The following is a 57,671-nucleotide window of genomic DNA, read 5'->3' as shown; positions in this document are numbered from 1 at the left end:
TTAGCAGTAATTACCGATGCTAAAGAAAAGCGAAATTTAGAATTAAAGATTGAACGAGAAGAAACAAAATTGAAATCGTTAGAAAATAGGAATGCCAACTATAGTTCGGTAAATGTTTTGGAAGATCAAATAGATCATCAGCAATTAGAAGCTCAAGTAGCGATACTAACAGAAGCTGTTACAAAAATTGAAACATACAAAGCAACACTCGCTGCTTAAAAAAAAGGAAAGCCTACTATAAATTAGTGGGCTTTTTTTATGGAATTTTAGTACACCAATAATTTTTAAATAAAAAGGAGTGTACTGTGTTGTACACTCATAAAAAAAAATAAAAAATAAGTGTACAGTATGTGTTTAAAAAAAGAATAAGAATTTAGAGGTAGAATTATGTTAGTTGTAATTAGAGCGTGCTTTTATATTACGAATATTTCATTGGCAAATTATTGTGGCGTTTCGTATGATATGTTAAAATCATTATCGTCAAAACGAAGAGCATATAATACAATATTGTTTAATAAGTTGAGACTTTTACATAAAGCACTTACTTTACAAAAACCGTTAACAGCATTACCATATGTAAGAGTTTTTTTGAAAAGTGAAGAACAGATAGCATTACCTAAATTGGAACAAACATTAAAAAAAGTTGAAAAAAAAGTACGTAAAAAACAAGCTGTTTTACAGTTGTTACAAAAAAAGAGAGCGAACTGGTTACGGGGTTTACATGCCTGTTCGGTACTATTGCAAAAAAATGATTTAGCAGATAGTGATGTAAAATGGATTCATTTACGTAAGAAACATTTAGATATACAATTAAAAGAGAATTCACGTTTTAGAGAATTACAACTACAAACGGAGATAAATGCTTTAGAGGCACAGCTGTTTAGTTTAAGTGGTTTTATTAAAGAGTTGAATGAGTAATAATGTTTCGGGTTCGTCATTGCGATGGAGGTTCGACTGAAGCAATCTGTTAGTTTGGTTAGTCATTGCGACGAGGTATAAGGAAGCAATCTGTTAAAATGAAGCCAACAATTATTTATAGAAGCTTTAGGAGTACGATTTTCTTAAATTTCAATCAATCAATCAATCAATCTATTTGTTTGTATTCATAACTAAAACTGTATTTTGAGTTGTTTTTGTTTAAAACCGTACAAAAAAGTAAGTCAGTGACTTACTATTTTGTGTTTTTAATGTTTTAGTTTTGATAATCAATAAATTACGATATGATGTAGAGTGGTTATAAAACGATATACTATGAAAAACAATCACAAACAATTTACCAACCTTTTAAAATTAGGAATACTCCTGTTTGGTTTTTCCTTGTTATTATACAATTGTGAACAAGATGAATTAGTAGAAAAATCAGAGAGCAATTACTTAGTACAAAAGGTAGCCTTTAAAGAATTTAAAAACAACAACGAATTAGTTAAAAAAGTACGTTTTTTAGAAGAAAACATAAAGAATAACACTAAAAATAAAGCTAAAAACAGCACAGGAAACGAGGTAATTAATTTGAATTTAAAAGAGGTTATTTATATTGAAAACAAAGAAAAAAAGCATCATTCCTATACTTTTTACATTGAAAATGATGAAGATAAGTATACGATAAAAAACATGATACTATCACAAAATAAAAAAGGAAGCTATGAAGCTTTTTTAGCTACTTATCAAATAACAGAAAAAGATAGGGTTTTAATAAGTCAAGGAAAAACTTTTAATCCTAAAGGAAAGCTAAGTATTACTCCTTTTAACATTGCTAATATAAATTTAGCAAGCAGAAGGAGTTGTGAATGGAAAAAGGTATCAGTACGAAGAGAAGTAGCTTGTAGTATTGATGGTTGTTGGGAGTCAGAATATACCACATGGATTTCTGTATCTGAATGGGTAGAAGTATGCTCGGAAGTATCAGAAGGTTCAGGAGGTAGTGAAGGAGCTGGTCCTGGCGGAGGCGGTGGAACTTCAGGTGGAGGTAGTACGATACCAGTAGATACTTCAATATCTATACCACCAATACGCCCTGATAAAGATGATAAATGCCCAGACGGATTTGTAAAAAACCTAGCTACTGGCAATTGCGACCCTATATGTAAAGGAGTTAAAATATACAATCCTATAACTAAAAATTGTGACTGCCCAGAAGGTACAACAGAAAATACGCTTGGTAAGTGCGTACCAGACCCTTGTAAAATTTTAAAAACACAATTAGGAAACCTTAATTATAAAAATAAAATAAATGAATTAAAGAAAAAAACAGGATTAAAAAAAGAAACCGGCTATAAACAGAACAAAGACGGTAATTATACAGCCCTTCCTCAAACTACAAATGGGCACTCTGCAAGTTTTAATACAGACAGAAACACCAGAGGTTATATGCACACCCATTTAAATGATTTTGAAACTGGGAGAATTGTTAATGGTTTAACTGAAGAAATTAAACCTATACGGATATTTTCACCGAAAGATGTTCTACAATTCTTGCAACTGGTAAAATATAGTAGATTTAATGGTGTGCCTACCCATTTAGTATATGGTACTTTAATTTCTAGTACGGGTAATTATACTCTTACCTTTACAGGTGATGTTAATTTTGATGCTAGTGGCCTAAAAGAAGCTAGAGATTATGATGCAGGCTATGAAAAATATTTTACTAAGAAATATAAAAATAATGTACAAAAAGCTTTTTTACATTTTCTTAAAGAAAAAATAAAAATAGACGGTATTAATTTATACCGAATAAAAAATAATGGCGATCTTGAAAAGAAAACCTTAAAAACTAACGGAAAAGTAGAAACGAACGACTGTGAATAAATTAAAATTTAAAAAGATGAAAAAAATATTATTTTTAATACTAATTATTTCTGTAGTAGTAAGCTGTAAAGCTCAAATAATAGCTGTAGAAGATTTTGAAGAATACCCTAATGAATTACCTGATGGTGCATATATTAAAGATGTAAATGGGGTGTTAAACAAGTATGTAGGTACTTGGAAAGGAACATACAATACTAAAAGTTATGAGTTTATAGTAGTGAAAGTAACAAAAGAAGACCTTAACTTAAAATTTAAAGAGGATTTATTATTAATTCGTTATAAAATAACAGATGCCAATGGTGTTGTTTTAGAAAATACTTTAAATTTACCTGATGATGATATAGGTGTTATTAAAGGACGCTATTTAGCAAAGAAAACAGGTAGTTATGTGTTAAGTTATATAGGGAAAGAAGCTGATTGTGGTCAAAAAGGGACTGTTTTTATAGGGGTTTTAAATAATTCAAATAATAAAAAAGCAAAATTGTTTTTATACCCAAGTACAGAACTATTAGATGGTAATAAATGTTCAACATGGGCTACACAAATTTTACCTACTGAGGTAATAACTTTAACTAAACAATAAAACATCAATTAACTTTTTGGTGTTAATTTTCAATTTTAATAGAAGAAGCGTAATTTTAGAATTGCGCTTTTTTGCTTTTTTGTCTAATAAAAATAGATGGTATTAATTTATACCGAATAAAAAATAATGGCAATATTGAAAGGAAAACCTTAAAGGCTAACGGAAAGGTAGAAACGAACGATTGTAATTAAAATTTAAAAAGATGAAAATATATATAATAATAGTATTAATACTAATAACAACTATAAGCTGTAAAGCGCAACAGGTAATACCTGTAGAAAACCAAATAGATTATAAAGATAAAGAAATAGAGTTTCCAGAAGGAGTTTATATTAAGGATGTAAATAATGTTTTAGATAAGTATATAGGTGTCTGGAAAGGAACTTACAATTTTAAAAACTATGAATTTAAGGTGAGTAAAGTAACAAAACAATCAAATATTAGTACATTGAAACTTGACAAGTTATTAATCCGTTATAAAATAACAGCTGCCAATGGTCTTGTTTTAGAAAATACATTAAACTTCCCTGATTATGATATACGTATTATCGAAGGACGTTATTTAGCAAAATCGGGCGGTTATGTGTTAAGTTATGTAGAAAATACAGATTGTGGGCATGGAGGAGATTTATATATGAGTGTTTACAATAGTACTAACACCAAGGCTGTTATTTCTTTAACTTCAGATGGAGAATATAACTTTGACAAATGCCCTAATGGGCAAACACCTCCTTTGTTACCTACAAAGGATATGCAAATTACCAAACAATAAAACATCAATTAACTTTTTGATGTTAATTTTCAATTTTAATAGAAGAAGCGCAGTTTTGACGTTTCGGGTTGGTCATTGCGATGGAGGTACGACTGAAGCAATCTGTTTATTGAGAGTTTACTATTTGTTTAGAGTTAGTGATGAAGAGATTACTTCATTCCACTGCGTTTCATTCGTAATGACGGTTTGGTTTGGTCATTGCGAAGGAGGTAACGAGAGAAGCAATCTGTTTATTGAGAGTTTGTGATTTGTTTTGAGTTAGTGATTGAGAGACTACTTCATTGCACTTTGTTTCATTCGTAATGACGGTTTGATTGGTCATTGCGACGAGGTAGGAGGAAGCAATCTGTTTAATGAGAGTTTGTGATTTGTTTTGAGTTAGCGATGATGAGATTACTTCATTGCACTGCGTTTCATTCGTAATGACTGTTTGGTTGGTCATTGCGATGGAGGTACGACTGAAGCAATCTGTTTAATGAGTGTTTGTGATTTGTTTAGAGTTAACAATAAAAAGATTACTTCATTCCACTTTGTTTCATTCGTAATGACGGTTTGGGTTCGTCATTGCGATGGAGGTTACAACTGAAGCAATCTGTTTAATGAGAGTTTTTGATTTGTTTAGAGTTAGTGATGAAGAGATTACTTCATTTCACTGTGATTCATTCGTAATGACGGTTTGGTTCGTCATTGCGATGGAGGTACGACTGAAGCAATCTGTTTAATGAGTTTTATTAATTTGTTTAGAGTTAGCGTTAGTGAGATTACTTCATTTCACTTTGTTTCATTCGTAATGACGATTTGGGTTGGTCATTGCGAAGGAGGTAACGAGAGAAGCAATCTGTTTATTGAGAGTTTTTGATTTGTTTAGAGTTAACAATAGAGAGATTACTTCATTCCACTGTGTTTCATTCGTAATGACGGTTTGATAAAAAATCTTTCACCTAGAAGTATTAATCTATAAAAAAGGCTTATTATTACGGCATTCCTATTATTTTACAATTGGAATTTTAAAAAACATCAAATTACTTTCAATAATGAAGAAACCAACGATCAATATAGGTGTCTTAGCGCATGTAGATGCAGGTAAAACCACACTTACCGAGCATTTTTTATACAATTCAGGTGCTATTAGAACGTTGGGGAGTGTGGATAAAGGGTCAACAAGTACTGATAGTTTAGCACTGGAGAAAGAGCGTGGAATTTCTATAAAAGCAGCTACCACTTCTTTTGAATGGAAAGACACGAAGATTAATTTAATTGATACGCCTGGTCACGTTGATTTTTCAAGTGAGGTTGAGCGTGCATTGTGTGTTGTTGATGCGGTAGTGTTAGTGGTTTCTGCTGTAGAAAGGGTGCAAGCACATACCCTAAATATTTGGGATTCGTTACAAGAGTTAGCGATACCAACCCTTATTTTTATTAATAAAATTGATCGTCAAGGTGCAGATGCAGAAGGAACAATTACCCAGATAGAACGTGATTTAAAAACTAAAACAGTAGTGTTGTACGCCTCTGAAAATGATGGATTAACGGATGCTACCATAACGCCAGTTTTTAACAGTGAAGTTGATAGTGAAATTAAAGAAAAGTCAATTGAGCATATTTTAGAGGGGGATGAGCAGTTATTAGAACGTTTTTTAAATTCTGAATCAATTAAAGATGATGAGTATGTAAAGAGTATTCACAAGTTAACAATAGATACTAAAATAACTCCTGTATATACTGGTATTGCTAAGAATAATATAGGGGTAACCGAACTTTTAGATGGAATAGTAGCCTATTGCCCAACTTCTAAAATAACCACGTCTAAAGAGCTTTCAGCATTTGTGTTTAAGTTAGAACATCATAAGGTTTTTGGTACGATGGCACATGTAAAAGTTTTTTCAGGAGAATTATCTTCTAAATCTACCATATACAATGATACGCAACAGTTAGAAACTAAAATTAATCAGACAAAACAGTTACACAACACAAAGTACATTGATAATGTTATTTTAAAATCGGGAGATATTGGTGTAATAACAGGTGTATTAGGAACAAAAGCGGGTGATGTTTTAGGAAGCTCAGAAGGAATTCCAAAATTACCTCAGTTGCATATTCCAGTATTGAGTGTTCAGGTAATTCCTGATAACAATGCTGATTATAACGTACTAGCAGATGCTTTACAGCAATTAGATAGAGAAGATCCTTCTTTAAGTTTTAAGTGGTTTAAAGCAGAGAAGGAGCTACAATTGTTGTTAATGGGACAAATGCAAGTTGAAATTTTGGAGCATGTTTTAAAAGAACGTTTTTCAATCAATGCCAGTTTTACGGATCCACAAGTGGTCTATAAAGAAACCATTAGTACAAAAGCAGAGGGCTATATTCGTTATTGGATGCCAAAACCTTGTTGGGCTATTATGACGTTTTTAATTGAGCCTGCTCCGTTAAATTCTGGAGTTAGTTATCATTCAATTGTTTCACAGAATGATGTACATATTAAATATCAAAATGAAATAGAACGAACGATTCCGAAAGCCTTGGCACAAGGAATTTTAGGGTGGGAGGTAACCGATGTAAAAATTACGTTGATAAAAGGAGAAGATCATAATGTACATTCCAGACCCGGTGATTTTAACCTAGCAACTCCTATGGGAATCATGCAAGGGCTTAAAAGTGGGGGAACACATTTGTTAGAGCCAATATTAAGCTTTGAAATAAAAGCCAATGAAGCCTTGTTAGGAAAAATAACTTCTGAGTTAAGTACTAGAAGAGCCATCTTTGATACTCCAGAGTTTATGGATGAGGTGTTTCATTTAAAAGGACGAATTCCTGTAGCTACATCCTTAGATTTTAGCAGGAAATTAAATTCAATAACGAGTGGTAAATCACGCCTTAGAGTACAATTTCATGGATATGATACCTGTCCTAAAGGGGAAGGTGTTGTTCGTGACTATAAAGGAGTAAATCCTTTAGATGAAGCCCAATGGATATTACACCGCCGAGGTGCTTATAAAGCAGATGAGAGAGTAATTTAGCGTGTTATAATTCATTAGAATCCACATGGTGGAAGCTTCTATTATAGTATTATAATTTTTTTAAACTTTAATAGAACGTTTATTTCTTTAAACGCATCACTTATTTCTTCTAAAGACTCTAAAATAGATTCTCTATTTTTTGATGTATGTGTATCCAATACTTTTATTCCGAACTTAAAAATAAAACTTTATGGAAACCATTAAATCAAAATTAGGAAAAGGAGGATTGGTTCTTGCTGCTATGGGAATTATGTCTATCGTGCTTTCAATTTTTAATTACAATATAAGGTTATTAGCATGGGTAGATGTTTGGGGAAATACTATGGGATGGGTTGTTAGATTTCTATTAATACTAGTTGGAGGATTGTTATATTTCTTTTTTGGAAATTATGAAGATGAATAGAGTGAAAAAGTAGCGGGGAAATGAATCAAATTGACTATGAAAATGAAGAAATAAAAAGAATGTTTGATGTAAAACGCAGTCAGAAAAAAGTAATATCTAGTATTAGGTATCAAGTTCAACTTCTAGTATTAATTGTTATACTAACTATAATAATTTTATGTAGTGTTATGATAATATGGTCTTAAAATTGAATTTAAGTAATTAAAATAGGTACTAAAAAATATGAAACATGAATATAAAAACCATTAAAAAAAGTGTTTTTTTTGTTTTTTCAATTGGAGTTTCAATACTACTTATCTGGCTGGGTTTTTCTACCTTAAAAGAAAATTATTCAAGAGATCTAAAAAGTATTCATCAGCAAAAAGGGATTATAGAGCATGCAAAGGTTGTTTTAAAAAGAACGAAGGCTACGGGTAAATATTCAATTTATTTTAATTTAAAAATTCTAAAAATAAAGTTGAATACTACGAATGAAGCTTTTTATAGTTATAATAACAATCAAAATTATGCCGAGTTAACAAGGAAGTTAAAAGAGGGTACAAAGGTTTTGGTGTATTATAAAAAATTAAACCAAGGTGAGATTGCAAATAATGTATTGAAGTTGATATCTGAGGATGAAGTATTATTAACTCATGAAAGCTATAAAGCAAAAGAATATTTTGCAGGAATTTTTATGATGTTACTTGGCTTTTTATTACTACTATTGAGTGTTTTTTTACTAAAAAACTAAGAATTATAAATTGTAGTATTCAAAGTTAATAGCTTTTGTTACTTCGTTTAAAAAAGATACATTGAACCTATGAGGTATAAAATAATCATTATTGCATTTATTTATAGTTTTGTTTCTCATTCTCAAACAAATATTCCTTTTAAAAAAGGAAGTGTTCATAAAATTAAGGGGGTAATTAGAGATAACACTACGAATGATATTTTAACAGGAGTAGTTGTTGAGTTTATGAATGAACATAAAAAATGGATTGATACCAGAGTATCGGATTTTGATGGTCAGTTTTTCTTTAAAATTTGTTCAAACAAATTGATTAACAACACTCTTTTTATTAAAACTACTCAAGCTTTTTATAAACAAGAAATTTTTAAATATGAAATAACTTCAGACACGGTGCTGAAAATTAATATGACCATAGATAAAAAGAAGGTGTTTTCGAAAAAAGAGTTTGAAAAGTATAAAAACAACAAGCTTTATTTTGAATGTACTATCAATGATGATTTTAATGAAATTGAATATTGGGCGAATAAAAAAGTGTACCAACATTATTGTACTGGTGAGCAAAAAAAATATAAGAACATAATAGATGATAAAGAAGATTTTTCAGAATGGAATCTTATAAAGAAATCAATCATAACTTATCCCCCCGAACTATTAAAGTCTTTTAAGGTTAGTCGTCACACATTTATTGATAATATTCAGGTAACTCTTGATCCTGCTGAGTATATTTTAAACTATAAAGAATATACAAAAGTAGTTCGAGAAATGTTATTAAAAGCTGGCTGGAATGGTACAGGGAAAGTTAGATTATTATGGATTCCTGCTTTTGTGCTAAAAAGAAAACTTCAAAATAAGCATACAAAAGGTGTTTTTATTTGGTATGTACAACAAAAATCAGAGGATATGTTTTGGATGCTATCTCCAATTAAAATTGAAACAATTAGTGTTGATTAATTTTAACTTTTGTATAGCATTTCTTAAATTAGCTTTATGCAAGATTTTATTGAATTCATAAAACAATATGTTTTTCTTTCTGAAGAGGCAGAAAAGGCTATTACTAATGTTATTGTTAAAAAAAAATATAGCAAGAATGAGTTATTAGTAGAAGAAGGCAAAACATGTAAACATTTATATTTTTTATCTGAAGGAACTGTAAGAACGTACTTATTTCAAAAGGGTAAAGATATTACGCATTGGATTTATCCGGAGCAATCAATATTTACTTCGTGGCATAGTTATATTTTAAAAAAACCTTCATTGGAGTATATTGAAGCTACTAGTAATATACTAGTTTTTGCAATTTAATACAATGATTGGCAAGAATTAGATCAAAATTATCCAACTTTAGAGCGATTTGGACGTTTAATGATGGAGGAGCAGATAGCTATAATTGATGATTTTTATAAAGGGTATTATTTTTTAACAGCTAAAGAAAAGTATGAATTGTTAATTAATGTGTTTCCAAAAATTACTCAAATAGCAAATTTAGGTCATATTGCTTCTATGCTGGGAATTAGCCAAGAAACTCTTAGTAGAGTTAGGGGGAAATAAAAAAATATTTCTTAATTATAAGAAAGATTTTATCTTGAAAAGAAGGTTTTATGCGTTAAAAAACTCTTACAACATTAAAACCTAATGAAATATCCCCAGTGCTCCAATCACCTTGTGCCTTAGTTAAAAAAGCACCATCATTACTACCTCTAGCATTTGAAAATAATAATTGAACACGCATTTCCTAATAAAATAGAAAATAAGCAAATTAAGGTAACTTTAATGTTTAAAGGAGAAAAATTAATTTGTACTATTGAAGATAACGGAATTGGGATTGATGAAATTAATCAGAAATTAGAAAATAACAAAAATTCTTTGGCAACTACAATTACTTCTGAACGTTTAGCAATGCTATCTAAAGAATTTAACAATGAAGGAGCAATAGAAGTACAAAACAGAAAAATATTTGGAAAAGAAGGAACATTAGTTACTTTAATGATTCCATATAAAATTGAATAAGTTTAATTGGAATAGATAAAGTAGCTAAATTATTTATTTAAGATTCGTTTCAGTTAATAGAATTAAATGATTCAATGTTTTGTGAGTTTGATAAACCTGTTATTATCCATTTAAACAATGGTAATAAGAGACCAGTTTATTCACGTAAAAAAGACAGTTTTTCAATCTGATTCTTTAGCTTAAATAAAGTTCATTAATTTAAATAAAAACGCTTTTTTATTTAAAACCATCACTTATTACTTCAAAATCATCAAAAATTTATTCCTTGTTTTAGAACTCGTAATTGCTCTATATTTTTATTCCTAAATTATAAGGTTAGCTTTAATAGTTTTAAGTACTATTTAGTTTAAATCTTTTAAAATAATAACCAAACAAGTATAAATAATATGAAAAAAAGAATACAATTAATAAGCATTTTTTTAATAATAACGAATTCAATTTTTGCTCAAATTTATGAAGGTTGTAATTTCTATCCATTCTATGCTACAGATTACATAGTCTCTGGTAATTTTTCTCAAAACGATTCAAATGATAAACTTATTAATGATGTTGTTATGCTACGATATAATAATGTTATAGATAAGTTTAAACTTTACACATTTACTAGTAATGGTAATGGAGATAGGACTTTAAATGTAAATTCCAATTTTAATAATTATGATTTAGAAAATGTAAAAGGAAGGATGGTTAAAGGTGATTTTGATAATGATGGACATATAGATGATTTTATATTAATAAATAAAACAGGTGCTTCTAGCATGCGTTTCGATCTTTTTAAAAGTGATGGGGCGCAACAACCTTCGTTTACACAAAGTAGTCCTTATTCTCTTAATGGATATGATCCTGATAAAATAACGGGAAGAGTAGTTTCTGGTGATTTTGACAATGATGGATTTTGGGACGATATCGCTGCTTTTTATGATTATGGAAACGGAGAAACTAGAATACATACATTCCTTTCTAATGGAAATACCTTTTCTTACCAGTACTCTACTGGTTGGTGGAATAGTTCAGGTTATACTGCAAGTAGAATAACCGATCGTGTAGTTTCTGGTGATTTTGATAAAGATGGTAAAGTAGATGATATTGCTGCTTTTTATGATTATGGTGGAGGAAATACTCGAATTCACGTATGGTTATCAAATGGCTCAGGCTTCTCATATCAGAGTTCTGTTGGATGGTGGGTATCTAATCCATCTACAGATTTTACAGCTTCTAAAATATCAAAACGTGTGCTATCATTAAACATAGATCGAAAGGGTGAAAACTACGACGATATTGTTACTTTTTATAAAACATCAAGTGGTAAAACTAAAATGAGAGTTTTCATCTCAGATGGAACTTCTTTTAACTATCAACCATTTTTGTGGGAAAGTACGTTAAATCCAGACCAAATATCCGGTAAAATAGTTGAATACGATTCAAGAACTTCTGGTATAATTCAAGGAAAACCATCAGATATTATAGGATTCAGTAACCAGTTTTATGCAACACGATACCATTTTTGGAAAGCAAAAAAGGGTGTATTCAATACAAATATTGAATTTTCTTCACCTTATTATTGTGAGTCTAAAAGTACTAATGTGGGTGGAGATATAAAAGAAATTAGCGCATATCCAAATCCTACGGAATCAATTACAACTATAGAAATACCAAAATTATTAATTGATGACACTTCAAGAATAGAGGTTCATAATTTATATAACAGATTAGTTTTTTCTGATGATGTAAAATCTTCCTCAATAAAAATAGATTTATCTAAACAAAAACCAGGAGTTTATATGGTAAAAGTAATAGGAAGAGAAAGTAGTAATGTGCTAAAAATAGTAAAAAATTAAAATGTAATCAGATTTATTGATAGGTTAGATTATACAGTTTCTAGCTTTAAAATGAAATACACTACCTTTTTTATAAAGGTGGTGTATTTTTTTGAGTGTGATAGTTTTGTGAAGTTACTTCCCGATACAGAAATTACCAAAAATGTGCCCTAAAATATCCTTATCCACATCATATTCACCAGTAATATTTCCTAGGTGACGTAAACACTCACGAATATCAATAGAAAATAAATCGGTAGAAATTTCTAAGTCAATACCTTGTTGAACAGAAGTAATAGCTATTAACGCATTATTCAAAGCTTCAAAATGACGGGAGTTCGTAACAATAGTTTCATTATTACTTAAAGCTCCAGTATTTACTAAAGAAGTTAACTCACTTCTTAGTTCATCAATTCCTGTTTTTTGTTTTGCAGATAATAAAATTAAGTGCTCAATTTCTGATTGTAAAATAGAAGAGTCATGACACGATAATGTGTCAATTTTATTTGCAATTACTAGTAAACGTTTATTAGGAAAACGCTCTTTGATAGTTTCAATTTCCTCTAAAAATAAATCACTAGAATGAGAAAATTTATTTGAATCGATTAAGAAAATAATTAATTGAGCGTTTTCTGCTTTTTCATACGCCTTTTTTATACCAATATTTTCAACAATATCTTCAGTTTCACGAATTCCTGCTGTATCAATAAAACGAAAAGCAACTCCGTCAATAATTACTTCATCTTCAATGGCATCACGAGTAGTACCTGCAATGTCAGAAACAATGGCTTTTTCTTCGTTTAATAAAACATTTAAAAGTGTTGATTTTCCAACATTAGGTTCTCCTATTATTGCAACTGGAATTCCATTTTTCATGGCATTTCCAAAAGCAAAAGAATCAATTAATCGCTTTAGTACAAACGTGATTTTTGAAACGAGCTCTTTAAATTTAGTTCTGTCGGCAAATTCAACGTCTTCCCCAGAAAAATCGAGTTCTAATTCAATTAAGGCAGCAAAATCTAATAATTGACCACGTAACTCTTTCAATTCATTGGTAATTCCACCACGCATTTGTTGAATAGCCATTTGATGGGAAGCTGCAGAATTTGAAGCAATAACATCAGCAACTGCTTCTGCTTGACTTAAATCCATTTTCCCGTTTAAAAAAGCACGCATGGTAAATTCACCATTATCAGCCATTCTACACCTATTTTGTAAAAATAGTTGTATGATTTCTTGCTGAATAAAACTTGATCCATGACACGAAATCTCTACTACATTTTCACCAGTATATGAATGTGGATTTTTAAAAATAGAAACTAATACTTGATCAATAACAATATCATTATTTACAATATGTCCCAAATGTAGTGTATGAGATTTTTGGGTGCGTAGCGATTTAACCTTTTTAACCGATTTGAAAAAAGTATCGGTAATTTCAATAGATTTTTCCCCAGAAAGTCTAATTATAGCAATGGCTCCAACACCTGCTGGAGTAGCTAAAGCAATAATGGTATCGTTTTCAATCATGGTGCAAATATACATAGTAAAATAGAGATATAAATTTACTTTTTGTAACAAAACTGCATGTTAAGCGTCTTATTAATACAATCAACCTCTATATACATATGAAAAGAAATAATCAGTTATTAGTGTTAACCCATTTAAGTCAATTATTAGATTTTGTAACAGGAATCGGAGGATTCATTGTTCCTCTTATTATATGGGCTGTAAAAAAGGATGAAATTTTACATATGGATGAACATGGTAAAGCTATTTTAAACTTTAGAATAACTATGTTTCTATATTTATTAATATGTATTCCTTTAGTGTTATTTTTTGGTTTGGGCTTACTTGGCTTTTTAGTAATAGGAGCTGCGTATATTATTTTCCCGATACTAAATGCTATTAAAGCAAGTAATAATGAAGAACCGAGCTATCCTTTTAGTATTAAGTTTTTATAAAAAAATAAAAAATAAATCAACGAAAAAACACCCTAATTTAGGGTGTTTTTCACTTTTATATAAAAATGTAGTTATTGTATATTTGGAGTATTATACCAGTTCTTATATGAAATTACTGAAATACTAATTGAGATATTTTGATTTCAGGCAAGACATAAAATTTATGGATAGCCATAGCTATCGATCAATTTTATAACGAAGCATCAAGTCAAAAGAGACAATTTTATACGGTTATTTCATATAAGAAATGGTATTAACTTAAAAAACAATAAACTATGAAGAGATATTCATTAACTCTAGGCTTACTTTTATTGGTAGGAATTACATTTTCTCAAAATACAGATTTTACTAAAATAAGTAGATCTCTTCCATTAGTTCATTGGAAAAGCCAATCACCAGTTAAACACCAAGGAGTAAAATATACTTGTACAGCATTTGCTATTGCAGCGGCTTTAGAAACATTTCCTAATGTACCAAAAGATTTAAGTGAGAAGTATTTATATGCATTTCAAAAAGGATATCAGTATGATGGTAAAACTGCAGTTAAAAGAGGGCATTTTTTAAAGTTTTACCCTGAATCTTTAAAAAAGGATGGAGTTATTGAAGAGAAATATTTACCTTATAATTTAGATTATGAAAGAGCTAGAGAAATGAATGAAACTCAGTTTTCTAAATATTTATATGAAGGTGAAGTTGGCTTATTTACATTGATTACAAAATATAAGAAAAAGGCTAGGGTTTTTGTCACTGACTATGAATATTTAGATGCTAAGAAAGCGAAGGATATAGAATATATAAAACAACAATTGCGTAATGGAATAAAAGCGATTCCTGTTTCATATCCTCTGATATATCAAGATGCTTGGAAAAGTTTTTCTTCTAGGAAATTTAATACTATAACGCCAGATGTGGGATATAAAGTATTAGGGGCAAGTGGAAATTATCTTAAATATTCAGTAGCTAAAGGTTTATATCAAAATATTAATCAACGTATAGTAAAGGGTGAGCTATTGATGGAAATAACTGATACTAAAAATAAATATGGAGGCCATGCTGTTGCCATTGTTGGTTATGATAAAGAAGGTTTCATTATAAAAAACTCATATGGAACTCAATGGAGAGTAGGAGGGTATGAACGTATAAGTTATGATTACCATGAAATTTTTGCTTTAGAAGCACTAATAATTAAAAAAGTACGAGTAAAAAATAAATATTTTAGATGGTAGAATTTGTTTTTATTGATACATGAAAATATTGGTGTAATACCAAATTCCTTTATTGTTTTGGGCAGCAGTTATATTAAAATGAGTATAATTGCCTTCAATATTTTTACGATGACCAGTGCTATTTAACCAGCCTTTAATTACAGATTTTGCTGAAGAATATCCAGAAGCAACGTTTTCAGAAGTGCTAGTAGCTTTTGCATTTGTTTGAAGATAATTAGCACGTTGATTAAAGTTATCGTGTGATATTTTACCTTTTTTAATCATATATTTAGTATGACTGTTTGTTTGTGTTTTTATAACAGCTAGTGTTTCAAGTTTTTTTAAATTTAAGCTAGCTCTATGATCGTTAATTAATAATAAAATTTCAGTTTCTAAAGAAGTATTTGCTTGATCATTTATATCTGAAATTTTATCTGATGAACAAGTAAAAAATAAAACAGCTAGTAATAGAATATTAAACTTAAAAAAAGGTTTCTTCATTATATCGAATTATATGGCTTGCTTAATAAAATCTTCATATTCGTAAAAAAACAGTTCAAATTCAGTCATAGTATCAACAAAAAACTCATAACAGTCTCTCCAAGTGTTTTTATTATGAATACTAAACTTTTTTTCAAAAGGAATATATATGCGTCTAATTATTTTACGATTATCTAACTCAAAATTATCATTGTAAATAACTTCGGGTAAGTACTCGGTTTCAAGTATTTTTTTTAATGAAATTAGTTGATCGTATAATAACTCATTTGCTATTTCTTCAGGATGCTCAAAATCTAGGCAAACAGAAGCTTTTTTTCTATCCGCTTGAAATTTAAACGCAAATCCTTTTATTTTAGTGTTGTATAACAACCATTTTCTTGGAAAAGATTTTCCAAAGCTAGTCCAAAATTCTTTTCTTAATTGAGCAGATTCTTCTTTACTAAACATTATGTGAGTTATTAATTTTCAATAATTGTTGAATTATCGTGTATCTCTATTATCCGTGAACTTTGGCAGTAGTACCTCTATTTTTCATCATTTCAGCTTCAAATGCTAATAAATCATTCCACTTTTTATCAACAATATTCTTATCCATATACTTTCTTGCATATCCTAAGAATAAGGTATAATGATTAGCTTCAGAAACCATCAAATCTAAATAAAATTTAGAAAGTTGTTCATCTTTTAAATTGTCAGCAAACACTTTAAAACGTTCACAACTTCTAGCTTCAATTAAAGCAGCAACTAATAATCTATGTACTAATGCTTCTGAACGGTTCCCTGTATGCGGAAAAAACTTTTGAAGCTTTAAAGCATAATCATTTTTGGTTCCTTGACCTAACACCATATTACGTTCAATCATAATATTATGAACCATTCTAAAATGTTCCATTTCTTCAATAGCAATATCACTCATGTCTTTAACAAGTGCTGTTTCTTCAGAATAATTTATAATAATTGAAACGGCATTAGAAGCGGCTTTTTGTTCAGCAAAAGCATGGTCAGTTAATAGTTGTTGTAATCCATTTTTAGCAACGTCAACCCATGAAGTTTCTGTATCGAATTTTAATCCAAGCATAATTTAAATTTGAAAGTGTAAAAGTAAAAAATATAAGCTCTTTTTAACCAAAACAAGAAGTAAAATAACTAACTTTGAAGTACTTCAAATATTTTTTAAGAAAAAGAACTATTTTAATATGAAAAGAGTCTGTCAAATCATCATTTTACTAGTATTTGTATTGGGTGTACAATCATGTAAAAAAAACGAGTCTAAAGCAAGTAATGTTCATGATTATAGTGAATATGTTTCAGTTTTTCCTGAGAATTTAATATCGACGACTTCTAGTTTAGATTTTTTATTAAAGAATAAAGCAAATGTAGCTGATGTAAAAAATGATGTTTTTACGATAACACCTAAAGTAAAAGGGACGGTTGTTTTAAAAGACAACTTATTAACTTTTGTTCCTTCTGAAAAGTTAAAAAGTAATCAAGAATACAATGTAACCTTACATTTATCAAAACTATACGATGGTATTGATAGTAACCTGAAAGATTTTACTGTTAAAATTAAAACAAAAAAACTGTTATTTAATGTAGCATTAAAGTCACCAACTGTATTAAATAAAGATGAATATTATATTGAAGGAGTTTTAACAGCGAGTGATGTAATTGAAAGCTCAAAACTTTCAGAGTTAGTGAGTGCAAGTTATAATGGAAAAGCCACAGATATAAAGTTTGATACTTCAGAAGAGTTTGTTTCTAAAGCGACTTTTAAAATTGATAAATTAAAAAGATTTGAAGATGATAAAAGTATAAATGTCTTATGGAATGGTAAAGCAATTAACTCAGTATCTAAAGGAGAAAGAGAATTATCAATTACAGGAAAGAACAACTTTAAAGTATTAAATATTGAAGTTGTTGATACTGAAAAACAACATATAGAGATTAGTTTTTCTGATGCAATAAAGAAGAATCAAGATTTAAAAGGGCTTATTCAGTTTGTAAATACTCAAAAAAGATATTTTACGTATGCTATTAATAACAATATAGTAACAATCTATCCAAAAGCAGCATTTAAAAATAAAGTTGATATTGAAATATTTAAAGGACTTAAAAGTATTGACGGATATGCTTTAAAAGAAAGTTATAGTAAAACATTACACTTTAAACAATTAAATCCGCTTGTAAGTTTTATAAAAAGTGGAACAATTATACCAAATTCAAAAAATTTAAAAATAAACTTTAAAGCTGTTAACCTTAAAGCTGTTGATGCAACTATTTATAAAATATATAAAGATAATGTATTACAGTTTTTACAATATAACAACCTAAGTAATAAAGGTAATTTACGTTATGTAGGAAGGCCAGTAGCAAGTTATACTGTAAACTTAACAAATCAAGGTGTTGATTTGACTAAAGAAAATGCCTTTGCTATAGATTTAGCAGAAATTATTACTGTTGAAAATGGAGCAATGTATAGGGTAGAGCTTTCATTTAAAAAAGAATATTCAAATTACACTTGTGATGAAACACTTTCAACAACTACAATAGTTTATGGTAAAAAAGAAGTAAATACTAAGGCGTTCGATAATCCTAACTATTATAATGATAATTATCGTAGCTATCGTTGGAGTGATAGAAAAAATCCTTGTACTGAATCCTATTTTTATAATAAAAATATTAGCACAAATATTTTAGCTACTAATTTGGGTGTAATAGTTAAAAAAGGAAACAATAATACAACTTTTATTGCTGTGACTGATTTATTAACAACTAAGCCAGTTGAAGGAGCTAAGGTAACGTTATATAATTTACAGCAGCAACCAGTTATTGAAACAACAACAGATAAAGAAGGAATAGTAAAAATTGAAGGTATAACCAATGCTTTTTTTGCTGTTGTAACTAAAAATAATAATACTACCTATATTAAACTGAATGACGGAAATTCATTGTCAATGAGTAAGTTTGATGTTTCAGGAGTGAAACTTCAAAAGGGAATTAAGGGATATATTTATGGAGAAAGAGGAGTTTGGAGACCAGGAGATCAATTATTTTTAACTTTTGTTTTAAATGATAATGCGAATCCAATTCCAGAAAAACATCCAATAAAATTTGAGTTGATTAATCCGCAAGGGAAAATTACTGAACGTAAAATATTATTTAAAATTCCCAAAAATGTGTATGCGTATTCTCCTAAAACTAATAGAGATGCAATAACAGGAAATTGGAAGTTAAGAGTAAGTGTAGGTGGGGCGGTTTTTAATAAAAATTTAAAAATAGAAACAATTAAGCCTAACCGTTTAAAAATTAAGTTAAATACAAAAGCAGATTTTATTAAGGCGAATACATCTATTGATGGAGATGTGGAAGTAAAGTGGTTGCATGGTGCCATTGCTAGAAATTTAAAGTTAGACATTAATGGGAAATTTACTCAAACGGTAACAGCTTTTCCTAAGTATTCAAATTATAAGTTTGATGATATTACTAGAAGATTTGGTACGGAAGAATTCAAAGTTTTAAAAGGAGTTTTAAACAATGAAGGAAAAACAACTTTTTCAGTAAAACCGAGATTGGCTAATAAAGCTCCAGGGATGTTAAAAGCCAGTTTTATAACTAAAGTGTATGAAAATGGAGGTGATTTTAGTACCGATGTATTTTCTAAAAAAGTATCACCATATACTTCGTATGTTGGATTATTAAATGCAGAAGAGCAACAGTCTAGAAATTATTTGTTTACAGATGAAAAGTATACGTTTAATGTAGCTTCAGTTAATGATTTAGGAGTAGGTATTAGAAATAATCTAGAAGTAAAGGTGTACAAATTGTCGTGGAGATGGTGGTGGAGCACATCTGATAACGGACTTTCGAATTACGATGGAACTCGTTATCATCAACCATACAAAACGTTACAGGTAAAAACGAATGCAGCTGGTAAAGGTTCTTTTGATTTAAAAGTTGATGAAGGTGATTGGGGGCGTTATTTAATAAAAGTAAGAGATAAAAAAAGTAAACATGTAACATCAAATATTGCATATTTCGATTGGCCTTCTTGGTATGGAAAGAAAAAAGGAAGTCAAGACAAAACAAATGCTACGATGTTGGTATTTACAACAGATAAAGAATCGTATCAAGTAAATGAAACAGCCACAGTAAAGTTTCCCTCATCTGAAGGGGGAAGAGCTTTAATTACCATTGAAAATGGTGTTGAAGTATTAGATAATTTTTGGGTAGAAACAAAAGCTAAGCAAACTGAATTTAGTTTTCCAGTGTTAGCTAATTATACACCTAATGTTTTTGTAAATATATCATTGTTACAAAAACATAGTCAAACAGTAAATGATTTACCAATAAGAATGTATGGATCAATACCAATGTTGGTAAATGATCCAGCTACAAAATTAGAACCAGAGATTAGTATAGCTGATGAATTACGACCAGAATCAGTAGCTACAATTAAAGTAAAAGAGAAAAAAGGGAAAGCAATGACATATACAATTGCTTTAGTAGATGATGGTTTGTTAGATTTAACACGTTTTAAAACGCCTAATCCATGGAGTACTTTTTATGCACGTCAATCATTAGGTGTAAAAACATGGGATATTTTTGATGATGTGGTAGGTGCTTATGGAGGTAAGGTAAATCAAATATTAAGTATAGGAGGAGATGAAGCTGAAGCTGGTAGTAAAAACAAAAAAGCAAATAGGTTTAAACCTATGGTTGTTTATCTGGGGCCTTTTCATTTAGAAAAAGGAGATACTAAGGAACATGTGGTAAAAATACCCAAATATGTTGGTTCTGTTCGTGCAATGGTTGTTGCAACTGATATAAAAAAGGAAGCATACGGTAGTGATGAAAAAACTTCTTTTGTTCGTAAACCCGTAATGATTTTAGCTTCATTACCTCGTAAAATAACACCAAAAGAAACAGTTACTTTACCAGTTACTGTATTTGCAATGAAACCTTCAGTAAAAAAAGTAAAGGTAACAGTGAAGCCTAATGAATCTTATACTATTATTGGAGACAAAACACAAACTGTTACGTTTAATCAGCCTGATGAAAAAATGGCATATTTTACGTTAAAAGTTAATGATTTTAAAGGTATAGGTAAGGTAAATATTGAAGCTAGTTCTGGAAATGAAAAAGCATCTTACGAAGTAGAAATAGATGTGTTAAATCCAAACCCTGTAACAACAGAAGTTAAAGATTTGATTTTAAAATCAAACGAGCAAAGTGAAATAAATTTTTCAACTTTTGGAACTCAAGGAACAAATGCTGTTGGTATAGAATTGTCTACATTACCACCAATGAATTTTACAAAACGTATGGGGTATTTAATTCAATATCCACATGGATGTGTTGAGCAAACTACTTCCAGTGCTTTTCCTCAATTATTTCTTTCTGAAATATTTGAACTACCAGTAGAGAAAAAACAATCAATAGAAAGAAACATAAAAGCAACAATTCAGCGTTTATCAAACTTTCAATTATCAAATGGAGGTTTATCTTATTGGCAAGGAAGTGGTAATGCAAATAGTTGGGGAACATCTTATGCAGGGCACTTTATGATTGAAGCTGCTAAAAAAGGATATGTATTACCTATTGGATTTAGGTCAAAATGGATTGAATACCAAAAACAAGAATCAAGAAATTGGAGAAACAATTCAAGATATTATAATAATGCTTTAACACAAGCATACCGATTATACACTTTGAGTTTAGCAAATAGCCCTGATTTAGCATCAATGAATCGTTTAAGAGAAACCAATTCTATTTCTAATGAAGCTAAAATGAGATTAGCGGCAGCTTATGCTTTAATAGGTAAAAAATCGATAGCAAAATCTATTTTAGATACTTTAACATCTCAAAATTACTCTAAGAGGTATTACCATAATTATGGTTCAGAAACTAGAAATAAGGCAATGGCTTTAGAAACCTATACATTATTAAATGAAGAAACAAAAGCAATTAAATTAGCTAAAGAAATTGCTGAAACTTTATCTAGTGAAAGTTGGATGAGTACACAAACTACGTCATATAGTTTATTAGCTATAAGCCAGTATGCACTTCAAAATGGAGATAGTTCAGGTATTAATGCTAGTTACTCATTTAATAACAATGTAGAAAAAATAAACACATCCAAAGCATTGTTTATTAAAGATTTAGTTGGCTTGCAAAAAGATAATAAATTAAAAGTATCGAATAAAAATAAAGGAGTTTTATATGTAAGAGTTTTTAATAAAGGAATTTTACCAGTTGGTGAAGAGAAAGTTGTTCAAAAAAATTTAGAAGCAACAGTAGTTTATAAATCAAAAGAAGGAGTTAAAGTTGAGCCAAATAGTTTGTCTCAAGGAACTAATTTTGTTGCAGAAGTAACTGTAAGAAATTCAACTAATGAGAAAGTTGAAAATGTAGCTTTAACACAATTTATACCATCAGGTTGGGAAATTATAAATACTCGTTTCACAGATTTTGGAAACAATACTAATTCATCAAAAGTTGATTATACAGATATTAGAGATGCAAGTATTAGTAATTATTTTACCTTAAATAAATTTGAAACTAAAACGTTTAGAGTATTATTGAATGCTTCTTATTTAGGAGAGTATTATTTACCAGGTATTCAAGTAGAAGCAATGTATGACAATGACTATATAGCTCGTAATAAAGGACAATGGGTTAAAGTTATAAAGTAAATAAATAAGAATATTTTCTTTTTAATTTGTGAATTATAATTAAATAAAAAACATGGTTTATGATTAGATAAACCATGTTTTTTTAATTTTAAAGTAAAGAAAATCAATATGGTTTGAAAAGGAAAATAAAATAGGTGTTGTGAAATAATACCTTGAGTTATATATTTGCCGCCTTAAATTTAAAATAACTAAGCTATGTTAAAAAAAGTAATATACATTTTTGTATTAATCTCATTAGTTTCCTGTATTCCAACTAAACATTTCATAAACAACATACATAAAACGGAAAAGGTGTTGAAATCTGAATCAATGCTAATTGTTGCAAATAAAGAAGTAACTGTAAATAGTTTTAAAAAAACATTTAAGAAAAATTACGAGAGTAATGAAGTGTTTTTAAAATCGTTTGCTAACGATTTTAAATCATCGTTAAATAGTAGTAATTTATATACCAATTTAGTTATAGATTTAAGTGATAAATGGAAGGCACTTTCTGAAGGATATAGCAAAAAAAATAATGATATAATTAATAATCTTTTAACTAAAACAGATAAAAAATATTTATTGTATTTAAAAGGTGTTACAATTGATAATTATGTTAGTTCTAGTTATTCTCCGGGGTTTGGTCCAGGGTCAATGGGAACCCATAATTCAACTGAGTTTTGTACAGTAAGTGTTACTGTAGTTATTTACGATGTAAAGGCTATGAAACAAGTTTTAGAATTTGAATCAACAGGTGAAAGTTCGGTGTTCTTTTTTGATTTTACCAAGACACTTATTAAAGCTAGAGACAGATCTATTGAAAATGCAATAAAATATTTAAAAACAGGTAAAACGTCATAACGTAAGTATATTAGTTTTATTAAAGAAATAATAAAAGAGGTTAAGTCAATTTATGATTTTAACCTCTTTTTGTTTTTAATAACTAAAAATAACGCTCTCTTATACCTGAATTTTAAACGTCTAGAGTTTTTTAAAAGAAAAGAGTACGTATAATTCTTAAACTAGCAGTATGATTATAAAATAGTTGTATGTAAGGCTATTTAATAGAGAAAACTAACTAAAATTTAAAACGTACTTATTATGAACTTAATTTCAATTATTTCTCCTGTAATAGATCAAATGGAGAGTTCTCACTTAAAAACTCAGTTGTCTACTTATTTTCCTTTACAAGAAGAAAAGTTTTCAGTTATAGAAGAATCTTTTAAAGAATTTACATCCCAAAAACAAAATAAAGAAGTACTAAATACTTTTTTTAAAAGTTGGAGTCAGACAAATAATAGTGCAATGACAGTTGCAGGTTTAAGTAATCGTATGACCATGATTATTCATAAAAATCAAGAAGTAAAAAGTGAACATGATTTATTTAAATCAGTGTCAAGTTTAAATAGAATTGTTGATGAAGATTTAGCAGTGGTAGGTAGAATATTACACTCTAAATTATTTTATAATATGGCAACAAGTATTTCAGGCGATGATTCTTGGTTGTCTAATACATTTTTAAATAAAGAAGCGATAGCATTTAAGGCTTGGAAAGATAAAAATTCGTTACGTAATAAAGATATTATGGTAGGATTATTAACAACTTTAGTGCATGAAATTTATACACATGGAGAAGTTGAATTTATCATTCCTCTATTTGAAAATTGGTTGCAAGATGAAGGACGTTTAACTGAGTCAGAAATAGACAGTGCTCTTGCATGGATTCGTGTTCATTGTGGTCCAACTGAGAAAAATCATTTTTTTCATGCTGTAGATGCGGTTAATTCTTATGCGAAGGCTTTTGAAATAGATGTAAATAATTATGATTTAAAACAAATAATAGAAGACTATTTACATTTAAAATCTGAGGTAATGGGAGTTTTAAATAAAGAACTTTCTCAAGAATACACTTTTTAAAATAATTTAGATGATTGAAGATAAGGTTAATAAAAAGGAAGAAAAAACTTGGGATATTTCTAAGGTAGGAGTTGATGCATTAAAATTTAATCAGTTACTAAAAAAACATTTAGGAACGCTATCTCATGATACAAAATTATTTAAAAATGTTCCAGTTGTAATGAGCTCTAATTCAAAAGTAGAGTTTTCAAGATTAACAAACTTATTGAATGATGTTTTTGAAAAGATAGTTCTAAATTATTTTAATGATGAAAGAATACAGCAATTGTATCAGTTAGATAAAGAATTAGAAGATATATTAGTAGAAGCATATTCAATACCATACAAAGTAGGAATGTATCGTCCAGATTTAGTTTTTGATATGTCAGGAGTACCAAAAATTTGTGAAATAGGGTGTAGATATCCTATTAATGGTTGGATGATTAGTTACTATATAAATGAGATATTAAATGAACTAAAACCAAAAGAAGGTACTGAATGGGATTCTATCGATGAACAGTTAGGGTTTATTACAAATTTGTCAAATGATTTTGATATAACAGAAACACTATATTATGTGCATAATAAAGAAAAAGGAACTGAAGCATATTTAATGTTTAATGAGTTACTTAAACTAGGTTTTACTATTAAAGATGTTTCACCTAATGATTTTGAAATTGTTGAAGGTAAATTGATCTTTGAAACTAAAGAAGCTACTCAGTTTATTCTTGAAATGGATAGGGAAGAACTAAAGCAATTAAAGCCTTCAGTTTTAAAAGCGTTAATACGATCTAAAAAATGTATAAATGATGTACGTTCAATTATTTTAATTCATGATAAAAAAGTATTAGCAGCTTTATATGATGAGCAAATAATGAGAAGGTATGTAAATAGTGAAGACTATAATTTTTTAAAAAAATACCTTATCCCGTCTTATACTCTAGATTTAGAAATAATCAGAGACCAACTAATTAACTCTAATGCTAACTGGGTACTTAAAAAAAGTAGTGGAGGTAGAGGACTTGACATGTTTGTTAAAAATGAATGTAGTTCAGATACTTGGAGAAAAATAATTAATGAAAAATGGAGTGAATACATGGTCCAAGAATATATACCACAAAAAAAGTTTTCTATAGAAAATGATAAAAGTATTGAAGAAATAAATATTGTTGGTATGTTATTAGCTTACAATGAAAATTCATTTGGATTAGGCGTTTATAGAGGATCAAAACAAAGTATTATTAATGTCCACAGTGGAGCTTATGTATTACCAAGTGCTATAAGAATGAAATAAATGAGGTTCTCAATTATAATTCCATTATATAATAAAGCTGCATATATTAAAGAAACATTACATTCTTTAGCAGTACAAAGCAAGTTACCTTATGAATTAATTATCGTTGATGATAAAAGTACGGATGATAGCTTACAAATAGTGAAAGACTATTTAAAACTAGCTCCAATTTGTTTTAAAAGGATTCGTGTAGAATTGATTGAACTAAAAAAAAATTATGGAATAGGATATGCTAGAAATATAGGATTTTCAAAAGCGACTGGAGATATTGTAAGTTTTTTAGATGCAGATGATATTTACAAAGAAAATTTGATAGAAACAGCAATAAATGTAATGTCATTACATACCATTAATTTTTTAGTTTTAGGAATTGAGTTATTTCCAAGTAATAGAGTATATCCAAAAATTGATAAATTAAAAAAAGAACTTACATTAATAAAACCTAATGTTTACCGTATAAATAATCCTTTAAAATTAATTACATCACAAAATTTTTACTTATTAGGCTCTAACGTAGTTTTAAAAAAAACGTATGGTGAATCAATTAAATACATTGAAGAACCTATTATTTATGAGGGAATAGACTATTGGTATCGAGTGTTAAAAAAAATGATAATTAAAGAGAGGAATACTGTTGGTTTATTGATGGGAGAGTTTTTAAAAGTTAGAGAAGTACCAGGAAGTGCTTCAAGAAAAAAGTATAATCATTGGAAAGAAATTGATTATCCTCCAGTGCTTACCCGATTTAAGAATAGTAAGGAGTATTATGATAAAAGATTAAAAGGGGTTGTATCAAAACGATGGATTAATCATGCAATGTCTAGTTTGAATTCATTATCTCAAAAAATAAAATTTATAATTAGGTATAGAAAAATATTTTTAAATCAAATACATTACTTTTTTCTTCACAAATTTTAAAACTAAAGAGAATAATGATGAACGAAAAGTTGAAGGAACATTTTATTATAGTAAAATCATCTTCTTTGTTTAAAGAATATTACGATGATATTCAATCAATGTCTGAGGTATTTCCTATGGAAAAACATACTTTAAGAAAAATTTTAAGTAGTAAATTCAAACTAGAGGATGAATCAAAAGGAGTATATTTAGTCCGCTCGGGAGGTTCATCGGCTAAGCCTCTTATTTTTCCAGTGGATATAGATGAAAATTTATACCAACGTAAACTGTTAGCTCAAGAGCTAGTTAAATTTGGAATGTTTTCATCTAAAACAATAGCATTAAACTTATTTAGTTACAAAGATATGTATCGCACAGCTGCTATTGTAGATGATGTTTTAGAAAAGTGTAATGCTACAACTATTTCTTTAGGAGCGTCTTCCTCTTTTGAATTAGTATATAATAGTGCATTACAGTTCAAAGGGAACATAGTAATGGGAACACCATCAAAACTGGTGCTTTTTGCAAAGTATGTACTTGATAATAATTTGCAATTAGTTATAAAAAATATAATGTATGCTGGTGAGTTTTTATTAGCATCTCAAGTGGTTCTTCTAGAAAAAGCATTTGGAGCTCAGCAAATTTATTCGTTATATGGTTCAGCGGAAACTGGTATATGGGGTTGGTCAAATTATTCAAAAAAACCAATGTCATTTCATATATTGGATGATATAATTGTAGAAGTAGAAAATCCAGATAATAATGAAAACGGAACGGTAGTGGTAACTAATTTATTAAGGAAAAGGTTTCCAGTTTTTAGATATAAGATGGGAGATGTAGGAACTATAAAAGAAGAAGGAAATAAACGAATTTTAACATTAATATCTAGAGAGTCTAAATCATTTTCAGTTGATGCTGAAGCATATTTTATAAATGATTTTGATTGGCTTTTTAATGAAGTTGACCGTTTTCAAATTCAACTATTTTTTAATTCAGAGGCACAAGTTGATGTGAAGTTTTTATTAATAAAAACAAATACAAAAGATTCCGAACTTAATGAAATTTATCATCTAGTTGAAGAAAAATTACAACAAATTTTCCAAGTCAACCCAGAAAAAATAAATATCACTGTGGCTTTTGTAAGTGAATCTGATTTATATATAAATAATACAACTTCTAAAACGCCAATTGTTATTGATTTTAGAGAGTAATTTTTTTTAGAATTAAATGAAGAGAAGTAATTAACTTTGAATAGTAACCAAACCAATCAATTATGAGAGCTAAATATGTACTAATACTACTAATTATATTTGTAGTAACTAGTTGTAATAAAAAGAAAAAAGATAAAATAGTAAAAGAAGATTTTAAAGAGGTTTCTAAAAAGCAAGATTCTATAGTTTTTAGTTTTACTTTTTTAGGCTGTAATAGAGTAGATAGGCATCAAGTAGGAGATACTACAGCAACAAATGCTTCTACGGCTAATTTATCAGCAATGAAACGAATTTGGACTGAAATTTCTGATTTAAAAAGGAAACCAGATTTATTTTTCTTTTTAGGAGATATGGTATTGGCAGAATCTACTACAACTAAATTAGAAAATCAACTAATTGCATGGAAAAAATTATACTATAACACTAGTTTTAGTCCTATTAGTAAATCTAATATAGAAATGGTAGCCATTCCTGGGAATCATGAAATGTTATATTGGCATGATTATAATGTACCGCACCATGATGAATGGCCTTTGAAAGGAGCTACTCAAATTTGGATGAAGCATATGGCAGAATATATGCCTAAAGATAGAGACTATGTTAAAGGAAATGATAGTATTAATAATCAAATGACTTTTGCTTTTACTCGTAAAAATATTGGATTTGTATTGATGAACACTGATACTTATAATAGTCCAACAAAAGAAAGCCCTTATGGTTTAGAAGGGCAAATACCAACTCAATGGATAATTAATAAAGTTGAAGAATATAAAAAAAATCCTAAAATAGATCATGTTTTTGTATTAGGTCATAAACCTTATTATGTAAGTGGAAAACCAGAAACAGGGCATAAAGGGTTTCCTGAAGGGCCAGTTTTATGGCCTAAATTGGTAGAAAATAAAGTGGTAGCAATGTTGTCAGCACATTTACATGATTATCAACGTATGCAACCTGGTAATAAAGGTACATACCAAGTAATTGCAGGGAATAGTGGAAGTCCTGGTTCAGCCACCTTTTTTGGGTACTCTAAAATTGATATTATGAGTAATGGGGATGTAAAGTTAAGTTCAATTGGTTATGATAAAGGGAATCCTTACTATAAAGCAATGCCAAATAGTCCTTCGACAGTAAGAGATGAAACAGTGTTGACATGGTCAAAGAATGTAAATCCATATCCAAATAATTAAAAAATAAACTATTTTATATTGATTAAACTCATTAAGAACTTTCTTAATGAGTTTTTTATTAGATATTAAATGATAATTACTGTTATAAGACTAACTATCTTTGCGAAAAATAAAAAATTCATAGATAGTATACATTATGGCAAATACAATTAAAACGCAAGAGGATATTTTAGCAAAATTAAATATCTATGAATTAAATGAAATGCAGAATGAGGCTATTTCAGTTATAGATACTACAGCAAATACTGTAATACTTTCACCAACAGGAACTGGAAAAACATTAGGCTTTTTATTACCTACATTAAAGGTAATAGATCCAAATAATAAAGAAGTTCAAGTATTAATTTTAGTTCCCTCAAGAGAGCTTGCTATTCAAATAGAGCAAGTTATTCGTGAAATGGGAACAGGATTAAAAGTAAATGCTGTTTATGGAGGAAGGTCTATGGCAAAAGATAAAATAGAATTAAAACATACCCCAAGTATTTTAATAGGTACGCCAGGTAGAATATCTGATCATTTTGCAAATGAACGTTTTTCTAAAGATAGTATTAAAACATTAATACTTGATGAATTTGATAAGTCATTAGAAGTTGGTTTTGAGTATGAAATGAGAGGTATTATTAATCAATTACCAAACATTAATAAACGAATTTTAACATCAGCAACTCAAGAATCAGAAGTACCAGATTTTGTGAGGTTAAATAACCCAAAAGTATTAAATTACTTAACAGGTAAGAAACCAAAAAAACTAGCTATAAAAACTGTGGTTTCTTCAGCAAAGAATAAAAATCAAACACTTTTAAACTTGTTACTTCATGTTGGTAATCAACAAGGAATTATTTTTTGTAATTTAAAAGATAGTATTCAACATGTAAGTGACTTTTTATCAAAAAGTAAAGTAGCACATAGTTGTTTTTCTGGAGGAATGGAGCAAAGAGATAGAGAGCGTTCTTTAATAAAGTTCAGAAACGGAACAAGTCAAGTTTTAATAGCTACAGATTTAGCAGCAAGAGGTATCGATATTCCTGAAATGAATTATATAATTCATTATGAACTACCCCAAAGAGTAGAAGAATTTACACATAGAAATGGTAGAACAGCTAGGGTAAATGCTAAAGGAACAGCATATGTTTTAAAATGGGAAAAAGAAAATTTGCCTGAATTTATTAAGAACGTACCAAACGCAACTATTTCTAATAAAGAAAAGCTGAAACCTCGTTATTGGGAAACGTTATTTATTTCAGGGGGAAGAAAAGACAAAATTTCAAAAGGAGATATCGCTGGACTTTTCTTTAAAAAAGGTAATTTAACTAAAGATCAATTAGGTGTTATAGAACTTAAACAAGATTGTGCGTTTATTGCTGTGCCTGTTACTGAAGCTAAAGATCTAGTAGAGAGCTTAAATAATACTCGTTTAAAAAGTAAGAAAGTACGTATTAGTATTGTTTAAAAATAACTATAAAGAATCAAGGATACCTACTAGTTATCCTTGGTTTTTTATGAATTACTTACTTTAAATTTAAAGTAGGAGTTAGTTATTAATATTGTTTTATTACTTGAAATTCATCATATGTTAATAGCCATTCATTATTTATATTTTCCCATTTTTCTTGAAAAATTTTTCCTTCACCGATATTCATACTCCAAAGAGATGTAAGTATAACACTATTGTTTGTTTTAACACTGAATGTTGGATTATGATAGGTAAGATTTGTAGCTCCGTCAGTAATTAGTTTATCCCAAAATATTTTGATATTCTTTTTATCATTTACAGATGTAAAAGGAACGGCATTCATTGTAGCATTATTGGAGTATCCATTTCCGCACACATCTTTTTTACCTGTATTGAAGCCTTCTATCCAGTTTATTGATGCTGTAATAACTTTTTCTAATATGTTATGACTAGTAATAGGGGAAGTAGTATTTTCTTGTGGGGTTTTAAATTGTTCCAATATTTGAAAATTATCATAGGTTAATAACCATTGACCTTTAATTTTTTCCCATTTCTCTTGAAATATAATACCTCTTCCTACATTCATACTCCAATTAGCGGATAAAAAAGCAGTAGTTTCATTAGCTATTTCAATACTTACATTTGTGTATATTAAGTTAGTGGCACCAGATTTAATAAAAGGTTTCCAAAAGTTTGAAATTTCTTTTTTACCAGTTTTTACACCATAAGGAGTAACATTCATAACTGCTTTTTTAGAGTATCCTTGCAAGCAGGCTTTTATGTTTTTACTATTAAAGTTTGAAATCCATGTTTTACTAGCTTTTAATACTTCTAAAGCTACTTTATGATGTTTAGTTGGACTATGACTAATGTAAGATTGTTGGGGTGATTTATTTTTATTCTTTGAATTTTGCCCAAAAGAGTTACTTACAATTAGAAATATAAATATTGGTAGAACTATTTTAAATCTTTTCATTTTAATGTATTTAAGTTTATTACAAAGAAAAGATGATAAAAAAGTAAATACCTGTGACTTTTATCACAGGCTTATTTATTTTACTAAAATGAGTATTTCTTTTTGTCCAAGATGAAGTTTATTGTTTTTTTCAAGCTTTTTTAAAAGTCTAGATATTACTTCTCTAGAAGTACCCAATTCTTTTGCTAATTCTTGATGAGATTTTTTTACAATTGAATCAGTTGCTTTTGATAATAAGTAATCAAATAATCTATCTTTTAAAGGTTGAAAAGCTAGGGTTGAATATTGATTTATTAAGTGGTTATAGCTATCTCTAAAAGTATTTGTTGTAAAAGTATTCCAAGATTTGTATTTAAAATTCCAATCTTTAACATGCCTTACAGGTATATTTAGAATAATACACTTATCTTCAACTATAGCATTTACACTACTTTTACAATCTTCAAAGCAAGCGGAAAGGGAGAGTGTACATGTTTCCATGCTGTTTAAATAATAAATTAAAATTTCACGCTCATCATTTTCCTGATATACCCTTACTTTTCCTTGCAAAACAATTTTTAATACTTTAATATATTGATTGTTTTTAATTATAAAATCACCTTTTTGATGAGTTGTTATAGTTGAATTTGTTTTTAAATCGTTTATTAGTTCTTCTTCAGTAATACGAAGTTCTTTTATAAAAGCATTCAACATTTTTTCTATTTCAATCAAACTTTATATGGTATGCTTATGAGTTATTTTTTATTAGTAATTAATCAATAATATTAATTACAGATTGCCTTTCTCTATTAACGGTAAGTTTTGTTATATCAGGTCTAGAATAATGTCCAACAGAATCAAAGTTTTGTCTTTCTTCCAGTACTCTATTAAAGTTAATTTCAGCAGTGATTATTCCCTCTTTATTTATAATTGGAGCAACAACCCATTCACCATCAGGTCCTGCTATACAAGATCCACCATTAGCTAAAATATTAGGTGAGTTTTTAAGTATTTCTTCTAAATGTGGCGTGTCTTTAGGAAAATCCTTAATTTTCATTAAACTGGAAACTGATACTACAAAAGATCGAGATTCTTTAGCTATAAATTTAGTAATATCTTTTGTATTAGTATCAGATCCTGGCCAAACAGCAATATGTAAATTCTCTCCCATACCATATAGAGCTGTTCTAGCTAATGGCATCCAGTTTTCCCAGCAGTTTAAACCACCAACAGAGAATTTTTTTAAATCATGAACTCTTAGTCCATTACCATCACCTGGAGACCAAGTTAAACGTTCTTCAAAAGTTGGCTGAAGCTTTCTATGTACAGATTTAATTTCACCTTCTGAGTCTATATATACTAAAGAACAATATAAACTATGACCACCTCTGTTTTTGGCACGTTCTATTATTCCTAAATATATGGCAACATTGTTTTTTTTTGCAAGATTACAAATTTCATCCAATTCTCCTGATTCAATTTGAATAGAGTTTCTTATATAATGTGCATGTATTTCTTTTTGAACAGTAGAATTAAATTCTGAACCATTAGTCATTGATAACCAAAAAGGGTAGCCAGGCAAAAGTGATTCTCCAAATACAAGAAGCTCACAATTTGAATTTCCAGCTTTGTTGATAGAATCTTTTATTTTTTCAATAGTTTTTGACTTATTTAACCAAACTGGCGAAATTTGAGCCATTCCTATTTTGAGTATATTTTCTGTATTCATGTTGGAAGCGTATCTGTCAATGTTTAATTACATATTTTATGCTTCTAATTTAGGAAATAGATACGAAATAAGGTCTTTCAAAACAAATTTTAAAGATTTTTCTCTTTAATTGGTATCCAAACTTCTTCTTCTGAATTTTTATCAGAAGGGTTATATTTAGCCCCTAACAACTCAAAATGCTCCCTTTGATCTAATTCATAATTAGAATTTGGTAGCCATTGATTAAATATATATTGAGATGTTTTTGGAAAATCTTTAGCCATTCCTTTATGTATAAAAACAGCATAAAGTCCACCTTTTAAAATTAGGGTTTCCATATTCTCAGGAATATCTTCAAATTTTGAAGTTTCAACCATAGCACATTTAGTGAACTCTGTATTTGGATTAAAATCCTTAAAATCTAATGATTTTTCATAGCTCTGTATTGAAAAAAAATCTGAACCAATGGTGTTTTTTATTGTTTTTCTTTCAGGCATAAAACTACTCCATAATTCAGCAGTTTTATTAGCCGCTAAAGACATTTTTATCGATTTTCCTACTAGTTTTTTTGTAGGAAGTGTTTCTATCCTTGGTTGCATCATATTTATTTTTATTACTACTTAATAGTCTGTATTAATATTCCTAGAATTCCAATACCCAAACATAAGGGAGAAAATATTTTAGAATCAGCTTTAGCAAATTCAGTACCTTTTATTTTTTTGAAAAATCCTACATAGTTAAATTCTCCAATTGCGCGAATTATAAAGATACAAGGAATAAACCAATATCCATATGCTATGACTATGTTTGGAAGTTCAATATTTATTAGTTCTGTTTTTACAAGATAAACAAAACCAAATAATATTAATACAACTGCTACTATAACAGTAGCAATTTTAGGAATAGCAACACTATTTAATTGATTATTTTTTGTAGGAATAACTTTAGTTACACCCCATGTACCTCCAAATAACCAATATATATGAAAACTCCCTAACACAATGAAGGTGAAAAATAAGATTAAAGAAAAAATTAGGGTTATCATAAACGAGAGATTTTAAAAATTTGATTAAACTGTTTTTTATTGATTGATTCAGGCGTTAACTTGATTATTTGATTTCGAATACTAATTAAAAAAGGGTTTGATAAATGTGCTATTTTTCCAATCATCCAACTTTTTTTTACTACTTGATGAGCTTTTTTTATTCGTAATTTTTGAAATTTTTTAAAAGCAATGTTGTTTTGATATTTACTTAAGCATTCAGAAAGTATAAAAGCATCTTCTATTGCTTGGCAAGCTCCTTGTCCCATATTAGGGGTCATTGCATGCGCAGCATCTCCAATGAGGCATACGTTTTCTTTATACCACCGTTTAATCGGTTTTAAATCAGAAATTTCTGCTGTATGTATCTGTTTTTTGTTTGTAGAAGATATAATTTCTTGAATAATACTACTGTATAGGGAAAAGTGGTTTTTGATATTGTTGCTATTTATTTCCTCTTTATTTTTTTTAAAAGATTTTAGAGCATACCAGTATACTTTATTTTTAGCAATTTGTACAAAGCCAAACCTATTAGACTTTCCCCAGGCTTCGTTAAGTTCATTTTGATACTTTAGAGGTAAAGAATAATCAGTAATTCCTCTCCAACAAAATTGTTGAACATTTCTAATATTGGTTTTTGAAAATAATTGTTGTCTAACAATTGAGTTTAATCCATCTGCAGCAATTAGGGTTGAAGATTGAATAGTTTGCCCCGTTTTAAATTTTAAGGTATGGCCATTTGAATTTTTTGTTATTTTTTCTAACTTATAGTTTAATTTAAGAGAAGAAGAAGATAATTGATCAATTAAAATCTGCTGTAAAACAGCTCTGTGTATTGCAATATTTTTAACCCCAAATTTATGTTCAAATGCTGATAGATTTACTTTTGAAAGAGGGATTAAATCTGGTTTAGTAATATTTAGTGAAGAAATATGATTTCCTTTTTCTTCAATTATTTTGTGTAACCTAAGTGCTTTATAAACTTGCATTGCGTTATTCGCTAAAATAATGCCAGCACCTATAGGTTTAATGTTTTCTGTTTGTTCAAAAACTCTTGTTTTAAAGCCTTTTTGTTCTAAAGCTATTGCCATTGTTAACCCACCTATTCCAGCACCAATAATATCAATTGTTTTCATGGAATTAATCTTATTATTTTAAAGCAAATTTCAAATAATAAAATAAAATAGGCACTTAACTTTGGGTAATTAATGTTTAGAAATTTGATTTCTAATCCTGCTTAATGATTGTGGAGTAATACCTAAATAACTAGCAATATGTTTTAATGAATATTTTTGAAAAAAATCTGGGAACTCCTTTAAAAGAAGTAAATATCTTTCTTTAGGACTTAAAAATAAAAGTTGCTCAGTCCTTCGTTTACTATTAATAAAAATTTGTTCACTTATAATTCTACCAAATTTATTCCAATAAAAAGAATTGTTGTAAAGAGAATATAGTCCTTTATGATTTAAAAGAATCATTTCTCCTTTTTCAATAGCTTGTATCCATAAAGTTGAAGGTTTCTGACTAATAAAGCTTTCATAATCGGTTATGAATTCATTTTTTGAACGAAGTAATAAATTAGTTTCCATTAAATTATCATCTCTGAAATATGATCTTATAGATCCATTTTTAATAAAAATTATATGATTACAAATATTGGGAGGAGAAAGTAATATTTCATTTTCAGCAAAACTAACTACTGATAAATGTGGTTTTACTGCTTCCCAATCTTTATTTTCAATGGGTAAAATAATGTTTAATATATTTTTTAGTGCCTCGATTTTTTAATGTAATGACGATTAATGCTAGTATAGTAATTGTGTTAAAAATACTGATTTCTCTATTAATTGATTGTTTTATTTACTTTTTTTAATTAAAAAAATAACTTCTTCAGATGTAGGTAGTATAAACTACTTTAAAAATTTAATTTTAGGATAATAAATAGTGATATTTTCATTATTAATTCTTAGAGTATTGAAAAGAATAAAACATAAATTAAAGAAATATAACACTCCAATAGAAATAAAAAATAATTTAAGAGTAAGGTTTTCTATAAGTGGCGTTTTTGACAAAATAAATAATAGAATAGGAAGGGAAAATAATACTATATTCCATGTTATTTCAAAGTTTATTAAATCTCTCCCTAGTGTATCAATATTTTTAACTTTTCCTTTTTTATTTGTAAATACAATAAAAGGCACTAAAATTCCAAGTAGTGGAAAAAACAGAAAAGTTAGGGCAGAGAGGTTTAAAAAAAGTAAACTTTTAGTATCTTTTTTTACACTCCAATCAATTAATTCGTCTGGAGTTACATGTAAAGCATTGGATAACCGTTTAAGCGTTTCTCCAGTTGGATTTGAGTTACTATTTTCAATTCTTTGTATTGTTCTTAAACTTAAACCAGATTCTTCAGCAAGTACTTCTTGAGACATACCTCTTTTATTTCTTAATTCTTTAATCTTTTCTGCTAGATGATTTTTATCCATTTTTATGTTTTTTGTTATGTTGCTTTTGCATAATAGCAATTGTAATTGCACCAAGTATGAAGCCAGGTATTAGCTGGATTAAAGAGCCATAAGTTATTTGATTAAATAAAGCCTGCTCAAAACTATTAAAATATAATCCATAATGAGTTCCAATTTCCCATTTATTATCAACCCACCAAAGAATTGCAACGGGAATTCTTGATAAGGGTGAAAAAATAATTAAACATAAAAGAAGTAATATAAAGGGGGTTTTAGTATCACTTAATTTTATTCCCCAGTAAATGGAAAATCCCAAGGTTAACCAGAGTAATCCTATAATGAAAATAATGTTTTCAGAAATACCTAACAGTTCTAAAATATAGCGAACAATGGTTACAAGTAGTGCAATTATTATTGGAGTTTTGATAATGCTTATAGCTTCATGTAATAGTGTTTTATGAAACTTAATTCTTTTATTATTCAATGTGTAAATGTTAAAAACATGAAGTACAAAAGTATAATGACATTACTGTTTTTGGTCCCGCCATGAATGCGACATCTTTATGCAATTTATGCTTCATGCATAAAAAAAAGTAATTTAAATGAATAGGAGTGAGGGATTGATAAAATGTCTTTATTTTGAGTATAGTTAAACTATCTTTTCACCTATAATACCAACAAGAAAACCTAATGTAGCTCCTAAAGAAGTCAAGTAATTTTTTTCTAGTTTACTTTCTGGTATGATATCTTGGACTAATAAATATAAAATTCCTCCACTAGCAAAAGTCATTAGATGTGCTGTTAATTTAGGAGAGTCAGTTAAAAGAAAGTGTCCAATTAAAGCAGCGATGATTCCAAAAAAACTTAAAGCTAAAAATATAAAAAGTGTTTTTTTAGTGCTAAGTCCACTTAGCACTAGATCGCGGTAAGAATTAAAAGCTTCAGGCAAGTTTTGCAATCCAATAAATATAGCCAAAAGAGTTGCTGCACTAGAATCAATAGCAAATACAGCTCCTAAAGCAATTGATTCAGGGATGAAATCCATCATCATGGCCAACAGTGTAGCAGTTTTTCCTTCTTTTTTTGCTAAAAACTGATCTAAGCGCATAAAGAGAATTGCCCCAATAAGAAACGAGAAAGCCATTGGAGCCAAGCTTAGTTCTTCCATACCTTTTGGAATTAAAACTAATGCTAAGGCAGACAAAATGATACCAGCTCCAAATGACATGAGTGTATGAGTGATTTCGTATTTTATTGGGCTTTCTTTAATATGATGATTAAAATAATTAGCCAAGAGCCCACCTACAAATACTGTAATACCAGCAAATCCAGAAAACAAAATAATAGATGTTAGCATACTTTTAAACTTAAATCTAACTTAAGTATGTAAATTACGTATTATTTTGTTATTGAAAAAAGATTAGATGTCAATTAGGTAAGGTTTTAAGTTTTATTACTTAGGATTCAGTTTAAATGCTTAAGAGCTATTTCTGCAATCTTTCTTGTAACTTTTGTTGGAGAATTACAATCACAATTATTTAAACCGATAACATAAATACCTAATTCAGGTAAATATACTCCCATTGATTTAAAGCCAAAGATAAAACCTCCATGTTCATAAGAAGTTTTATTACCTAAAGTTTTTATATTCCATCCATACCCATAGTTTGTTTTCTTACCATTTGTTAAACTATAATTAATGAAGGCTTTCTTTATTGTTTCTTTTTTTAAAAGCTTATTTTCTGTTAATGCATGTTGCCAAATATTTAAATCATTAACAGAGGATAGAAGTGCCCCTGCTGAATAGGATAGGGTATAACTAACAAACCTAGAGTTTTGATAATTTTGTTTAAGGTGGTATCCTGATGCTCTATTTTTAATAATGGTTCTATGGTTTCCATACGTAGAATTTTTCATGCCTAATCTTTTAAAAATATTTTTAGTAACAAACTCTTCATAAGTTAAACCTGATACTTTTTCAATTATATAACCTAGAATTACATAGCCTGAATTGTTGTATTTATAATACTCACCAGGATTAAAATCCATAGGTTCGTTTTTAAATAGATTAATAAGTTCTTCAGGAGATATATCATTTTTGTCTATACTATAAAGTTTTTTTAGAGAAGTATAACTTTTAATACCAGAAGTGTGATTTAATAAATGATGTATTGTGATTTTTTTTTGACGAGTAGGGTAGTCAGGTATATATTTAGTTATATCATCATTTAATTTTATTTTGCCCTGTTCTACTAGCATTAAAATCGAAATAGCCGTAAATTGTTTAGTTATAGAACCTATTTCAAAAACATGATTAGGACGCATAGGAACATTTAATTCAAGATTAGCAAGACCAAAAGCTTTATTATATATGATTTTCCCATTTTTTGAAACCAAAAAAGTAGCACCAGGAGCGTTTGTAGGATATTTTTTTTGCAATATACTATCGATAGTAGATTCTAAATTTTGAGCATAACTAATTGTTTGAAAATTTAAAAGGATAAAAGAAATAATTGCTAATAAATATTTTGGAAGAGAGGTTCTTTTCATTTTTATGGTTTCTATATATTATTTTATGGTTGGACGCTAGGTGAAATATATAGGTTACAATAAGCTTAAAAAACTACCTTTTTTATATAACTAAAATAGTTATTATTAATACTCATCATTTGCTTTACAATAAAGCTAATGATGAGTATTAATATAGATATATTACTAATTTGGTAGTATTGCGGGTAATATATATTGAGTCATCATTTTATCAACATTAGAATGTGCATTTGGAGTGTTATATGCAGAAGAGGTAATTACAATAACATAAGGAATGTTCTTAAAAATAAAAATTTTATTTCCACCCCTACCATTAGCAAAAGAAACTTCATACTGTTTATTAGCAACTGTGTATGTTTTATTCCAGAAAAGATAACCATAATGTCTATTTTTTATACCTGCATTAGATTGAGATATTTGTTTAGATAAACTTTTATTTACCCATTTTTTTGTTAAAATCTGTTTACCTTTCCATTGACCATTATTTTTATACAACTGACCATATTTAGCAAAATCAATGGCTCTTAATTGTATTCCACCAGCTGTGTTACCAACTTTTTGAGGAGTATATTGCCATTTATAATTAGTAATATTAAGAGGAGTGAATAGCTTTGTATCAGCAAAAGAAATTAATCCTTTAGGAACAGATTTATGTATAATATCACCCAAAATGATTACTCCAGCGGTAAAATATGTAAACTCTTGTCCTATTTTTTTATGTTTATGTAAGGGGAGATCAAGTGAAAATTTCAACCAGTTTTTTGTAGGATACATGTTTTCTTCATTTCCTGGACTACTATAATCGGTATCATCACCAAGAAAACTAGAACTCATAGTTAAAAGAGACTTTAATGTTATAGAATCTTTCTTTTGAGTATAATTTTTAAATAATTTTAATTGGTAAAACTCTTTTAAGAAAGCATATTCATTTTTAATATGTTTTTCATCAATAGCTATTCCTAGGAGTGTTGATGCAAATGATTTTCCTACTGATCTTGCGTCATGTAAACTATTTCTATTTTCTCCATTAAAATATTCTTCTATTAAAAGTTTATTATTTTTAATAACAACAATTCCATTTATATTTTCAAATCTTTTTTCAGCTATTTTCCTATTTAAAGCCTCTATTTTTTGATGGTTATATTTATCATTAGATAATTCCCAACCACTATTTGGTAGTATTTCTTGAACTGGTATTAAACGTTCATCTACTGTTATTTTTGCTACTTTTATAGCGATATTTCCTTGTGCTATAATTTTTCCAACTTTCACTTTTTTTTCTTTTATATAAGGTCTTATTTGAATGGATAAAGAATGATTACCTTCACTAAAATAATCTTGTCCGCTACCAATTTTCATAAATTTTAACCACATAAACCATCCCCAAAAATCAATTTGTTTTGGATATAGTAGCGGAATTAAAAATTTAAGTTGAGTTGTTTTACTTTTAATGCTACCAGCACCTTTATTTAAGTTTTCAACATAAACTTTTTTACCATTTATTAAAAATGTGAATTGGAAATTTCCCTTATTTAATAATTGATTTTGCGTTAAGTTAGGAGCCAATGACTTCAAACTTTCAATAAGAGGCTTATTTAAGTTAAAATGAATGTTTAGAAATTCATCTTTATTTAAAATGAATTTATTAGAATAGTAATTTGGAGTGGTTTTAACTTTTTGAAAATCAATTTTTGAAAAATTAATATTTTCAATTTCCTTTTTTTGTGCAAAACTAATTATAGTATTACAAAAGATTATAAGGTAAGTAAGAAAGATTAAATTGTATTTTAATTTCATTTTTTGAATATTAAATTATGTTATTCAACAAACTTACTATTCAAAGGAAGTACCAATAGCTCCAAATTATAGAATGGTACTCATTTTTTGTGCTTCAGGTGTATTTTTCAATGATTTTTTATATTGTAAGGGAGTAATGCCTTTAATATTTTTAAATACTCTATTAAAAGTGGTTTTAGAGTTAAAGCCACATTCAAATGATAAGCCTAATAGAGTTATGTGGTCATATCTTTTATTTTGCATTTTTTCAATAATGGCGTTTACGCGATATTCATTTACAAAGTCTGAAAAGTTTTTACCTAAACCTTCGTTTATTACTTTAGATAAAATATTAGGATGCATGTTAAGGCTTTCTGCTAAAGATTTTAGTGTCAATTCTGAGTTAAGGTAAAAAAGATTTATTAGCATTTGTTCTTTTAACCAAGAAGCCTTTTTCATAATTTCTTCAGATGTTTTTTCTTTAATTGTACTATTTTCTTCAGAGTCATTTTTTTCTTTCTTAGCTTCAAGTAGAATTACTTCAGGTCTTAAAAAAGCTTCAACACTTATCCAAATAGTTATTACTGAAAGTAAAACATACATGGGATAATAATCATTAATGCCTAGCTGAAAATTAAATACTACATAATCAATTATAGTATAAGGAACCCACAAAAACCAAAGAAGGGCAAATATTATAATTAACCTGTAAAGCCACTTTAATTTATAAGCATCATTATTACTATAGTTTTTATGCAGCCATGAATGATATTTTTTAATAGATTTTAAAGCAAAGAAAGAGTATGTGACAATGGAAATAATAGCAAATAACTGTAAAATAGGCATCAATTTAAGGTAAGTGTTTGTTTCAATACCAATAATATTATTTGAAAAAGCATCATAACTTATAATTAAGTGAACAACTAATTCTAATAATAAAGGTAGAAAATGAAGAAAACCTTTTTTAGACAAAAGATGATTAAAATTGGTTATTCTTTTTACATATAAATATAATAACGGACCAAGAGCTAGTGAAAAATTTAAAGGGATTATATAAAATAATGGGAAGTAATTTGTTATTTGAAAATCTAAACTTAATACCCAAATATTCCATAACACAATAATAAAGGTAACTAAACCAAGTAAAATATTAGCTTTTCTATTAATTCGTTTAGTAAAAATAAGTAACATTCCGAATGTTGTTCCTATAAAAACAGATGCAATTATGATTAGGTTAAATAAATTTAAATTGGATTCGCACATTGATTGTATTTTTAGTATGATAGAATCATCAGTACAGATTTAATTAAGACCTATAGATTCTAATTAACTATTAGACGAACTAACTTATAAAATGTAATTATAATAATCAAAAAAGTGCAAACTTTTTAATTTGCACTTTAACTACCACTAGAAATAACAGTAATTTTTCTTTATTGATTATTCAAAAGTATTAAACTAGGTATTTTTTATTCAATATATTTATCAATATTTATTTTTCTACTTCTATGATTAGCTTCTTTTACTAATTGCAACATTTTGTCTAAACTTCTTCTGTTTAACAATTTTCCATTAGCAATTACTGTGTTAATTGATTTCGTGTTTTTTATATCTTCTAAAGGATTTTTATTTAAAAGAACCAAATCAGCGTCATAACCAATTTTAATTTTACCAGTATTACTTTTCATCCATTCAGCAGGAGCAACTGTTGCACTATGAAGAATTTTAGAGTTTGACATACCACATTTTTTTAATGATTCAAATTCATCATGTAAAGAGAATCCAGGTACTACACCAGTAACATTAGCATCTGTTCCAGCTGTTAAAATTACATTATGTCTTATTAATGCTTTAGCCATAATTTTAATTGCTTTAGCGTAGGTTTCCCAGAATATTTTTGATTTTTCACTAATTTTTGGATTTTTTTTAACTTCTATATCTTCATAAGCATTATTTCCAGGAAGCCAGCCTTTAGCTAGTCTTGACCCTTCAATTAAACCAGGGTTTGTATATTTAAGTTCAATGGTTTTAATAAAATTATTAAGTTCGAATTTTTGTTTTGGAAAACTTTCGGATACCCAAACTGTTGAAGAAACAACAATATTATTTTTTTTGAGGTTTATAGCTATTGAATCACTATTTTGATTAAGATATTTTAAATAAAGTTTAGGAGTATTGTAAACAACGCCAGTATAATCTTCCATAGTATTTTTAGTGATTTCTTCTATATGAGATAACTGTGATTGTCCAGAGGAATAAAAATGATTTAACCCAATAGAGTAACTTAAGTGGCCTATAGTTAGAATATTTTGTTTTTTCGCTTCATCAGTAATTGCATGGTGTATTTCTTTACTTAATGTACCATTAAGTTTAATTGCATCAAATCCTTGTTTTTTGAATTTTCGGACAGCTTTTCTAGCTTTTTTTTCTGTTGTGTAATTTAGTGGTTGATCAAAATAAAGTTCTTTTATTTTTCTAATAAAACCTTTTTCACTTCCTACTTTTCTTGTTGCTACATATATTTTAGGGCTTACAGCTCCATTTTGAGCTTCCTTTCGCCATTCTAAATGCCTTTTACTTCCGGTCATTTCACTTATGTAAGTAATACCATTAGCCAAATATAGAAGTAAATCATTTTTACTGTTTTTTAAATGTACGTGAGAGTCTATAAAACCAGGAATAAGGTATTTTCCTGTTCCGTTTATTATTTTGTATTGGTTTGTAATATTTATTCCTTTGGCAATGTTTAAGATCTTTCCGTTTTTAATTAAAACAGTTAAACTATCTAACATTTTTGAACTATCCGGAGATAATACACTTATATTTTTTATTGCTATTGGGTTGGATGAAATTTTAAAAATTGATGTGTCTACTAATTCTGTGTTTTTTCCAAGATGTTGGTTGATTTGTGATTTAATTCCAATACAAGATACAATGCTAATAGTAATTAAAATTAAAAAAATGACTAGTATCCATTTTTTGATTGATGTATAATTCATAATGTAAATATTTATTTATACAAAGGACAAAAAAGCTTTTCAATTCGTTACTTTTTTATCTAAAAAGGAACTCTCATAACCTGTTTTGAGAGTAAAAACTATAGTTTAGTATCATTTTTAAGTTCAATAAATTCTTTTGGAGAAATTCCTGTGTTTTTTTTGAAAATACGATAAAAGCTAGCTTCGGAATTAAAACCACATTCAAGAGCTATACCAAGAATTGACATTTTTTTGTAGTTTGAATCATTTAGTTTAGACTTAACTTCATTTATACGATAGTCGTTTATGAAGTCTCTAAAATTCATTTTATAATGTTGATTAATGGCCAACGATATACTTTTTTGAGAAATACCTAATAACTTTGATAGTTCGTAAATGTTTAATTTAGGGTTTAAATAAATTTTATCTTTAAGCATTGCTTTTTGAAGATGATCTATCGTTTCTTCTAGTTTAATATTTGAGAGTGGTATAACTGATTTGTTTTGAGAAGTAATTTCATGCCTGCTGAACGTATAATTAGGCTGTAAGTATCCTTTTAATCCTAAATAATAAATTATAAAAGCTATAAAAAGAGTAAGTAGATTATAATGAATAATTGTTTTGTTTTTTAGATTGAAAAATATATCTAAAGTATGGTTTGTAAGTAAAAAAACACCAACTAAGATAGATAGTGAATAGATGTTTTGTAGCCACTTAAAATTTGGATATGTATTGTCTGATGTTGTATTACATAACCATTTTTTATAATCAGTAAGTTCTTTATAGCCATAAAATAGATAGAAAGGTAGAAAAGCCAATAGTAAATATTCTTCTAGTTGTTTTATATAGTTAAACTTGAAGTTTAGGGCAATTAAATCTTTTTCATAAAAATCGGGACTTAGTAAAGCATAAAAGTAAACAACAAAAGCATACGTTTGTGCCAAAGTGAAAGGGATAAAATGTATCCAATTTTTATTTTTAAAACGAAATTCTGGAGATATGAGAGATTTTATATAAAAATAAATTAAAGGAGATAATGCTAATTCTACTCCGTTAGGGAAAAATCGAAAAAAGGATGTATTCCATAAATTTAAAGTGTGTAGAAGAGGTTTAGTACTTAAAAAACAAAAAGATAATAAAGCAAAAGCTAAAAATTTATTACTGTTTTTATTTTTCTTAGTACTAAGTAATAATATGCTAGTAATGACTCCTTGAATAATTCCAATTAAAATAAGTAAATCAAATAAAGAGAATTGTGGTTGCAAATTGTTTTTATAATTTTTGTGTAGTTAGATAAAAAGAAAACTTTTTATTTTTTTAATAATTATTGAATTTTTCTAAATGTTAAACTCATTCGTCCATTATTAGTATCTGATTAATTATTACATCTTTTCTCAATCAAGTCTTTTTTAGTGGGATTATATTTATTGTTTTTGACATAATAATTTTCAGATAATCCAGTATTATTAAAAAGTGTTGTAAGAGCACAAAAATTATTTAACATGGAGTTATCTTCAATAACTAAATCTTTACGAATAGATTTTAGAAGTTCTAAACCATTTAAATTTTTCAGTTTATTGTTGTTGTATATTATTAATGTTCCATTTAGTGATTGTATTTTTGATAAAGCACTAATATCAACTAATGATGAGTTACCTCCACTTAAATTTTGTCCTTGACCAATAAATAAATCGTTATAAATAACTTTAAGGTTTGATAATCCATTAAGGTTTATAAGAGAGTTATTATTGTTTATTACAAGTTTTACGACATGTGTTAAATCGCTTAAAGGTGATAAGTCAGATATATCTGTTGGAGGAGGAAGTGTTTCAGTAAGGCTGAATAGGTCTCCAATAACTAATGTTCCTTCAATTTTTGAATATTTATTACTACCTAATAGTTCCAAATCTTTTTGGGTTCTTACAATAATTTTATTATCTGTTGTAAAATTCCAAATAGGCGAGCTTGCTAAAACTTCTCCTTTTACTCCAATTGTTTCTACTCTCCAATAATAAGTTTTATTAATTTTCAAATTGGTATATTTCTTTTCTGTTGTTGTTAAATCAAATACTGTTTTAGGATTTTCAGAAGTGTCGAAATACATTCTATAAGTAGCATTTTTTGGAGTGTTTTTTCCAGCTATAAAAAATATGCTTCCATTCATTACAGGGATTAGAGCTAGATTTGGATCGGGATTTGATGAATTAATTTGTTCGACAGGAAAAACTTCTAATTGCTCATTGTTGTTCTGACAAGAACAAAGAATAAGACAGATTATTACGATAAGATTGATTTTCTTCATTTGTTTTTTAATTATTGCCAATGTTACCTGTTGGCTTTTTATAATATTTTTGATTCAAATTCATTTTCTAGTAATACTGCATTCAAATGAATTTTATAGTCGTGCCATTGAGAACCACTATAATGTTCAGTATTATTAACTAACTTGATTAATTCTACTATTTTTTTAAATTCAATTTGAGTCGGTTTATCTGTTAACCTAATCAGTTCATTAATTTCTTTTGAAGTCTCATATTCTTGAATAAATAGAGATTTAGCTTTGGATTGTGTTTTAAAGTTTAGATACATCATTTCCATTCTTTCAAAGTGCTCTTTTGAGATTATTTTCATTATTCTGAAATTTCGATCAGATTTAATTCCAATTCTTTCATTACTTGGTTAATATCAAACTCAAAATCTTTTGGAATATTAACAGTTGTTATTCCCCCGAAATCAACTTGCCAAAATCCGCCACGTTTCATTAATTCATCTCCTAACATTCGATATTCAGATTCTTTATATTTTGAAGAAAGGAAGAACCGTTTGGTTATAAAATTTGATTCTTTTATTATTTTTATTATTTCGTGACTTCCATTTTCGTTTATCCGTGTTGTAAACTCTGTTCCTTTAGTCAGTTTGCAATTGAGAATACCATTTTCAGTCATTCTGAACTTATTTTCAGATAATTTCTCAACATAGAGCATTGTAGTTGCTCTTTTTCTTTTATCGTACAGTTTTATTTCAATTTTTTTCAACATAACTTTCAATTAAATCTAAATATCCGACTTTCAAGATATTCGATTTAATTGGATATTGTTCTTTCGATGCTAAAGAAAATAATCCAAAATAAAATTCAATTTCTAGAGAGTCTTTTTTAGTTATTCTACTATCATTGTTGATGATTAATTTTTCCTCGTCTAAAAATAATTTTTCTCCATATAGCAAGTCATTATTTTCATTGTCACTTATATTTCTGATGTGACTTATTTCCTTAATAATTTCTGTATAACTATAGTCTTTTTCTAATTTTTCGTAAGGATTAATTGAGCACAACCCTAAACCATTGCTACAACCAAAACTTAAACTGATTTTTTCCAAATCTTTTTTTGTATTCAAAACCCGTGACCCGATTCCCATAAAAACAATTTTATTGACATCTTTCAAAAATATTTCATTCGATCTGAAGAACAAAAAATAATCTGGTATTATAGAATTATTTTTGATTTTAAAATTAAAAAGTCTGTTTTCCTTTTTTTTAATTACAAATTCAGTTTTCTGGGGGGCAATCTTTTTTTTAAAAACAAAATATGAAGAGAATAGCCCTCTCAAAATGTACAAGTCGAAAAGGACAAACAGAGATAAAAAAACAACTATATAAACGATTGTTTTTTTTAATTTATTCTTTTTCATTCTCATAGTTTTAATTAGGGATAACGGTATAATATAAGAATATTTTCGGGTTTACGTGCGAGGATTTTCCGTAGGAAAATCAAACGTAGTAAACTTGCAATGATCTTTGATAAAAAATTAAACAAAAATTAGTTGTTTTTTACCACAGTTCTTTGTTGTGCATAGTTATTTTATGTTTATTTCGTTCAAATTCAGTTCAAATAGATTTCCAAACTTGTCATCTTCAAGTTTACTAATTTGAATATTATCCCATGTCAATTCTATCCGTATTTCTTTGTTTTTTCCGTTTTCGATGACTGTAATTACGATAGGAATATTTTCTCTTTTTGTCTTATATAATTTGAGTAATTTTTCCTTTTTTTCATAAAGATGAGAAGTCAGATGAGAACCTAATTCGATATAAATTCCGTTTTCGATTGGTTTAGTTTCGATAAATCCCTTTTCCGAATTTTCTTTTTCTAATCCGTGTAGAAATTCAATTGTCGGAAGTTTTATTTTTTCAATTTTTATTGATTCCAAATTTATTTTTCCGACATACTTTATTCTGTATATTCCGCAAGCTTGTCCAAAAGAATATTGGATTGTAAAACTTAAAATTAACAGTATAAATATTCTTTTCATTCGTTTTATCTAATTAAGCACAACGTTTAGCTATGAATAGTACGGGGCAGAAAATCCGGGGATTTTCGTATCGACACAAGCCATAAGTTTTTCGGTTTTGTTTTTATTTTTTTGTTACTAAATACTAAATTAAAAGATTTGGTGATAAAAGTAAAAGTACACAAAACTTAGGATTAAACACTAAAAACCGTATTATTTATAGGTTTTGTTGTAGGTTGTTTTTTGCTTCATCAAGGAATAACACTCTGATTGACTCAAAATAGTCGGTTTCGAAAGTAATAGAGCGTATTTTACCCAACTTAAATTCAAAATCATAGTTCAGTTCAACTTGCCCATTAGACTTTATCATATCAATTATTAAAAGGTCGTTATCTGTACGGTTTATTTTTCCATAAAATAATTCATCTTCTTTTTTGTCTTGAAATTCGAATTGTCCATATTTTTTTTCACTCCACTTTAATGTTTCTAAAACATCATTAAAGGTAAAGTTTTTTAGTTCTGGTATTTGTATGTTTTTTAGTCTCAAAACTTTTTCAATTTGCTTTTCGGGAGATTCAGAAACTCGCTTTTTCACAAACTTTTTTCTATACAACTTAAACCCATCTAAGGCGTAGTCATTGGGGATATGGTTTACAAGAATCCAATCTTCGTTTTCTGAAATGAAAAGACCTGTTTCCTTTTCTTTCCAACCTTTAATTTTATATGATTCTACTTTCATTTTATCTTTTGAGTTTAATTTCAAGGGGATATTCTTTTCCGCTTATCGAAGTGAACCCCATAATTAATATCCAATCCTCGGTTAAACTAAGATTAATCTTTACATCGTTATGCTCCATAAAGTAAAGAGCTATTTCATAATCATATAGATTCTTTTCATTAATTCTGATTTGTTTTTTCCTTCCCAAATCAATTTCATGAGCATTAAATTCAGGAGGATAAAGTCCATAGCCGAATTCAAATTCATCAGATTCACATAATTCTTCAAAAACTGGCTCACTAGACTTGATGGTCAAATCAATTATTTGATTATTCTCGATTTCAATTGTAGAGTTTTCTTTGTCAAATGAAAAGTCATAATTTCCAATTAAAAAAACCTCTCTTAATTCTTCTTCTTTCTTTTTGAATAAGTTTATCATTTTCAAATGTCTCGTCCAGAAATATGGCTACAGGTTAAAATTGAATTTACGCTGATAATTTATATACCATATTAGGAGTTTTAAAGTCTAAAGATAAATGTAATCTTACTTCATTGTATAAATTAATTGCATTTTTTGTAGCTTTCTTTGCATGTGTTACGTTATCAAAGGTTTGATCGAGATAAAACTCATCTTTTAGTATCCCGTTTACACGTTCTGCCATGGCATTTTCATAACAATGATTTTCTTGGGTCATACTAATATCTATCTTTTTTCTTTTTAATATTTGCGTGTATACATTACTGCAATATTGTATACCTCTGTCTGAATGATGAATAAGTTGTTTAATATTTTTAGCTTGATAAATAGCCTTATTAAGAGCTCTTACACATCCTTTTAATTCCAGGCTGTCACTAAGGTCATACCCCCACTATTTTCCTTGAATGCATATCAGTTATTAAGGCTAGGTAACAAAATCCTTTTAGGGTTCTAATGTATGTTATATCAGAGACCCAAACTTGGTTAGCTTTAGTAATTTTTAAGTCTTTTATGATGTTATTATATTTATAAAAACGATGATATGAGTTTGTAGTTCTAGCACTTGTTTTCTTTCTAAGTGTTAGCATCTGATGTTTTCTAAGGATATTAAATAAAGTGTCTCTACCAACTTTAATATTACCTTTATTAAAATCTACATCTAATGATTTTACAAGTTTGCGTACGCCTTCTCTAGGAAGAGATTTGCGTCTTTTTCTAACTATTTTTATAATCTGTTTCTCGAGTTCTAAACGTTTATCAGCTCTAGATTTGTATTTGTAATACGCATCACGTTTAAGCCCAAAACAATGTGTTATAGTAGTTAAGGAAGCAAACCTCTTAGCTTTTTTTTTAGCTCATTAACTGATTTGTAACCAAGGTCTTCAGCTGCTACTTCAAGGTAAGAATCCATTACCATAGCATCGAGATCCTTTTTAAGTAGTAGTTTTTTAAGCTGTTCAATCTCTTTTTGAAGTGCTTTGATTCTAGATATTTCGTCTTTAGTTTCCACTTTTATTCTGGTGTTCATTAAGTTTTTACGATTGTATTTTTTAATCCATTCGTTTACAGTTGTAGGTGCAATGGAGTAGAGTTTACAAAGTTCGCTCTTTGTGTGTTTTCCGATTGTAAGTTCGGCTAATATTTTTAATTTAAATGGTTCACTGTAACGTCTAATGACTTTGTCATTTCTATACATAATGTTTAAAATTATGTAGCCTTATTTCAGGACGGGTCAAAATTACACACAACGTTGAGTATAAAACACGTAGGGCAGAGGATAAGCACTACACTTCGGGTTTAACACTTAGCTAAATATAAATATTTTGTTTTTATTTTTCATTTAAATGCCAAATTTTATATTTGGCGGATTTTGTAAATAAACATAGACCTTTTGGTTAAACACAAACGTCCTATGTTTTTTATACATTGTTATGGCACGTGTGTGTAGTATTCTATTTTTTCAATGCTTTCAATCTTTTCATTTGTTATATATATCTTTTTAATGGGATTTCCTTTTTGATTATATTCTATTTTAATGTTATCGACTTTAAATCTGAATCTTTCGATACCCCAAGTAGATATAAAATTATCTTTCATAACTTTTATATCAGTTATTTTCCCGTGTAGATTTCTTGAGTAGACTACATTTCTTTGTATTTGCCCTTTATTATCAAATTGAGTGATTTTTGTTGGGTTTTCTATTGTTCCAAATATCTTTTCGTAACTAATTAGTTTTCCATCTTTTATATAGTTAACTAATGTGTGTTCTTTTTTGTATTCATATTTTTTATATGAATAATTTACTTTTTCTTTTAAAGTAATTGAGTCAATTTGACTAGAGTTAATATTAGAGTGGAATAAATAACCTTTATAGTCGTCAATAAAAGTTTCCTTTATTAGTCTGCTTAGGGAATCATACTCTAGTAAAGTTGTGTTATTTAATTTTAAATTTCCTTCCGTAGAATCGTAATATTCAGTTTTTTTCAACAATTTATTTTCAAAAATATAATCTATTTTTTCGAAAGAATTTTCTCTAATTTCTCCAATTAAATCTTCAGATTCTGGAGAATATCCATATATTTTAGAGTTTACTTTGGTACTTGTAATTTTATTATTAGTCCAAGTGAATTTGGTTCTTGTGTTTATTTCATAATCATCATAATCAAGTTTTATAATATTCTGTCCTGATTTATTATAGATATAAACTGTTCTGTTTTCGGATAATTTTTTTTGATTTTCGTCTAATTCATATACAACAACTGAGTCACATTTAATATTAGACAAGCTATAAGTTTTAGGATTAGTTTGACCCCACATTAAAATGGGAAGAATCAGAATAAGTATAAGTTTGATTTTTTTCATTTTTAATGTGCCATAACGGTCTAGTATAAGAATAGTGCGGTTTTGTGTGCGAGGAATTTCCGCAGGAAATTCAGACGTAACAAAAGTGCACTAACTCTCGATTAAGCACTTAATTTAGCATTATTTTTATACATTGTTAGCTTTTAGTTGTGACACATTTGAGTGAGCACGTTTTATTATTATTCCGTTTTTCAATTCCACAAACTTACTCAAATTCCGCTTGAGTGATAATTCCATTTTATTCAGTCAATTTATTATAATATGGCATTATTAATTCCTCTAATTTTTTCCGTTGCGATTTTGTCAAAGAATGTCCTTTCGGTGGATACGTTTTGGTTGGTCTAATAGCCAATTCAATTAGCAATTCTTTTATTATTTCGTTTCGGTCAATTCCGCGTGATAATATTTTGAACGTTGTATTATTCTGAATAACTGGTCTGTCCCAATTCGAATTCTCAAAGAGTTGAGAGGAAATTGAAAAAATGTGAGCAACTCCAATCCAATCATCAGGAATAATTTCGATAATCGCTTTCACATCTTTTTTCGAGATGGAATGATTTGGTTCGCTATTTATTTTTTCGGTTACAATTTTCATTTTTCGGAACAATTAAAGCTAACGTGTTTGTGTATGATTTCGTTGCGTGTTACAGCAACTAATTTAGCAAATACAAACCGAATAGAAAATCCGCGAGGATTTTCGTAAGTAGGCGAGTACTAGCAATGAATTATACACGGTGTTAGGGTACGTTTTTTATTCTCTATATTTTATTTTTCTCGTCTTAACCATCTTTGTTTTTTTCTTTTTCAACTTTCCGCTTTCAGTTTGAATATGGCTATATCTTTTTTTTGAAATCCAATTTCCTTTTTTGTCATACTTATATTCAATTGTGTAACAAACATTATCATTGTCGTTCCAATTTCTTTTGTAAAATATTAAATCTCCTTGTTCATTATATTTATTCGAAGTCTTTTGTTTTTTCTCTCCAGAATGACTTATAGCTCTATTGTTAGAATTAACCAGCTCGTTTTTATTGTTATATTGATTAATGACGACGACGTTATTTTCTAAATCGTAATTTGCAGTTTCATAACCAATTAAACTACCATTTCCATTAAAGTTCTCAAGTCTAATTAAGTTTTTTTCTTTGTCCAAGAAGTATTGAGCGATATTCGAAATTTGTTTTTGGGAATTATAATCTATCTGAACAAAATTGCCAATTGAATCATATTTATATTCAGTGTGTTTTGTTTGATATCCAATTATGTTTATCCATCTTTTGTTATCAAGTCTCACTCGTCTTTCCAAACTGTCATACTTATACATATTTAGCCAAATCAATTTATTTTTATCATCGAACCTTTTTAGACTTGTCAATTGCATTGACTTATTGAAATCCTTATGCTCAATTTCTGTTTTAATTCCGTCTGAATTATAAAAACTCGTTTTTTCAATAATTTGAGCAAAATTTGCATTCTTTTCGTATTTGGTAGCATTGCTGTTATAACTTGCTATTGACTGTGAAAAGGTCAGTTGCGATAGAAGGAAAGTAGCTATTAAAATTGTTAATCTCATTGATGTTTACTTGGTTTCTGTAAATGTACCCTAACGTATTTGTGTATGGTTAGTTGCGCAATTTTAACGTAAAAGTAATTAAAATAGATGAAATTAATTGTCTGCGAGATTTTTCCGAAGGAACAAATCCGAAAGCAATTAATTATACACGGTGTTACCACACGTTTTTTTATTCAGTTAATATTTCGTTTAATATAAAATTCAAGTTTTCTATTCCAACTTTACTTAATCCACCATATTTCATATTCGGTGAAAATGGTTCCGATTTTGTCATTTCACAACCTTCCAAACACAACCAAACCTTTCCTATTTCCTCATTTTTTTTGTTATAAAATCTCAAAATATACTCCGATTCAGATAAACTCCAAGTAGTCTCTGACCATTTGAAATTACTCGGATTATTGAAAAATGTAATCAAATCAGCCTTATTCAATTCCGACACAGTTTTGGAAGTCAAACGACTCGTTAGAAAGTTATTATTAAACAACTTTATTTTCGCAACTTGTTCTCTTGGGAATTTGTATTTTCCAAATCCGAAATTCTTTTCAAACGCTTTTACTTGTTGCTCAGACGTTTTGTGCATATAAAATTCATTCAGTTCGTCAGTTGCAATGTGTTTTGAATAAAATTGTCCTCTGTCAGCAATATCCCAAATAATTAGAAATACGATTATGGCTAAAATTCCAATTACTGATAATATTTTTTTAAGGATTTTCAATTCGTGACGGTTCTTCTTAAATGTTTGGTAACGTGTTTGTGTATGGTTAGTTGCGTGTTTTATGCAAGAAATTTAGCAAATAAAAACAGAATAGAAAGTCCGCGAGGACTTTCGTAAATTGGATAAAACCAAGCAATTAATTATACATATTGTTGGGCAATCGTGCTTTTTTTATTCAGCTCTCTATTCCTGCAATTTGTAAGTGTCTAACCGATATGTCAATATATTTTGGATTGGAAAATATACTTTGTTTTCTGTCACTCCAATCATTTAATTTGCTAGAAATAATCTTTTTGTCAAATGTTTTTTCGGTTGAAGCAATGAAGTCAATTGAAGATAATAATTCAAGTGCAAAATCTGAATAAAATCCATTTAGGAAGTCAGTTGTGTTCTTTGCAATTATTGCTAATTCCGGTTTGTTTTCAATATGGTTTTTTACATCATTAAAACCATCTGCAACTATAGTTAGTGGCTCAAAAGGTTTTTTGTCCATATCACTATATCCCATTACATAACTACCGTTAAGTGCATTCAAAACAAACCTTACTTTGCCAGAATATGGTCCATAAAAATTAGGTGCAAATTGTAGTTTGAAATATTTTTTCGCACCAAATCTTTGTAAAAAGTAACTAACTTTTTCACTAGAAAATTCAGAAACAAATTCTCCGTTTTTAACTAAGTCATATAAAACATATAGCAATAAAGCTCTGGCATCTGTTAATTTAACTCTTTCTTTTTTGAGTTTTTCTACAATTTGAGATGATGGTTCAAAGACAAATATTTCAATGTCAAGATTACTTAGTTTTTCTTCAATTATTTTTTTTACTTTTTCCCATTTTAGTCCGCCATTTCCTGCTCCAAGTGGTGGAATAGCTATGCTTTTAATTTGATTTAATTTTATAATATTTATTAAATCGTCTAATCCATCTTCTATATAAATGTACTCAGATGGTTTTCTCCAATGCTGTTTGGTTGGGAAATTAATAATAAGTTTTTCTCCTGAACTAATATTACTATCAGTTGTCACAAACATTTTACCAACTACAACTTCCTTGTTCTTACAAGCTGTTGAATATGATTTATAATTATTAGGATATGCTTTTTTAAATTGTAATGCAATTCCTTTACCCATAATACCAACAGTATTAACTGTATTTACAATGGCCTGAGCTTCACTATCTAATATGTTTCCCGTAACGTAATTAATCATGATTTTTTTAATATTTATAATAAGCTCTAGGTACTACCTTAATTTTTTCTTCTTCAATTCCCATATTGACTAATTTTTGTTTAGTCTCTTCATTATAACAACAAAAGCCAACTATAAATTGTGCAGGTAAGTCTCCAGACACTAACAATTCAGCTTGTTTTTTGCGTTTAATGTTAAGATTTTCTTGACCTCCCCAAAATGGCGCTCTTATAGAATCCCAATCTATAATATTAGGTAATTCGTTTACTTTACTATTATCGTAAAAAGAGCTTAAGTTATCTGTTGCGTGTCCATCACTAAAATAATAAATTTTTTCTGATTGAATTAAATTGTTGATAGGACAAGCTAAATATATAATATTTTCTGCTGGTGTTGCTTTTTCTACAAAGTTTCCTCCATTTTGGATTACATATAACATTGGCATTTTAACACCAAAATAGAAAGGGATGAAATCTCCTAAAACAATTGTTTCTGCATTAAAGTTAAGCATATCACCATTGTCAATACTTACGTTTTTAGTACTTCTTGTGTCAATCAAACTGACATCACCAATAGGAACAAAATTTGGGTTGGAATTTGGTGAATCTTTATGAGTAATTCCGTTTAGCATAATATTAGGAATATTATCTATATGTGTCATTCGATAGATGTATATATTCTCTAATTCCATTAATCTTTATCAGTTGTTTTAGTCAATCCTCAAATTTATGCTTTTATTTTCAATAATTAACGACTAAACTATTTTTCATACGAATCTCGGTATGTTGTCCAACGTATTTGTGTATGGTTAGTTGCGCAATTTTAGCGTAAAAATAATTAAAATACTTGAAATTAATTGTCTGCGAGATTTTTCCGAAGGAATAAATCCTTAAGCAATTAATTATACATTTTGTTAGCAACAGTTTTTATCTAATTCTCTCCTATTAATTTTTTTGCATTTTCATAGTCTGGCCATTCATCTGCCGTTATAGAAATCGAAATTTGTTCAATCCAATAATTTTGATCCGTAATGTTGTCATTAGATATTGATTCCGTAATACTCTTTCTTGTTGATAATTTCGCAAACGTAAAAGCCAAAACTTCTTTTGTTAGTTTCAGAGACTTTAAATATTCTGGTAGAATATCTAATGAACAAAACAACGAGTAATATAAATTATGTAAATTTTCAAAAGTCAAAGAGTAAGGCAATTCACTATTCAGGTATTCATATAGTTTTTCAGCTCTATTAACTTCAGATTCCGATAAGGATTTAATGTCAAGCTCATATATGTTTTTTTCAATTATTCTCTTTTCGGTAACTCGTTCTCCTTTCCAAAAAAATCGCTTTCCAATTTTTCTCAAATGTTTAGCACATTCAGGTATAGTCGTTAATAGTCCTTTTCTTTTATGGTTCATTCCTCAAATTGTTGCTAACGGATTTGTGTATGGAACGTAGCGTGTAAAAAGACACTAACTTTTCGGATAAACACAGAGCCGAATTTTTATATTTTGTTTTTAACTTTTTCTTTTTTAAAAAGCCAAATTAAAAATTTGGCGGACTTTGTAAACATACACAAACCTCTCGAAAAGCCTTTAATAGCTATGTTTTATACACCGTGTTAGCAACAGTTTTTATTCGTAATATTCGTATTTATAATCTTCTTCTCGTCTTAAAATTCCATTTTTGTCTTTAGAAACTACTTTCGTTAATAGTCCTTTTGAATATTCGTAAACAGTACTAAATATTAAATTGTCACTATTATCTGTTTTCGTAGTTTTTATAATTTGTCCGATATCATTTCTGTCATATCTGAATATAATTGAATCCATATTTTGATAGACAAATTCTCCATTTTTGTATTTATATTTTAATTTTTTATCTGCGGAATAACCAAAAACAAAATCTCCTTTTTTCTTGTAATAACTTTTAAGTTCATTTTCTGCTGTTTTGACCTTAAATATTCGATTTTTTCGATAAATATAAATTAGACATTCTTCAAGAAGAAATTCGATTGTATTTGTTCTTTTATAATAATCACAACTCTTAATTAGTTTGTTGTCCGAATCGTATTCATATTCAGTTAAATCTTGGTCTTTATCGTCTAACCAAGTCCATTCTGTTCTTATGGTTTGGTGATTGTCATTGTACTTATATTTCACGTCCCAACCGTCAGTAGAATCTGAATTATAAAACTCACGTTCTCTAATTATATCTCCATTTATAGCAAAATCTTGGATTAGCTCGATATATTCTTCATTTAACTTTCCATTATCAAATTCCTTCGTTGATACTGTTAAGGATTTTACTTTTAGTTTGCTATATAATTCGTGGAAAGAATTATCTAAATCATAAAAATCTTTCTCTTGTCCAAATGAAAAAAGTGGAATAAAAATCAGTAATATAGATTTAAGCGATGAGTTCATTTAAATTGTTGCTAACGGTTTAGGCTATGATTT

At 28.3% G+C, this 57,671-nt stretch carries 59 protein-coding genes and 1 pseudogene (1 of these 60 running past the window's edge); 23 read left to right on the top strand and 37 right to left on the bottom strand.

Translation table 11 applies throughout. The annotated features are described in order from the left end of the window. The 11 genes from DS884_RS11050 to DS884_RS11000 form a co-directional block, all read left to right on the top strand. Nucleotides 1-219, top strand: the 3' portion of a protein-coding gene (locus tag DS884_RS11050) for a hypothetical protein (RefSeq protein WP_113786789.1). Its footprint begins 198 nt before the window's first position; only the last 219 of its 417 coding nucleotides appear in the window; the start codon falls outside the window, past its left edge; the stop codon is at nt 217-219. Between the two features lie 168 nt (nt 220-387). After that, the gene (locus DS884_RS11045; RefSeq protein WP_147239399.1) at nt 388-918 is read left to right on the top strand and encodes a hypothetical protein; all 531 of its coding nucleotides are present in this window, start codon (nt 388-390) and stop codon (nt 916-918) included. A gap of 333 nt (nt 919-1,251) precedes the next feature. Then, nucleotides 1,252-2,805, top strand: a complete 1,554-nt coding sequence (locus tag DS884_RS11040; RefSeq protein WP_113786787.1) for a hypothetical protein — start codon at nt 1,252-1,254, stop codon at nt 2,803-2,805. Between the two features lie 16 nt (nt 2,806-2,821). Next, nucleotides 2,822-3,388, top strand: coding sequence for a DUF6705 family protein (locus DS884_RS11035; protein ID WP_113786786.1), 567 nt, complete (start codon nt 2,822-2,824; stop codon nt 3,386-3,388). Between the two features lie 202 nt (nt 3,389-3,590). Further along, on the top strand, nt 3,591-4,160 hold the full coding sequence (locus tag DS884_RS11030; RefSeq protein ID WP_113786785.1) for a DUF6705 family protein: 570 nt from the start codon (nt 3,591-3,593) through the stop codon (nt 4,158-4,160). Between the two features lie 1,034 nt (nt 4,161-5,194). Further along, on the top strand, nt 5,195-7,177 hold the full coding sequence (locus tag DS884_RS11025; protein ID WP_113786784.1) for a GTP-binding protein: 1,983 nt from the start codon (nt 5,195-5,197) through the stop codon (nt 7,175-7,177). Between the two features lie 190 nt (nt 7,178-7,367). Further along, nucleotides 7,368-7,580 carry a hypothetical protein gene (locus DS884_RS11020; protein WP_093871561.1) on the top strand — a complete coding sequence of 71 codons (213 nt, stop codon included), beginning with the start codon at nt 7,368-7,370 and terminating at the stop codon, nt 7,578-7,580. Between the two features lie 229 nt (nt 7,581-7,809). Beyond that, nucleotides 7,810-8,310 carry a hypothetical protein gene (locus DS884_RS11015; RefSeq protein WP_113786783.1) on the top strand — a complete coding sequence of 167 codons (501 nt, stop codon included), beginning with the start codon at nt 7,810-7,812 and terminating at the stop codon, nt 8,308-8,310. Nucleotides 8,311-8,379: 69 nt separating this feature from the next. Next, nucleotides 8,380-9,261 carry a hypothetical protein gene (locus tag DS884_RS11010; RefSeq protein ID WP_113786782.1) on the top strand — a complete coding sequence of 294 codons (882 nt, stop codon included), beginning with the start codon at nt 8,380-8,382 and terminating at the stop codon, nt 9,259-9,261. A gap of 36 nt (nt 9,262-9,297) precedes the next feature. Then, nucleotides 9,298-9,612, top strand: coding sequence for a Crp/Fnr family transcriptional regulator (locus DS884_RS11005; RefSeq protein ID WP_113786781.1), 315 nt, complete (start codon nt 9,298-9,300; stop codon nt 9,610-9,612). 60 nt (nt 9,613-9,672) lie between these two features. Beyond that, complete coding sequence (locus DS884_RS11000; RefSeq protein WP_147239398.1) at nt 9,673-9,858, top strand: hypothetical protein; 186 nt, start codon at nt 9,673-9,675, stop codon at nt 9,856-9,858. Between the two features lie 55 nt (nt 9,859-9,913). Here the strand turns inward: DS884_RS11000 and DS884_RS18660 are convergent, their stop codons facing one another. Next, the gene (locus tag DS884_RS18660; RefSeq protein WP_233487152.1) at nt 9,914-10,039 is read right to left on the bottom strand and encodes a DUF5777 family beta-barrel protein; all 126 of its coding nucleotides are present in this window, start codon (nt 10,037-10,039) and stop codon (nt 9,914-9,916) included. 41 nt (nt 10,040-10,080) lie between these two features. Here DS884_RS18660 and DS884_RS10995 point away from each other — a divergent pair, with 41 nt between their 5' ends. Both DS884_RS10995 and DS884_RS10990 read left to right on the top strand, forming a co-directional pair. After that, the gene (locus DS884_RS10995; RefSeq protein ID WP_113786779.1) at nt 10,081-10,317 is read left to right on the top strand and encodes a hypothetical protein; all 237 of its coding nucleotides are present in this window, start codon (nt 10,081-10,083) and stop codon (nt 10,315-10,317) included. A 386-nt stretch (nt 10,318-10,703) separates the two neighbouring features. Continuing rightward, the gene (locus DS884_RS10990; RefSeq protein ID WP_113786778.1) at nt 10,704-12,155 is read left to right on the top strand and encodes a T9SS type A sorting domain-containing protein; all 1,452 of its coding nucleotides are present in this window, start codon (nt 10,704-10,706) and stop codon (nt 12,153-12,155) included. A 114-nt stretch (nt 12,156-12,269) separates the two neighbouring features. On the opposite strand, the gene mnmE is transcribed toward DS884_RS10990, so the two are convergent. Next, a complete protein-coding gene (mnmE, locus tag DS884_RS10985) occupies nt 12,270-13,664 on the bottom strand; it encodes a tRNA uridine-5-carboxymethylaminomethyl(34) synthesis GTPase MnmE (RefSeq protein ID WP_113786777.1) in 1,395 nt (464 codons plus the stop codon). Nucleotides 13,665-13,762: 98 nt separating this feature from the next. Between mnmE and DS884_RS10980 the strand changes: the two genes are divergently transcribed. Both DS884_RS10980 and DS884_RS18570 read left to right on the top strand, forming a co-directional pair. Continuing rightward, the gene (locus DS884_RS10980; protein WP_093871532.1) at nt 13,763-14,098 is read left to right on the top strand and encodes a DUF4870 domain-containing protein; all 336 of its coding nucleotides are present in this window, start codon (nt 13,763-13,765) and stop codon (nt 14,096-14,098) included. A 275-nt stretch (nt 14,099-14,373) separates the two neighbouring features. After that, nucleotides 14,374-15,324 (top strand): C1 family peptidase, encoded by a 951-nt coding sequence (locus DS884_RS18570; protein ID WP_199488203.1) that lies wholly within the window; start codon nt 14,374-14,376, stop codon nt 15,322-15,324. 9 nt (nt 15,325-15,333) lie between these two features. Here the strand turns inward: DS884_RS18570 and DS884_RS10970 are convergent, their stop codons facing one another. Genes DS884_RS10970 through DS884_RS10960 form a run of 3 tightly spaced genes read right to left on the bottom strand, consistent with a single transcriptional unit; the run spans nt 15,334 to nt 16,882 of the window. Then, nucleotides 15,334-15,804 carry a CAP domain-containing protein gene (locus DS884_RS10970; RefSeq protein ID WP_233487151.1) on the bottom strand — a complete coding sequence of 157 codons (471 nt, stop codon included), beginning with the start codon at nt 15,802-15,804 and terminating at the stop codon, nt 15,334-15,336. Between the two features lie 9 nt (nt 15,805-15,813). Continuing rightward, nucleotides 15,814-16,251, bottom strand: a complete 438-nt coding sequence (locus DS884_RS10965; protein WP_093871531.1) for a DUF4268 domain-containing protein — start codon at nt 16,249-16,251, stop codon at nt 15,814-15,816. Nucleotides 16,252-16,300: 49 nt separating this feature from the next. After that, complete coding sequence (locus DS884_RS10960) at nt 16,301-16,882, bottom strand: tRNA-(ms[2]io[6]A)-hydroxylase (protein ID WP_113786776.1); 582 nt, start codon at nt 16,880-16,882, stop codon at nt 16,301-16,303. A gap of 118 nt (nt 16,883-17,000) precedes the next feature. Between DS884_RS10960 and DS884_RS10955 the strand changes: the two genes are divergently transcribed. The 8 genes from DS884_RS10955 to DS884_RS10920 all read left to right on the top strand — a co-directional run bounded on the left by DS884_RS10955 (nt 17,001) and on the right by DS884_RS10920 (nt 30,410). After that, nucleotides 17,001-22,496: an alpha-2-macroglobulin family protein gene (locus DS884_RS10955; protein WP_113786775.1), complete on the top strand. Its 5,496-nt coding sequence runs from the start codon at nt 17,001-17,003 to the stop codon at nt 22,494-22,496. A gap of 195 nt (nt 22,497-22,691) precedes the next feature. Next, nucleotides 22,692-23,336, top strand: a complete 645-nt coding sequence (locus DS884_RS10950) for a hypothetical protein (RefSeq protein ID WP_113786774.1) — start codon at nt 22,692-22,694, stop codon at nt 23,334-23,336. Nucleotides 23,337-23,576: 240 nt separating this feature from the next. Continuing rightward, on the top strand, nt 23,577-24,392 hold the full coding sequence (locus DS884_RS10945; RefSeq protein WP_113786773.1) for a hypothetical protein: 816 nt from the start codon (nt 23,577-23,579) through the stop codon (nt 24,390-24,392). 10 nt (nt 24,393-24,402) lie between these two features. Next, nucleotides 24,403-25,665, top strand: coding sequence for a hypothetical protein (locus DS884_RS10940; RefSeq protein WP_113786772.1), 1,263 nt, complete (start codon nt 24,403-24,405; stop codon nt 25,663-25,665). Further along, nucleotides 25,666-26,583 (top strand): glycosyltransferase family 2 protein, encoded by a 918-nt coding sequence (locus tag DS884_RS10935; RefSeq protein ID WP_093871525.1) that lies wholly within the window; start codon nt 25,666-25,668, stop codon nt 26,581-26,583. Between the two features lie 14 nt (nt 26,584-26,597). Then, nucleotides 26,598-27,773, top strand: coding sequence for a hypothetical protein (locus tag DS884_RS10930; RefSeq protein WP_147239397.1), 1,176 nt, complete (start codon nt 26,598-26,600; stop codon nt 27,771-27,773). A gap of 62 nt (nt 27,774-27,835) precedes the next feature. After that, entirely contained in the window at nt 27,836-28,960 is a 1,125-nt protein-coding gene (locus tag DS884_RS10925; protein ID WP_113786770.1) for a metallophosphoesterase family protein, read from the top strand. A gap of 136 nt (nt 28,961-29,096) precedes the next feature. Continuing rightward, complete coding sequence (locus DS884_RS10920; protein WP_113786769.1) at nt 29,097-30,410, top strand: DEAD/DEAH box helicase; 1,314 nt, start codon at nt 29,097-29,099, stop codon at nt 30,408-30,410. 88 nt (nt 30,411-30,498) lie between these two features. On the opposite strand, the gene DS884_RS10915 is transcribed toward DS884_RS10920, so the two are convergent. From DS884_RS10915 to DS884_RS10755, 32 genes and pseudogenes are all read right to left on the bottom strand, one after another. Continuing rightward, entirely contained in the window at nt 30,499-31,389 is an 891-nt protein-coding gene (locus tag DS884_RS10915) for a hypothetical protein (RefSeq protein WP_113786768.1), read from the bottom strand. Nucleotides 31,390-31,464: 75 nt separating this feature from the next. Beyond that, a complete protein-coding gene (locus DS884_RS10910) occupies nt 31,465-32,100 on the bottom strand; it encodes a Crp/Fnr family transcriptional regulator (protein ID WP_147239396.1) in 636 nt (211 codons plus the stop codon). A gap of 40 nt (nt 32,101-32,140) precedes the next feature. Further along, nucleotides 32,141-33,097, bottom strand: coding sequence for a carbon-nitrogen hydrolase family protein (locus DS884_RS10905; RefSeq protein ID WP_113786766.1), 957 nt, complete (start codon nt 33,095-33,097; stop codon nt 32,141-32,143). Between the two features lie 89 nt (nt 33,098-33,186). After that, on the bottom strand, nt 33,187-33,678 hold the full coding sequence (locus DS884_RS10900; protein ID WP_113786765.1) for a GyrI-like domain-containing protein: 492 nt from the start codon (nt 33,676-33,678) through the stop codon (nt 33,187-33,189). 14 nt (nt 33,679-33,692) lie between these two features. Then, on the bottom strand, nt 33,693-34,121 hold the full coding sequence (locus tag DS884_RS10895; protein WP_093871513.1) for a DUF3995 domain-containing protein: 429 nt from the start codon (nt 34,119-34,121) through the stop codon (nt 33,693-33,695). Beyond that, a complete protein-coding gene (locus DS884_RS10890) occupies nt 34,118-35,254 on the bottom strand; it encodes an FAD-dependent monooxygenase (RefSeq protein ID WP_113786764.1) in 1,137 nt (378 codons plus the stop codon). Before DS884_RS10890 ends, DS884_RS10895 begins: the two co-directional genes overlap by 4 nt. 69 nt (nt 35,255-35,323) lie before the next feature. Next, complete coding sequence (locus DS884_RS10885) at nt 35,324-35,707, bottom strand: Crp/Fnr family transcriptional regulator (RefSeq protein ID WP_093871511.1); 384 nt, start codon at nt 35,705-35,707, stop codon at nt 35,324-35,326. A gap of 321 nt (nt 35,708-36,028) precedes the next feature. Next, complete coding sequence (locus DS884_RS10880) at nt 36,029-36,604, bottom strand: helix-turn-helix domain-containing protein (RefSeq protein WP_093871510.1); 576 nt, start codon at nt 36,602-36,604, stop codon at nt 36,029-36,031. Then, entirely contained in the window at nt 36,597-37,067 is a 471-nt protein-coding gene (locus DS884_RS10875; RefSeq protein ID WP_113786763.1) for a hypothetical protein, read from the bottom strand. Before DS884_RS10875 ends, DS884_RS10880 begins: the two co-directional genes overlap by 8 nt. Before the next feature lie 165 nt (nt 37,068-37,232). Continuing rightward, entirely contained in the window at nt 37,233-37,940 is a 708-nt protein-coding gene (locus DS884_RS10870) for a ZIP family metal transporter (RefSeq protein ID WP_113786762.1), read from the bottom strand. Between the two features lie 107 nt (nt 37,941-38,047). After that, nucleotides 38,048-39,133, bottom strand: a complete 1,086-nt coding sequence (locus tag DS884_RS10865; protein ID WP_113786761.1) for a serine hydrolase domain-containing protein — start codon at nt 39,131-39,133, stop codon at nt 38,048-38,050. Nucleotides 39,134-39,298: 165 nt separating this feature from the next. After that, nucleotides 39,299-40,930 carry a serine hydrolase domain-containing protein gene (locus tag DS884_RS10860; protein WP_113786760.1) on the bottom strand — a complete coding sequence of 544 codons (1,632 nt, stop codon included), beginning with the start codon at nt 40,928-40,930 and terminating at the stop codon, nt 39,299-39,301. A 66-nt stretch (nt 40,931-40,996) separates the two neighbouring features. Then, the gene (locus DS884_RS10855) at nt 40,997-42,172 is read right to left on the bottom strand and encodes a helix-turn-helix domain-containing protein (protein ID WP_113786759.1); all 1,176 of its coding nucleotides are present in this window, start codon (nt 42,170-42,172) and stop codon (nt 40,997-40,999) included. Nucleotides 42,173-42,378: 206 nt separating this feature from the next. Next, nucleotides 42,379-43,908 (bottom strand): amidohydrolase family protein, encoded by a 1,530-nt coding sequence (locus tag DS884_RS10850; protein WP_113786758.1) that lies wholly within the window; start codon nt 43,906-43,908, stop codon nt 42,379-42,381. A gap of 98 nt (nt 43,909-44,006) precedes the next feature. After that, a complete protein-coding gene (locus tag DS884_RS10845) occupies nt 44,007-45,152 on the bottom strand; it encodes a helix-turn-helix domain-containing protein (protein WP_113786757.1) in 1,146 nt (381 codons plus the stop codon). Between the two features lie 110 nt (nt 45,153-45,262). Beyond that, the gene (locus DS884_RS10840; protein ID WP_147239395.1) at nt 45,263-46,189 is read right to left on the bottom strand and encodes a hypothetical protein; all 927 of its coding nucleotides are present in this window, start codon (nt 46,187-46,189) and stop codon (nt 45,263-45,265) included. A 38-nt stretch (nt 46,190-46,227) separates the two neighbouring features. Further along, nucleotides 46,228-46,518, bottom strand: a complete 291-nt coding sequence (locus DS884_RS10835) for a hypothetical protein (protein WP_147239394.1) — start codon at nt 46,516-46,518, stop codon at nt 46,228-46,230. Next, entirely contained in the window at nt 46,518-46,871 is a 354-nt protein-coding gene (locus DS884_RS10830; protein WP_233487150.1) for a hypothetical protein, read from the bottom strand. Before DS884_RS10830 ends, DS884_RS10835 begins: the two co-directional genes overlap by 1 nt. A 37-nt stretch (nt 46,872-46,908) precedes the next feature. Further along, nucleotides 46,909-47,577, bottom strand: coding sequence for a hypothetical protein (locus DS884_RS10825; protein WP_113786754.1), 669 nt, complete (start codon nt 47,575-47,577; stop codon nt 46,909-46,911). A gap of 165 nt (nt 47,578-47,742) precedes the next feature. Next, on the bottom strand, nt 47,743-48,198 hold the full coding sequence (locus tag DS884_RS10820) for a hypothetical protein (RefSeq protein WP_113786753.1): 456 nt from the start codon (nt 48,196-48,198) through the stop codon (nt 47,743-47,745). A 196-nt stretch (nt 48,199-48,394) separates the two neighbouring features. Then, a complete protein-coding gene (locus tag DS884_RS10815; protein WP_147239393.1) occupies nt 48,395-48,916 on the bottom strand; it encodes a hypothetical protein in 522 nt (173 codons plus the stop codon). A 1-nt stretch (nt 48,917) separates the two neighbouring features. After that, nucleotides 48,918-49,334 (bottom strand): hypothetical protein, encoded by a 417-nt coding sequence (locus tag DS884_RS10810; RefSeq protein ID WP_113786751.1) that lies wholly within the window; start codon nt 49,332-49,334, stop codon nt 48,918-48,920. A 46-nt stretch (nt 49,335-49,380) separates the two neighbouring features. Continuing rightward, nucleotides 49,381-49,749, bottom strand: a pseudogene (locus DS884_RS18800) (transposase); the annotation flags it as partial. Nucleotides 49,750-50,193: 444 nt separating this feature from the next. Then, entirely contained in the window at nt 50,194-50,568 is a 375-nt protein-coding gene (locus DS884_RS10795; protein WP_113786748.1) for a transposase, read from the bottom strand. Between the two features lie 233 nt (nt 50,569-50,801). After that, entirely contained in the window at nt 50,802-51,734 is a 933-nt protein-coding gene (locus DS884_RS10790; protein ID WP_147239392.1) for a hypothetical protein, read from the bottom strand. A 238-nt stretch (nt 51,735-51,972) separates the two neighbouring features. After that, on the bottom strand, nt 51,973-52,329 hold the full coding sequence (locus DS884_RS10785; RefSeq protein ID WP_113786746.1) for a hypothetical protein: 357 nt from the start codon (nt 52,327-52,329) through the stop codon (nt 51,973-51,975). A gap of 156 nt (nt 52,330-52,485) precedes the next feature. Then, on the bottom strand, nt 52,486-53,307 hold the full coding sequence (locus DS884_RS10780; RefSeq protein WP_113786745.1) for a hypothetical protein: 822 nt from the start codon (nt 53,305-53,307) through the stop codon (nt 52,486-52,488). Nucleotides 53,308-53,476: 169 nt separating this feature from the next. Then, entirely contained in the window at nt 53,477-54,025 is a 549-nt protein-coding gene (locus DS884_RS10775) for a hypothetical protein (RefSeq protein ID WP_113786744.1), read from the bottom strand. A gap of 175 nt (nt 54,026-54,200) precedes the next feature. Further along, entirely contained in the window at nt 54,201-55,235 is a 1,035-nt protein-coding gene (locus DS884_RS10770) for a macro domain-containing protein (protein ID WP_113786743.1), read from the bottom strand. Between the two features lie 7 nt (nt 55,236-55,242). Further along, nucleotides 55,243-55,905 (bottom strand): DUF4433 domain-containing protein, encoded by a 663-nt coding sequence (locus tag DS884_RS10765; protein ID WP_113786742.1) that lies wholly within the window; start codon nt 55,903-55,905, stop codon nt 55,243-55,245. A gap of 239 nt (nt 55,906-56,144) precedes the next feature. Further along, a complete protein-coding gene (locus DS884_RS10760) occupies nt 56,145-56,630 on the bottom strand; it encodes a hypothetical protein (RefSeq protein WP_113786741.1) in 486 nt (161 codons plus the stop codon). 216 nt (nt 56,631-56,846) lie between these two features. Next, entirely contained in the window at nt 56,847-57,638 is a 792-nt protein-coding gene (locus DS884_RS10755) for a hypothetical protein (protein ID WP_113786740.1), read from the bottom strand. Nucleotides 57,639-57,671 lie beyond the last annotated feature (33 nt).

Origin of the sequence: Tenacibaculum sp. E3R01 (assembly GCF_003318185.1) — a bacterium.
GTDB lineage: Bacteria > Bacteroidota > Bacteroidia > Flavobacteriales > Flavobacteriaceae > Polaribacter > Polaribacter halocynthiae.
This window is presented reverse-complemented; position numbering and strand designations above follow the sequence as displayed.

Excerpts from the sequence above, each read along its gene's own strand:
- DS884_RS10945 (WP_113786773.1), top strand. The coding sequence starts at position 23,577 with ATGAACTTAATTTCAATTATTTCTCCTGTAATAGATCAAATGGAGAGT.
- DS884_RS18570 (WP_199488203.1), top strand. The coding sequence starts at position 14,374 with ATGAAGAGATATTCATTAACTCTAGGCTTACTTTTATTGGTAGGAATT.
- DS884_RS10990 (WP_113786778.1), top strand. The coding sequence starts at position 10,704 with ATGAAAAAAAGAATACAATTAATAAGCATTTTTTTAATAATAACGAAT.
- DS884_RS10970 (WP_233487151.1), bottom strand. The coding sequence starts at position 15,804 with ATGAAGAAACCTTTTTTTAAGTTTAATATTCTATTACTAGCTGTTTTA.
- DS884_RS10825 (WP_113786754.1), bottom strand. The coding sequence starts at position 47,577 with ATGAAAAAGAATAAATTAAAAAAAACAATCGTTTATATAGTTGTTTTT.
- DS884_RS10905 (WP_113786766.1), bottom strand. The coding sequence starts at position 33,097 with ATGAATACAGAAAATATACTCAAAATAGGAATGGCTCAAATTTCGCCA.
- DS884_RS10965 (WP_093871531.1), bottom strand. The coding sequence starts at position 16,251 with ATGTTTAGTAAAGAAGAATCTGCTCAATTAAGAAAAGAATTTTGGACT.
- DS884_RS10840 (WP_147239395.1), bottom strand. The coding sequence starts at position 46,189 with ATGAAGAAAATCAATCTTATCGTAATAATCTGTCTTATTCTTTGTTCT.
- DS884_RS10925 (WP_113786770.1), top strand. The coding sequence starts at position 27,836 with ATGAGAGCTAAATATGTACTAATACTACTAATTATATTTGTAGTAACT.
- DS884_RS11000 (WP_147239398.1), top strand. The coding sequence starts at position 9,673 with ATGATGGAGGAGCAGATAGCTATAATTGATGATTTTTATAAAGGGTAT.
- DS884_RS10980 (WP_093871532.1), top strand. The coding sequence starts at position 13,763 with ATGAAAAGAAATAATCAGTTATTAGTGTTAACCCATTTAAGTCAATTA.
- DS884_RS10995 (WP_113786779.1), top strand. The coding sequence starts at position 10,081 with ATGTTTAAAGGAGAAAAATTAATTTGTACTATTGAAGATAACGGAATT.
- DS884_RS10830 (WP_233487150.1), bottom strand. The coding sequence starts at position 46,871 with ATGCTCTATGTTGAGAAATTATCTGAAAATAAGTTCAGAATGACTGAA.
- DS884_RS10935 (WP_093871525.1), top strand. The coding sequence starts at position 25,666 with ATGAGGTTCTCAATTATAATTCCATTATATAATAAAGCTGCATATATT.
- DS884_RS10960 (WP_113786776.1), bottom strand. The coding sequence starts at position 16,882 with ATGCTTGGATTAAAATTCGATACAGAAACTTCATGGGTTGACGTTGCT.
- DS884_RS10865 (WP_113786761.1), bottom strand. The coding sequence starts at position 39,133 with ATGAAAAGAACCTCTCTTCCAAAATATTTATTAGCAATTATTTCTTTT.
- DS884_RS11030 (WP_113786785.1), top strand. The coding sequence starts at position 3,591 with ATGAAAATATATATAATAATAGTATTAATACTAATAACAACTATAAGC.
- DS884_RS18660 (WP_233487152.1), bottom strand. The coding sequence starts at position 10,039 with ATGCGTGTTCAATTATTATTTTCAAATGCTAGAGGTAGTAATGATGGT.
- DS884_RS10870 (WP_113786762.1), bottom strand. The coding sequence starts at position 37,940 with ATGCTAACATCTATTATTTTGTTTTCTGGATTTGCTGGTATTACAGTA.
- DS884_RS10785 (WP_113786746.1), bottom strand. The coding sequence starts at position 52,329 with ATGAAAATTGTAACCGAAAAAATAAATAGCGAACCAAATCATTCCATC.
- DS884_RS10835 (WP_147239394.1), bottom strand. The coding sequence starts at position 46,518 with ATGAAAATAATCTCAAAAGAGCACTTTGAAAGAATGGAAATGATGTAT.
- DS884_RS10895 (WP_093871513.1), bottom strand. The coding sequence starts at position 34,121 with ATGATAACCCTAATTTTTTCTTTAATCTTATTTTTCACCTTCATTGTG.
- DS884_RS11015 (WP_113786783.1), top strand. The coding sequence starts at position 7,810 with ATGAATATAAAAACCATTAAAAAAAGTGTTTTTTTTGTTTTTTCAATT.
- DS884_RS11045 (WP_147239399.1), top strand. The coding sequence starts at position 388 with ATGTTAGTTGTAATTAGAGCGTGCTTTTATATTACGAATATTTCATTG.
- DS884_RS10755 (WP_113786740.1), bottom strand. The coding sequence starts at position 57,638 with ATGAACTCATCGCTTAAATCTATATTACTGATTTTTATTCCACTTTTT.
- DS884_RS10940 (WP_113786772.1), top strand. The coding sequence starts at position 24,403 with ATGATTGAAGATAAGGTTAATAAAAAGGAAGAAAAAACTTGGGATATT.
- DS884_RS10930 (WP_147239397.1), top strand. The coding sequence starts at position 26,598 with ATGATGAACGAAAAGTTGAAGGAACATTTTATTATAGTAAAATCATCT.
- DS884_RS10915 (WP_113786768.1), bottom strand. The coding sequence starts at position 31,389 with ATGAAAAGATTTAAAATAGTTCTACCAATATTTATATTTCTAATTGTA.
- DS884_RS10795 (WP_113786748.1), bottom strand. The coding sequence starts at position 50,568 with ATGTATAGAAATGACAAAGTCATTAGACGTTACAGTGAACCATTTAAA.
- DS884_RS10955 (WP_113786775.1), top strand. The coding sequence starts at position 17,001 with ATGAAAAGAGTCTGTCAAATCATCATTTTACTAGTATTTGTATTGGGT.
- DS884_RS10950 (WP_113786774.1), top strand. The coding sequence starts at position 22,692 with ATGTTAAAAAAAGTAATATACATTTTTGTATTAATCTCATTAGTTTCC.
- DS884_RS11010 (WP_113786782.1), top strand. The coding sequence starts at position 8,380 with ATGAGGTATAAAATAATCATTATTGCATTTATTTATAGTTTTGTTTCT.
- DS884_RS10815 (WP_147239393.1), bottom strand. The coding sequence starts at position 48,916 with ATGAAAGTAGAATCATATAAAATTAAAGGTTGGAAAGAAAAGGAAACA.
- DS884_RS10885 (WP_093871511.1), bottom strand. The coding sequence starts at position 35,707 with ATGGAAACTAATTTATTACTTCGTTCAAAAAATGAATTCATAACCGAT.
- mnmE (WP_113786777.1), bottom strand. The coding sequence starts at position 13,664 with ATGATTGAAAACGATACCATTATTGCTTTAGCTACTCCAGCAGGTGTT.
- DS884_RS10860 (WP_113786760.1), bottom strand. The coding sequence starts at position 40,930 with ATGAAATTAAAATACAATTTAATCTTTCTTACTTACCTTATAATCTTT.
- DS884_RS10790 (WP_147239392.1), bottom strand. The coding sequence starts at position 51,734 with ATGAAAAAAATCAAACTTATACTTATTCTGATTCTTCCCATTTTAATG.
- DS884_RS10880 (WP_093871510.1), bottom strand. The coding sequence starts at position 36,604 with ATGGATAAAAATCATCTAGCAGAAAAGATTAAAGAATTAAGAAATAAA.
- DS884_RS10900 (WP_113786765.1), bottom strand. The coding sequence starts at position 33,678 with ATGATGCAACCAAGGATAGAAACACTTCCTACAAAAAAACTAGTAGGA.
- DS884_RS11035 (WP_113786786.1), top strand. The coding sequence starts at position 2,822 with ATGAAAAAAATATTATTTTTAATACTAATTATTTCTGTAGTAGTAAGC.
- DS884_RS10855 (WP_113786759.1), bottom strand. The coding sequence starts at position 42,172 with ATGTGCGAATCCAATTTAAATTTATTTAACCTAATCATAATTGCATCT.
- DS884_RS10890 (WP_113786764.1), bottom strand. The coding sequence starts at position 35,254 with ATGAAAACAATTGATATTATTGGTGCTGGAATAGGTGGGTTAACAATG.
- DS884_RS10780 (WP_113786745.1), bottom strand. The coding sequence starts at position 53,307 with ATGAGATTAACAATTTTAATAGCTACTTTCCTTCTATCGCAACTGACC.
- DS884_RS11020 (WP_093871561.1), top strand. The coding sequence starts at position 7,368 with ATGGAAACCATTAAATCAAAATTAGGAAAAGGAGGATTGGTTCTTGCT.
- DS884_RS10770 (WP_113786743.1), bottom strand. The coding sequence starts at position 55,235 with ATGATTAATTACGTTACGGGAAACATATTAGATAGTGAAGCTCAGGCC.
- DS884_RS10920 (WP_113786769.1), top strand. The coding sequence starts at position 29,097 with ATGGCAAATACAATTAAAACGCAAGAGGATATTTTAGCAAAATTAAAT.
- DS884_RS11005 (WP_113786781.1), top strand. The coding sequence starts at position 9,298 with ATGCAAGATTTTATTGAATTCATAAAACAATATGTTTTTCTTTCTGAA.
- DS884_RS10820 (WP_113786753.1), bottom strand. The coding sequence starts at position 48,198 with ATGAAAAGAATATTTATACTGTTAATTTTAAGTTTTACAATCCAATAT.
- DS884_RS11025 (WP_113786784.1), top strand. The coding sequence starts at position 5,195 with ATGAAGAAACCAACGATCAATATAGGTGTCTTAGCGCATGTAGATGCA.
- DS884_RS10810 (WP_113786751.1), bottom strand. The coding sequence starts at position 49,334 with ATGATAAACTTATTCAAAAAGAAAGAAGAAGAATTAAGAGAGGTTTTT.
- DS884_RS10850 (WP_113786758.1), bottom strand. The coding sequence starts at position 43,908 with ATGAATTATACATCAATCAAAAAATGGATACTAGTCATTTTTTTAATT.
- DS884_RS10760 (WP_113786741.1), bottom strand. The coding sequence starts at position 56,630 with ATGAACCATAAAAGAAAAGGACTATTAACGACTATACCTGAATGTGCT.
- DS884_RS11040 (WP_113786787.1), top strand. The coding sequence starts at position 1,252 with ATGAAAAACAATCACAAACAATTTACCAACCTTTTAAAATTAGGAATA.
- DS884_RS10765 (WP_113786742.1), bottom strand. The coding sequence starts at position 55,905 with ATGGAATTAGAGAATATATACATCTATCGAATGACACATATAGATAAT.